Here is a 57,671-nt window from a genome sequence, read left to right as displayed (position 1 = left end):
GCAGACCGACACCGAAACACCTGTGCAGCCTCAGAAAGGCTTCACTGCTCCGGTTTTAACCAAGACCTGGTTTCATACCGGTCGTCACCCTGTGCGGCCTTGCGACGACTACGACCGTAGCGACACCGAAGCACGTTTGCCTGGTGAGTCACTGCTCACCACCTACGACGCCACGGAACAGGCCGATCGCCCCGTCACCGAACCCGACGAAGACACCTTACGGGAGATGGCTCGCAGCCTGGCCGGTTCGATATTGCGCAGCGAAGTGTTCGGCCTGAATGCAGATCAACAGCCGGGGGTGCTGTATTCCACTCAGTCTTACCGTTATCTGGTTCGACAGTTACGAGCCCTGAATCAGTACCAGCGCCATGCATCAATGCTGCCGCTCGGCCTTGAAGTCATCACTTACCGTTACGAGCGCGATGAGCTTGAAGACCCCATGTGCGAGCACGATGTGAGTCTGGCCTGGGATCGCTATGGTTCGACCGTGCATGCAGTCAAGGTCAATTGCGCACGGCGCAAGCAACCGCACGACACCCCGCCGTTCGAAGACGCTCATCAGCAGCGATGGTGGCTGGAATCCCACGATGAAGCGCAGCAGCAGGTTTATCTGACTGAAATACGCGCCGAAGCCATCCATTTGGAAGGGGCGCAGAGCTGGCGCCTGGGCTTGCCTTATCGCTCACGCAGCAACGCGATGGCCGTCGAGAAAAGCGCACTCCCGACCACGCAAATCAGCTACGAACACTTTGTTGATCCGCAGGGACCACTGGCCGGCATACCGCGCACGCTGACCGGGTTGTCGGTGCAGCGCTACATCCATTGCGGTGACGGCGAGGCGACTTTTCAAGCGCTGCCCGATGCAACGGAAATCGCTGAACTGGATGACCAGGCACTTGGCGCTTACCAACGCGTCATGGACACGGCAACGCTGGTGAAGAAACTCATCGATATCGGCTATCAGCAGATGCCAGGCTTTCTGCCAGCAGACAGCCTGAATCTATGGTCGGTCAAACGCGGCTTTGCAACCTATGCTGGGCCTGAAAACTTCTTTCGGCCTGTCACTTTCAGGCCTTCCCGCAGTCATGGCTGGAGTCATGTCGAGTACGACGCGTACAGCCTTTTCACGACACGTGTCACCGACCCGGCAGGCTGCGTCACTTTCGCCGAATACGACTATCGAGTGCTGCAAGCGAAGCGAATCATCGATGCAAACCAGAACAGCCAAGAGGCGGATTACGACGCGTTCGGCAGATTATGGGCAACCAGCTTTTATGGGACGGAACGGGGTGAGGAAGTCGGTTTCCCTCCGCTCAACCGCACCGGCCATTACTGGGCGTCGGCCAGCGAGGCGGCGCTACAACCCGAGTACGCATTGGGCAGACAAGCCAGTGCGCTGTATTACGACGGCAACACGGCACTGGGCCTGGTGACTGTTCCGCTGGCAAGCGCCGCCCTCGTGGCAGACCGCTACCCGGAAGATCCGGACCAACAGATCCGCATCAGCATGGCGTCGATAGACGGATTCGGCCGCACCTTGCAAACCCGCCAGAAAGTCGAAGACGGTGACGCTTATGCGGTCGATCAATGGGGCAATTTTGAGATGGAGGGCGGCAAGCCGAAAATCGTTCACGCCTCACCCCGCTGGCGTGTCAGCGAGCGGGTGGAATACAACAATAAAGGCCTGGCGGTACGCGTCTATCGCCCCTATTTCACCAACAGTCACCGGTATGTGAACGACGCCTCGATACGCTCACACAACATCGTCGACAAGCAGTTCTACGACCCGCTGGGGCGCCCGACCATTACCCTCATCGCCAAAGGCTGGATGCGGCGGCAGACCTACCGGACCTGGTACGTCATCAGCGAGGACGAGAACGACACAGCGGAGGAAGTTCTGGCAAACCGCAAAGGCGCTGCAAATGTTCAGTAGCGCGCTGCATTCCCATACGCCGGAACTGTTCGCTCTGGACGCGAGGGGACTGAGCGTAGGTCATGTCCAGTTGTACCGGAGCCAGGCGGAGGAAGTCGCCGTGGCGCGAGTGACAGGTCAGCGCTTCGATCCGGCAGGTCGGCTGATCGCGGCCATCGATCCCCGTCTTGAGCGCGCAAACCGAATCAACCTTCACAGCCTGAGTGGCAGCGCACTGTTCACGGAAAGTGTCGATGCAGGGTGGCGACTTGCACTGTTCGGCGAAGGCGGTCAGGTCCTGGCTGACTGGGACGGCCGAGGCAGCGAGCGCCAGGTTGAGTACGACGCCCTGTTACGTCCGGAAAAAATTGTCGAGCAAACGCGTGTTGTGGACGTGTTTACTTACGGCGGAATGAATTCAGGCGGACACAATCAGCGCAATCAACTGATTCGCCATGATGGCCACGCGGGCACTCTTCTTTTCGATGATTACGGGCTTCACGGCTCGGCACTGAGCGAAACCCGACACTTCACACTCATGACCGAAAAAACGGATTGGCCATCAGATGAGCCTGGCCCTACAGCACGGCTGGAGCCGATCGGTCTGCAAACCCGCCGGGCTTTTAATGCAGTGGGCGACGTCGTCGAACAGACCGATGCAAAAGGCAATCGGCAGGTGTTTAGCCATACCGTTGCCGGACAGTTAAAAGAAGCGAGGTTAACGTTGGCGGGCGGTGCGCAACAGCACGCACTGCTCAGCGAGACCCACTACAACGCCTTCGACCAAATAGAGCAGGAAACCGCTGGCAACGGTGTGGTGAGCCGTTACTCATACGACCGGCAGGACGGCCGGCTTGCTACTCTCAGCTCAACGTCGGCGCAGGGTTCTGCGTTGCAGATGCTCTTCTATAGCTATGACCCGGTTGGCAACATCCTGCGCCTTGAAGATGCTTCGCAGATGGACAATTTCACCAACAACCAATGCATCGAGCCGATCAGTCGCTATACCTACGACACCCTGTATCAACTGATTGAAGCCACCGGCCGTGAGGTGAGGAACGGTGCCAGTCATGGCCCGGCCTTGCCTGGTTTGCAACCTCTGCCAATGATCGATTCCTGTCAGGTCAGCAATTACAAACAGCGTTACCACTACGACGCTGCGGGCAACCTGCTGCAGATGCGTCATGAGGGCGCACATGATTTCACCCGCAACATGCACGTCGCCCCGGACAGCAATCGCAGCCTGCCCGACGATGACAGTGAAGTGGATTTCAACGCGAACTTCGATGCCAATGGCAACCTGCTGCAATTAGTGCGCGGCCAGACCATGAGCTGGAATGTGCGCAATCAACTTGAACGGCTCACCACCGTACAACGTAAACAAGAGCCGAATGACGAAGAGCGTTACTTCTACGATGGCCAAGGCCAGCGCTGCCGCAAGATCACAACTTCTCGGGCCTCGGATCGTACGCTGACCCACGAGGTGCGCTACCTGCCGGGGCTGGAAATCCGCACGTCGGCCGACGGGGAAATCCTGCACGTCATCACCGCCCAGGCGGGTCGCAACAGCGTGCGGGTATTGCACTGGGAAACTGGAAAACCGGCTGGCATCGCCAATGATCAGGTGCGCTACAGCGTGGGCGACCACCTGGGATCGAGCACGCTGGAACTGGATCATCGCGGCAGCATTATCAGCCACGAAAGCTATTACCCGTTCGGAGGGACGGCCTGGTGGGCAGCCCGCAGCGCGGTGGAAGCGAAGTACAAGACCGTGCGCTATTCGGGCAAAGAGCGCGATGCGAGCGGGCTGTATTACTACGGGTTCAGGTATTACGCGCCGTGGTTGCAGCGGTGGATAAATCCGGACCCGGCGGGGGATGTGGATGGGCTGAACGTGTACGGGTACGTCAGAAACCGCCCAATCACCTATTGCGACAGGCTGGGAAACATGGGGAAGTACGCGCTTGAGTCGCCAGCATCCTCCACTCGCCGAAAACCAACAGCTTCAAATAGCCATCCCCTTGCAAACCAAGATGCCAGACCCGGTGTTTTGTGGGGGGATCATGAGCAATTCCTTGATGCCCCCTACAAAATGCCAGACAGATATCTTGTTTCCGGGCTGGAAGAAAGATTGGCTGCGGCTGATAAAAAATCCGGCAAGGCGACCGAACTCGTAGCGACGATGTTTGAGCATAACAGCAGCTTCGCACACGACCCTTACACCGTAGAATCAAAGCACCTTCAAAAAAACGACGACTTCCTTAACGACTACTCGCCCAACCAATGGACATTTCACTCGAATTTCAAAAGAAGCAAAAGCAACGACTATCATGCCAATGATGTCGTTCGATACCAGTATAAAACCATCGCCCATAAAACACAGACTTACGGCCTATTACCTTCGGTTATAAAGAATAGCTGGGTCGTAAACGATGAGACGTTGAAAGAAACCTCGACAATAGAAAACAAAACTCCGGAAATGCTAGAGGTTTTCCTTAAAAAAACGCCCAACGGCAAGCGGACTCAACGGGTACTCGACGACTTTGGCATGGAGGCTTTATGGGTTGATCGGCAAGAGGACGCAGAATTCCCCGTCGCTGATTTTATTATTGCTGTACGCCCGAAACAGCAGCCAAACATCCAGACTGGCTTTCACTAAGGGAACGTTGAAAAGGACTTCCTCATTTGGCAAGGACGTTTAGATATGAACGGAGCTGTGCATGCCCACACACCCACGCTGGCAGCGACTGACCCACGGTCGCTCACCGTGCGTGGCATCGCCTTTCTACGACAGCATTCAAGCCAACCCGCCGAAGGGCGCGTGACCCTTCAGACATACGATGTGGCGGGACGCCTCATCGCTCAGCGAGACTCGCGCCTGAGCAGCGATGCGTTGCCCAATATCAGCACACTGCATTCACTTTCCGGCCTCCCCTTGCTCACCAACACTGTTGATGCCGGCTGGCGACTTGTCTTGCCGGGCGAAGCAGGTCAAAAGCTGACGGGGTGGGACGGCCATGGCAGTGAGCAAAATATTGCTTACGACGTGATGTTGCGCCCCTTGACCATCACCGAGCAAAGTCGGGTCGTTGAGCGCTTCAGCTATGGCGACATGCACGCAACGGTCGGGCATAACCAATGCAATCAGCTCGTCCGTCATGACGACACCGCAGGCACACGCTTTTATCCGGACTATGCATTGTCGGGGCCTTCGCTAACCGAGGCGCGGCGATTTATTTTGTCGCGAACCACACCGGACTGGCCGCTCGCTGAAACCGAGCGCGATACCTTGCTTGAGCCGATTCCGTTGCAAAGTCGATGGCGATTCAATGCGCTGGGGGAAGTCATCGAACAGTCCGATACCATGTGTAACCGTCAGGTGTTCGGCCTGACCGTTGCCGGGCAATCGAAGACACTGAGCCTGACGCCAGCGGGCATTTCCCAGCCGCAGCCATTGCTTGCTGATACCCGATACAACGCGTTCAATCAGGTCGAGCAGGAGACTTCCGGCAATGGCGTCGTCACCCATTATTCCTATGATCAACAGGACGGTCGGCTGACTGAACTCAGCGCGTTATCTGCAGATGGCTCGGTGTTGCAAGCGCTGAATTACAGTTATGACCCGGTGGGTAATGTCGCGCTCATCAACGATACTTCCCAGCCAGACAGGTATTGCGACAACCAGCTTATCGAGCCGATAAACCGCTACCACTACGACACCCTGTATCAACTGATCGAAGCCACCGGCCGTGAGGTGAGAAACGGTGCCAGTCATGGCCCGGCCTTGCCTGGTTTGCAACCTCTGCCAATGATCGATTCCTGTCAGGTCAGCAATTACAAACAGCGTTACCACTACGACGCTGCGGGCAACCTGCTGCAGATGCGTCATGAGGGCGCACATGATTTCACCCGCAACATGCACGTCGCCCCGGACAGCAATCGCAGCCTGCCCGACGATGACAGTGAAGTGGATTTCAACGCGAACTTCGATGCCAATGGCAACCTGCTGCAATTAGTGCGCGGCCAGACCATGAGCTGGAATGTGCGCAATCAACTTGAACGGCTCACCACCGTACAACGTAAACAAGAGCCGAATGACGAAGAGCGTTACTTCTACGATGGCCAAGGCCAGCGCTGCCGCAAGATCACAACTTCTCGGGCCTCGGATCGTACGCTGACCCACGAGGTGCGCTACCTGCCGGGGCTGGAAATCCGCACGTCGGCCGACGGGGAAATCCTGCACGTCATCACCGCCCAGGCGGGTCGCAACAGCGTGCGGGTATTGCACTGGGAAACTGGAAAACCGGCTGGCATCGCCAATGATCAGGTGCGCTACAGCGTGGGCGACCACCTGGGATCGAGCACGCTGGAACTGGATCATCGCGGCAGCATTATCAGCCACGAAAGCTATTACCCGTTCGGAGGGACGGCCTGGTGGGCAGCCCGCAGCGCGGTGGAAGCGAAGTACAAGACCGTGCGCTATTCGGGCAAAGAGCGCGATGCGAGCGGGCTGTATTACTACGGGTTCAGGTATTACGCGCCGTGGTTGCAGCGGTGGATAAACCCGGACCCGGCGGGGGATGTGGGGGGTTTGAATCAGTTTATTTTTGTAGTGAATAATCCTCTGTCGAATGCTGACACATCGGGCCTGGTGCCCTATCAGGTAACGGGGCTGGAAGACCGCCTCGCACAGGCAAGAAGTAACTCGATCGAGCATTATCAATTTGTTGAAAAAAACCTTCGCCATCAGAGGGGAGTTCTTGGAGAGCACTCAATAGGCTCCAGACAGGCGCGACTGGGCCTCAAAGCCAATGAGTTTGTGAATACCTACGCGCCAGACGAATGGACTTTTCATATGAACTTCAACCATCCGAATACTCAACGCAGGTATTACGCAAACGAGGTGGCTGTTTTTCAATACACTGAGGTCGCCCGACACTACGGTTTTTTTGGCCAGCTTCCACACCGGATTATCAGGGAAAACATATCAAACGAGCAGACACGGCATACAGTAGGCCGCTATGAAAGCGGCTCACCAGAACTCAAAGACGCTTTTTTATCAAAAACCCCCACAGGCAAAACCACTCAGCGAATTCTAGAAGACTTTGGATTGTCAGCCATACGCGTAGACAAAGTCTTCAACCGAAGCCAACTGGATATGCATATTCACGTTGAGCTCGCAACAACCTCAACACGCCGTTCGCCATTACCAGACCAGGAAATGCCTCCGCCGTTGCCGACATCAAAGCCACCCGGTTTGGAGGCAGGACTGCAATACACCACGACTGATGCGGAAGATACGCCACCTGCTCTGCCATTGAGCGCGCCTCCGCAACAGCGTCGGCACACTAACATTTCAACAGTTGATGCGTTCCATACACCTCAATTCCGCTGATCAAGCATGTTCACCACCAACCGGTCAATACAGCCCCACAAGCGCTGTTTGATACGCTGCAAGAGTGGCCTGACTTTCCAGTCCACGGGGAAAGGCTGAGAGACTTCAATCTGTAATACCTTTCCGACAAAAAATGGAGATATTTCATTCAAAACCAAAGAACATCTGCAACCACGCCAAAAAAAATACCGTTTACGCTGCTGATACATACAGACACCTGTATGCAACGTGAACAGACCGTGAAGTTTTAACTAATGGCATTTGACGCCTATATCAAAATCGAAGGCATCCCAGGCGAAGCGCTTGCCCCCGATATCCGCTCTCCGATGGAGGAATGCTGACCAAAAAAAGGGATAGTAACATTCAAAATATCCAAATAGAGCAACACGAAGGACACGCAACTTTATCTTACGGAAACACTTTTTATGTTCATTGCTACCTTAACGAACCTGGCGATGATTACCGCACAGCTGCCGCAAATTTCTGGAGCCTTAAGTAATGAAGTCATTTTTTACGAGCGCGCTAACCTGCTTTGTACTTGCCGCCTCTACTGTCTCCGCCTCTACTCGACCCTCGTCACCAGAGGGCATGCACAGAACTCATGCGCAAAACTATAAGGACATGGTTCTTGCCACCTGCATTGCGAGCGCTTACAAATACAGCCCAACTGTCGGAACTGATGCTGGCAGCAGCGTTACTGCGTTGCGCGAGTGGGCCAATTATGATTGGGAGATAAGCCCCGAAAAGCCCAGGGAGTTTGTAGACGACTATCTGGCCAGGGACTATACGAACCCTCTTACCGAGTCCGAGATAAAAGGCGTAAAATTCGACCTGCTTAAGTGCCTTGATCTTTACCACAGTAAAGCGCTGGAGGCGCAGACAAAAAAAGCCGTTATCAACCCCACCCACACCGACATGCAAGATTACAAAAAACCCTGATCAGAGGCTTGCTGTCTCATACCTTATCTGTGGGGCGGGGACACATCACGTTGGTTCAATGTAATCCGATAGCTTTTCAACGTTTCGCCCTCGGTAATGTACTGTTTGCTGAAATAACTGTAGACAGCACCTGTGACCTCCACGCCCACACCGTTGGGCGTGTCGGTAATCTTTACGTCACTCAGTTCGCTGTCCGTCAGCAGAAAAAGGCTGTCTTCGTTCAGTCGCTTCAGCACCTGCGAGTCGCTGCCTTCCAGACGTTTGCTTATGTAAAACCGCAAGGTATTCAGGTCTGTCGCGGGTGCCAGATAACGTGTGATGTAAAGCCAGTCGCCCTGCGGCAGTTGACGCTTCATGACGACCTCATCTGCGCCCGAAGGACCGTCCAGGTAGTCGAACAGCGTCAGTTTAAAGACCACCACAGAGAACAGTAACCAGAAGAAGAATGTGTAGTTGAATGTCAGGTTAAGACTTTCCTGCTTTTGCCCATCGTTCCTTTCGCTGTCCACTTTCCGTCCTTTTCGCTGCACACGCGTGTAATCAGCAAGCGCGCTTGGGCGTCGTCTTGATAAAAAGAGTGTACGCACGTTGAGGGGCAGGAAACAAAAACCTTGGCAAATATCCTTTTTCGACAAGTATTGTAGGAATTAATAGCAGGACGCCTCTCTTTCAATTGAAGGAAATTTCCGAGAAAATCCCGGCCCATTGCGCTTGACCCTTCAGGTCTCTAGGCTTCGTCGGTCGCTGCTCAATCAGCGATCAGGTTTGGTAGACCTGAGTGACCTGTGCGCAATGCGCCTCCTTACAAGGCGCATTTTTGCGGCCTGCGTTTATGGTGGCCGTGCGCTTGGCGTCTTCGGACGCACCGGCTTGCCTGGTCACCGGTCTACCAACCTGCGTACGGTCGCCACCCTGCTCGTTTGGTAGCGAAAAGGGGCGGCTCCTCTCAACGACCAGGAGTTGCAAACATGCCCGATAAAATCGTCCCCGATCCCCCACCGGCCCTCTTTACGGTCAACCCGTCTGTCAGCCAGGAAGAGGCGCTCAATTACGCGTCGGACCTGCTGCGTTGCATCATCACTGCGGCGTATGAATCAGGTGACAGCACTCAGGGCACCAGCCGTGATTTGGCGTTTTCGGTGTCGCACATGGCAGAAATGGCCAAGGCGATGGTGGACCGTTCGCTGGAATGCATCGTGTAAAAATCCCGGACGCGGGACCTTGATCGGCCCCGCCGACACCTCAATTGCGCTGGTCCAGCAGGTTCACCACCAGCCGGTCGATCCAGCCCCACAAGCGCTGTTTGACGCGCTGCCAGAGTGGCCTGGCTTTCCAGTCTTCCAGCGTGATTTCGGTGCTCAGGACGAAGTCTTTTTCGAAGCTGGCGACCACGTCCCGGGTCAGGGACGGGTCGAGGGCTTCGAGGTTGGCTTCCAGGTTGAAGTGCAGGTTCCAGTGATCGAAGTTGCACGAGCCGATGCTCACCCAGTCATCGATCAGCACCATTTTCAGGTGCAGAAAACACGGCTGGTATTCGAAGACCTTGACCCCGGCGCGGAGCAGGCGCGGGTAGTAGCGGTGGCCGGCGTAGCGCACGGACGGGTGATCGGTGCGCGGCCCGGTCAGTAGCAGTCGCACGTCAACACCGCGTGCCGCCGCACTGCGCAGGGCGCGGCGGACCTTCCAGGAGGGCAGAAAGTACGGCGTGGCCAGCCAGATACGCTTCTGACCGCTGTGCAGGCTGCGCACCAGCGATTGCACGATATCGCGGTGCTGACGGGAATCGGCGTACGCGACGCGTCCCAGCCCTGCGCCGGATACCGGGACTTTCGGCAACTGCGTCAGGCCGAAATTCTGTCCGGGGCGCCAGGCAAAGCGCCGGGCGTTGGCGTGGAACTGCCGGTCGAACAATGCCTGCCAGTCGAGCACCAGCGGGCCGGTGATTTCCACCATGACTTCATGCCACTGGCTGACCTCTTTGTCCGGCTCCCAGAACTCGTCGGTCACGCCCGTGCCACCAACCACGGCCAGGGATTTATCCACCACCAGAATCTTGCGGTGATCGCGATAGAAATTGCGTACGCCGCGCCGCCAGTGAATCGGGTTGTAAAAACGCAGAATCACACCGGCATCGGTCAATTGCTGACGCAGCCCGGCATCGAACGCTTTTGAGCCGAAGTCATCAAACAGGCAGCGCACCATCACACCACGCCTGCCCGCCTCCACCAGCGCCCGCACAATGGCATCGGCGCACGCACCGGCTTCGACCAGATACAACTCCAGGTCAACCTGCTGCTCGGCGCGATCAATGGCCGCGATCATGCGCGGGAAGAACGCCGGGCCGTCGATCAGCAACTGAAAGTGGTTATCTTCACGCCACGGAAATATCGTGCCGGCCATATCAGCGGGCCGTGAAAATCAGAACAGCACCCACGGGAACCGACAGGCTGACCGCAGACAATCCCGCTGCGTTGCGCAAGGCGGTGAAGTCCGGCACCAGATCGAAATCCTGCGCGTGAAGCACCAATGGCTCCAGCGTCACCACCTGAAAGCGGCGCTCATCAAGACGCGTGACCAGCAGCTCGGCGTTGTAACTGTGAGTCTTGCCGCGCAGATTGACGGTCAGGGGCAACCGCAGCTCCAGTTGCGCGCCGGACGCTAGGTCATTGATCGGTCGCATGTCGAGCTGAGCGGTGATCTGCGCTGCAGGGAACTGGCGCACCTGGAACACCTGCTCGCGAAGGCGTTCGTCGCGCAGCGGAATACCCGAGCTGACCGAATCCGTCTCGATCTCCACTTCGGCCAGCCCGTTGTTGTCGACCTTGCCATGCAACACAAGAAAGCGATGCACCTCGGCAACGTCGGCATTTTTGGTGGAGGTGAACGAGAGTCGCGACGATTCGTTATCCAGATACCAGTTCGCCTGGGCAGGTAACGCCACTGCGGCCAGCGTGACCAGCAGCAGGCGATTTATGTTGAACATGCAGACTCCGGACGTGCATTTAGGGGCTACCTTACCGCCTGTCAGACCTCCGGCAAACCGCTATGTTCGTTGCAACCTTTACCGCGCGGGCGGTTGCAGGCGACAGCCTTGCCGATCGCCTTGCCACACTGCGCTGCTGGTCCGCCCCAGACCGCTGGCCACGACACGCTTCTGGCCCGCGTCGTCGGTCAGAGTGCTGGGCACGTACTGTTTGACGTACGCCCGGCAGTACGCTTCGGGATTGTTCATCACGTACCGACACGAGCAGTATTCCTTGGCGGTGTAGGCACTGATGATGGTCGGAAAGGCTTGCAGGTTCACACGGTACTGCCAGGCAAGGACTGCGAGCACGGCAATGATCAGCATCAGCAAGCTGCTGAATGGACGACGCAGGATAAACATTCGACGGCTGTTCATTGGCCGGTCTCCTTGCCGAATGTCGTTTGCAACAGCGTGAGCATTTGATCGTGATTGTAAGTGCCGTCGCGGTCATCGGCGTAGCGCACGATCACCAGTTTCTGGCTGGGGATCACATACATCGCCTGCCCCCAGTGCCCCAGCGCGGCGAACGTATCAGGGGGCGCGTCCGGCCACGGCCCCTTGCCGTCATCCGCCGTGCGATTGAGCCACCACTGACCACCGGGCACTTCCGCGCTCGCGTCCACTTGCTCGCCGGCAAACGGCTTCAGCACAAAATCGATCCATTCCTTATTGACTAATTGCCTCCCCTGCCATTCACCGCCGCGCTGCATCAGCAAACCGATGCGGGCCAGATCGCGAGCCGTCATGTAGGCATAGGACGACCCCACGAACGTGCCGCTGCTGTCGGTTTCCCAGACAGCGCTGTGGATGCCAAGCGGGTCAAACAGCGCTGCCCACGGGTAATTCGCATACGCCTGTTGCCCGACGATGGTTTTCAGTGCGGCGGCAAGCACGTTGCTGTCACCACTGGAATAAAGGTACGCCTTGCCCGGTGGCTTGGCCGCCGCGTGCTCGGCGGTGAAACGTGCCATGTCATCGCGCCCCCGGGTGTAGAGCATGGCGACCACGGACGAGTTGAGCGGCGCGTATTCGTAATCCTCCTGCCAGTCCAGGCCCGAGGCCCAATGCATCAGGTCTTTAATGGCGATATCGGGGTGCTTCTGGAACGGCGGGTAGAACTTCGCGACCGGGTCATTCAACTGAAAGCGTCCGTCTGTAAACGCCACACCCAGCACGGTCGCCAGAATGCTTTTGCTGATCGACCAGGTGAGATGCGGAGTCTGTTGCGTGGTGACACCGGCATAGTGTTCGTACACCACTTCGCCGTCACGGACGACCAGCAGCGCGTCGGTGCGTATGCCTTTGCGGGTCTCTTCATCGCGTGGCGGGAAGGCGTAGCTTTCAAGTGCTTCAATCGCGGGGGATCGCGGTACTGAGCGGGTTGACCACTGCTCGGCGGGCCATGTGTCGGCGACAGCGTTTTGAATGCTGACACCCAGCACGAAAAGCAGACACAGACGGACAAATCCATAAGGCATGACAAAGTCTCGAAGGGGCCATCCGCGCACAGTATCAGGGCTTTATGACAGCCAGCCAATGCAACGTTGGCACGAGAGTCAGCCCCGTTTGTATCAAGCACGAAAACCAGAAAGCCTCCGTCACACAACCATCACCAAAGCTTCACAGGCATGACACGGCATCTCCCTAGCCTGCAGTTACGGCAAAGCGCCTGGACAAATCAGTCAACCAGCCCTATCAGCCAAGGCTGGCTCATGGAGATTCGTATGACCCAGATCGCCCGCATTCGTGACAACACTTCTGAACGTCGCCTTCAGGCCGAGCGCCTGATTGGAACGCGCGCCTTGCAGGAAGCACAGGCCTTGCGTTTCAGTGTGTTCAGCGAAGAGTTCAACGCCCGACTCAATGGCGCTGAAGAAGGTCTGGATATCGATGACTATGATATTCACTGCTCGCACATCGGGGTTCGCGACCTGAACACCGGACGTCTGGTGGCCACCACGCGATTGCTCGACCATAAAGCGGCCAATACGCTGGGCAGCTTTTACAGTGAAGAAGAATTCAGCCTGCACGGCCTGGCTCATCTGCAAGGCCCGATTCTGGAACTGGGCCGCACCTGCGTCGACCCGGCCTACCGTAACGGCGGCACCATCGCGGTGTTGTGGAGCGAACTAGCCGAAGTGCTCAACGAGGGCGGCTACAGCTACCTGATGGGGTGCGCGAGCATCCCGATGCAGGACGGCGGCATTCAGGCCCACGCGATCATGCAGCGCCTGCGTGAACGCTACCTGTGCAACGAGCACCTGCGCGCCGAGCCAAAGAACCCGCTGCCGACCCTCGACATTCCGAGCAACGTGATCTGCGAAATGCCACCGCTGCTCAAGGCCTATATGCGCCTCGGGGCCAAAATTTGCGGCGAGCCGTGCTGGGACGAGGATTTCCAGGTCGCCGACGTGTTCATCCTGCTCAAGCGCGACGACCTGTGCCCACGCTACGCGCGTCACTTCAAGGCGGCCGTGTGATGAGCCGGATGCGCGGCTACGTCCGCGTGGCCCGAGTGCTGATGGTGGTAGCGCTCGGCCTGACGATTGCCGGAGCGTTCGCCATACTGGAACGCATCAAGTTCGGGAGTTCAATGGAGCGCAGGCAGCGCTGGAGCCGCTGGTTCATGGCGCGCCTGAGCAACGCCCTGCCCTTTCGCGTGACCGTGACCGGCGAATTGCCAAAGCAGCCGATGCTGTGGGTCAGCAATCATGTGTCATGGACCGACATCGCCCTGCTGGGCATGCTCGCGCCGCTGTCGTTCCTGTCCAAAGCCGAAGTGCGGACCTGGCCGGTGGCCGGCTGGCTGGCACTGAAAGCCGGTACGCTGTTCATTCGCCGTGGGTCGGGCGACAGCCGTCTGATCCAGAAGCAAATGTGCAATCACCTGCAACAGGGCAACGCGCTGCTGATCTTTCCGGAAGGCACCACCACTGATGGCAAGGGCCTGCGGACGTTCCACGGTCGCCTGCTGTCCAGTGCCATAGAAGCCGGCGTGCCCATCCAGCCGGTGGCCATCGGTTATTCGCGTGACGGCAAGCCTGACCCGATAGCCCCGTTCATTGGCGACGATGACCTGCTGTCACATTTGCGCCGCCTGTTCGCCAACGAACAAAGCGACGTGCATATCCACTTGCTGACACCGATCCCGACTGCGGATCAGGAGCGCGCCGCGCTGGCGTACAAAGCCCAGCAGGCCGTTCAAGTGGCGCTGTTTGGCGAACCTGTCGAGCCGAATGAAGTGGTTGCTCGCCCGGCCCGAGCCGCCTGAGCGAACGCCTCCAGTTGCGGATAGAACTCGGCGAAGTCCTCGCTCAAGGGCTGGTAAAGCGCATGCAGCTCCTGCATGCCGCCAGCCAGCCCTTCAGGGCGTGACAGCCGCCGGGATATCCCGCTCAGCACCTGTCCCAACACCTCGAAATCCCGATACGAACCCAGCCAGTCCTGCGCCGCCATGCGGGGTGCGATGAGCGCCAGTCGCTCAGGCAACTGCGGTTCGGCAGCCAGCGTGCCATAGACCTTGCGGGTAAACGCCTCCAGCGGCAGATCGGCATACACATGCCAGTCGCGAGCCAGACAGTGATCGAAGAAAACGTCCAGCATGATGCCCGCGTACCGCCGTCGCGGGGCCGGGAAGCGCGCAATGGACGCCTTGACCAACGGATGGCTGTCCGTAAAGGCATCAATGCTGCGGTGCAGACGAATGGCCGCTTCGAGTTCTGCAGGAAAACGTCCCGGCAGCGGACCTTTGACGAAGTCGCCATACAGGCTGCCGAGCAATTGGGCGGGTCGATGCCCGCCAAGATGAAGATGTGCCAGATAGTTCATGGGGCAAGCGTACGCCGCTTCCGGGCGTGCAGTCTATATATCGATATAACCCGATATACCGATTCGGTCGCCCTTAAGCACAAAATCATATTTGTATATCGCGAAATACAGATATAAGGTTCGCCCTATCGCGATATATCGCTACACCGCCTGTGAGAACGACATGCCCATCGACCTCGACGACATAATAAAAGCCTTGGCCCACCCGGTCCGCCGAGAAATCCTGACCTGGCTCAAGGACCCGCGCACAAGTTTTCCTGCCCAGCAGTACTCGATCGAACACGGCGTCTGCGCCGGACAGATCGATCAACGCGCCGGCTTGTCCCAGTCCACGGTGTCGGCCCATCTGGCAACGCTGCAACGCGCCGGGCTGATCAGCAGCAAGAAGGTGGGTCAATGGCACTTCTTCCGACGCAACGAAGAAGTGATCCAGGCGTTCGTTCAGGCGCTGGTTCATGAACTGAACAACCCGACCTGATTTTTACAAGTTTGCTTCAAGGAGATGCACCGTGCCCCTTTCGCTACTCATTCTGGCCCTGAGCGCCTTCGCTATCGGCACCACTGAATTCGTCATCATGGGCCTGTTGCCTGACGTTGCCGCCGACCTGGGTGTTTCCATTCCCGGCGCTGGCTGGCTGGTGACCGGCTATGCGCTGGGTGTCGCCGTCGGTGCGCCCTTCATGGCAATGGCCACGGCCAAACTGCCACGCAAGGCTGCGCTGGTGACGCTGATGGGAATTTTCATCATCGGCAATCTGCTCTGCGCGCTGGCCAGTGACTACAACGTCCTGATGTTCGCCCGAGTGGTCACGGCGCTGTGCCATGGCGCATTCTTCGGTATCGGCTCGGTCGTGGCGGCAGGCCTGGTTCCGGCCAACCGTCGTGCATCGGCGGTAGCGCTGATGTTCACCGGCCTGACCCTGGCCAACGTGCTGGGCGTCCCGCTGGGCACCGCGCTGGGTCAATACGCAGGCTGGCGCTCGACCTTCTGGGCCGTCACGGTCATCGGCGTGATTGCACTGATTGGTCTGATCCGTTTTCTGCCCACCAATCGCAACGAAGAAAAGCTCGACATGCGCGCCGAACTGGGCGCCCTCAAAGGTGCCGGTATCTGGCTGTCGCTGACCATGACCGCGCTGTTTTCGGCGTCCATGTTCACGCTGTTCACCTACATCGCACCGCTGCTCGGCGAAGTGACCGGCGTGTCGCCCAACGGCGTGACCTGGACCCTGCTGCTGATCGGCCTTGGCCTGACGGCAGGCAACGTGATCGGCGGCAAAATGGCTGATCGTCGTCTGTCGTCCACGCTGATTGCCGTGTTTGCGTCGATGGCCGTGATTTCCACAGCGCTGAGCTGGACCAGCACCGCGCTGATCCCGACTGAAATCACCCTGTTCCTCTGGGCGGTGGCAGCCTTTGCTGCGGTCCCGGCCTTGCAGATCAACGTGGTGACCTTCGGCAAAGCCGCACCCAATCTGGTTTCAACTCTGAACATCGGCGCATTCAACGTCGGTAACGCGCTTGGCGCCTGGGTCGGTGGCAGCGTTATCGCGCACGGCCTTGGCCTGACCAGCGTGCCTCTGGCGGCTGCCGTGCTGGCAGTGCTTGCCCTGATTATTACCCTGATTACGTTCCGCCAGACCGGCAATCCCGATCTGGCACACGCTACACATTGATCACTTACGAGGATTCGACACGTGACGACTATTTTTGACCCGATCACCATTGGCGATCTGCAACTGCCCAACCGCATCATCATGGCGCCCCTGACACGCTGCCGCGCCGATGAAGGCCGTGTGCCCAACGCGATGATGTCCGAGTATTACGTACAGCGCGCCTCGGCGGGCCTGATTCTGACCGAAGCTACGTCGGTCACGCCGATGGGCGTGGGCTATCCCGACACACCGGGCATCTGGTCCAGCGATCAGGTTCGTGGCTGGAGCAACATCACCAAGGCCGTACACAACGCAGGTGGCCGCATCGTGCTGCAACTGTGGCACGTGGGCCGCATTTCTCACCCTTCGTACCTGAATGGCGAAACGCCGGTTGCCCCTAGCGCCATCGCAGCCGAAGGCCATGTCAGCCTGATGCGCCCGATCACGCCGCTGCCAACGCCGCGTGCGCTGGAACTGGCTGAAATCGGTGACATCGTCGAGGCTTACCGGGTCGGCGCAGAAAACGCCAAGGCAGCGGGCTTCGACGGCGTAGAAGTTCACGGCGCCAACGGCTACCTGCTCGAGCAGTTCCTGCTGAGCGGATCCAACCAACGCACAGACCAGTACGGCGGCTCGGTGGAAAATCGTGCCCGTCTGCTGCTGGAAGTGACCGACGCGGTCATTGATGTCTGGGGTGCCGGCCGCGTCGGTGTGCATCTCTCGCCTCGTGCCGACATGCATGACATGAGCGATGAAAACCGTGCCGAAACCTTTGGCTACGTTGCCAAAGAGCTCGGCAAGCGCGGTATCGCGTTTATCTGCGCCCGTGAGCGTGATGCCGAAGACAGCCTTGGTCCGCAGTTGAAGAAGGATTTCGGCGGCGTCTACATCGCCAACGAGAAATTCACCAAGGACAGCGCCAATGCCTGGCTGGCAGACGGCAAGGCCGACGCCATCGCATTCGGTGTGCCTTACATTGCCAACCCGGACCTGCCAGAGCGTCTGGCCAGCGATGCACCGCTGAACGAACCTCATTCGGAGACGTTCTACGCTAAAGGCCCGGTCGGCTATATCGACTACCCACGCCTGTAAACCGGTAGCGCAATAAAAGAAACCCCGGCGCGCACGCGTCAGGGTTTCTTTGCATCTGCACCTGGATCAACAGTCCACGAGAGCGGGCAGCTGCGGCAGGGGATGCCCGACGTCAACGGCGCGCGTTGAGCTGCTGAGACAGGTTCTGGATCTGACTGGTCAGGGTGTTGATGTTGCGCGTCACCTGAGCGCGAAATGCATCAAACTCGGCCGTGTTGGTGCCTGCCGAAGGCGCCGGACGGTTCTCCTGCTCGCTTTTGAGGACCATCAGGTCCTGCTCGACCCGCGCAATGGCTGCCGACGGATCACCCTGCTTCTTCAGCGACGCGACATCGGCCGCCAGGCTTTTGATCTGCGCGTCCAGCTTGCCCTGCTCGGTCTGCGCCGTTTTCAATTCAGGCAACGAAGCCTTCAAGGCTGCCAGCTCAGTCACGACGTTTTTCAGTTGCTCCTGCAACTGCGTGCTTTCGGCCTGCTGCTGGGCGGTTTGCGCAGCCATCTGCTCCAGACGTTTGTCGAGGCTGCCCTGCTGGCCTTCGACGCCTTCGCGTTGTTTGTCCTGATCTTCCAGCTGTGCTTCCAGCAACTTGATACGCTGCTTGAGCGCCTCTCCATCACTGGACAACGCTTCGTTCGCGACCACTTTGCCGGAGATATCCTGCAGGCGTCCGGCCGCTTCTTCGCTGATCCGCGCGAAGCTCTCCTGCGTGGCAACCAGTTGCTGCTCCATCAGGGAAACCTGCTGAAAACTCCACCAGCCCAGGCCGCAAAAAGCGATGAACAACGCACCAACCAACGCCCACAACGGGCCAGTGCTCGGTCCCTTGACCTTGACCACCGGCGTGTTGCGCGAATAGACCGTGGTGCGCTCGCGGGCACCATTGCCCGGCGCGAAGTCATCATCGTCATCCTTGGCGGTCAGGCTCGGAACGTCATCGACGTCATCGTATGGATCGTTACGCATGAATAACCCTTCAGGAAGCTGTTAAACCAAAGTGGGGCAGTATAACAACAGCGCCTGCTCAATCTCACTGTGCCACTACCGTATTCAGATTGCGTGCTGTGCCTGCCACCAGCCACAGAATTCATCCAGCGCCGTCCACAGGCTGACGTGAGGCTGATAATCCAGATAATGCCTGGCGCGGCTGATATCAAGCGTAAAATCCTTGTTCATGACCTGCATACCCAGTCGCGACAGGGTAGGTTCAGGTCGGCCTGGCCAGAGCATGCAGGCGCCTTCGTTCATTGCCGCTGCGCTGTAAGCCAGCCCGTAAGAACGATAACGGGTGACCTGAGGCAGGTTCATCTGCCGCATCACATAGTTGATGGCATCCCATAACGGGACCGGCGTGCCGTTGCTGATGTTGTAGGCCTTGCCCAATGCGGAGCCGGTGGCCAGCAAGCTGCTCAACAGCGCTTCGTTGAGGTTTTGCATGCTGGTGAAATCCACCACATTCAAACCATTGCCAACGATGGACAGGCGCTTTTTACGCTGCATGTGCAGCAGCCGCGGGAAAATGCTGTTGTCACCGGCTCCCGTGACAAAGCGTGGCCGCAAGGCAATCACTTCCAGACCGAACTCTTCGGCGCCGAACACCTTTTGTTCAGCCAGGTATTTGGTCGCCGCGTAATGGTTGTGAAAACGCTTGGGGACCTGCTCTTCCTTGATGTCACGCCGGGAACGGCCATCAAAATAGATCGATGGCGACGAAAGATGGACCAGCCTTCGCACTCTTTGTTTCAGGCAGGCCTCGACAATGTTCTCGGTGAGTTGCACGTTGCCCTGCACGAAATCCTGACGACGGCCCCACACACCGACAGCGCCCGCGCAATGCACCACCGCCTCGACGTCGTCGCACAGCGCCCGGACCAGATAAGGGTCGGCAAGGTCGCCCTGAATGAACTCGGCGCCGCGCCTGACCAGATGCTCGACACCTTCGGCACGACGGCCATTGATCCGCACGCTCATGCCCTGCTCCAGGGCGAAACGCGCAAAGCGTCCACCGATGAAGCCGCTCGCGCCGGTGACCAGAATCTTCATTTACCGCTCCATTAACGGGTCTGCAGAAAGGCTACACCTGCCTGCATTGATTACACATGATCGTATTGACGATCATTCTTCGCTCAGCGGCACCAGCCAGCGTGCCGAGTGTTGCGCAAGGTGTTCGGTTAGACGCGTGAGCAACTGACCGCCGTTGCGCCAATGATGCCAGTACAGCGGCACATCGATGCAGCGCTCGGGAAGCAGTTCGCGCAACGAGCCGTTGCGCAATTGCTCGCGCACCTGCAGCTCGGGCGCCAGCCCCCAGCCCATGCCAGCTTCGATCATACGGATGAAACCCTCGGATGACGGGCATAGATGATGCTCGAAACCATCCTGCACCCCCAAAAGAGCCAGGTACCGATGCTGCAGGAAATCATCCGGTCCGTACACCAGCGCGGCCGACCTGGACAGCGCTTGAGCGCTGACACCGTCCGGAAAGTGCCGGGCGATAAATGACGGGCTGGCCAGCGCGCGATAGCGCATGGCGCCCAGCAACTGGCTGCGAGCACCGGCCACTGGCCGTTCGCTGCCACACAGGCAGGCCGCTACCTCACCGGCACGCATTCGTTTGAGCCCGACGTCCTGATCTTCCAGGACCAGGTCGAGCAGCAGGCGGTGTTGCGCGCAGAACTCCCCGACTGCCGGCGCCCACCAGGTCGCAAGGCTGTCGGCATTCAAGGCGATTCGCAGGCGCTCGGGCATTCCCTCTTCATCCAGAGACGGCACCTGGCTCTGTAAGTCCCGCTCCAGCAGGCGCACCTGTTGCACATGGTTGAGCAGGCGACGCCCGATGTCGGTCGGACTGGGCGGCGTTGCACGCACGAGGACCGGCTGACCGATCCGCGCTTCGAGCAATTTGATGCGCTGCGAAACCGCCGACTGTGACAGGCCTAACACGTGGGCGGCACGTTCGAAGCCAGCCTGTTCGATGACCGCCGCGAGCGCTGATAACAATTTGTAGTCGAACATCAGTTTTCCTAATGAGCGATCAGCATTATTGGTTTTCCTTATAACGCTTCAGGGACGAGAATCGCCACCTGAATCGGCTCAACGGGACACTCTTCATGTGGCAAAGCTACCTCAACGGCCTGCTGATCGCGGCAGGCCTGATCATGGCCATCGGTTCGCAAAATGCGTTCGTGCTGGCTCAGGGTCTACGTCGTGAACACCACGTACCCGTCGCGCTGCTGTGCATTCTCTGCGACGCCATACTGGTTGCGGTCGGCGTCTTCGGCCTGGCCAACGTATTGGCGCAAAACCCGACCTTGCTGGCGGTCGCGCGCTGGGGCGGTGTGATTTTCCTCAGTGTGTATGGCTTGCAGGCCCTGCGCCGTGCCTGCTCCAGACAAAGCCTTGAACAGAGCGCCGCGGCAGGTATCAGGTCGCGCCGCACCGTGCTGTTGAGCGCACTGGCTGTCACCCTGCTCAACCCGCATGTCTATCTGGACACCGTGTTGCTGATCGGCTCGCTCGGCGCACAGCAGAGCGTGCCTGGCGCCTACGTGGCCGGTGCAGCCAGTGCTTCACTGCTGTGGTTTTCAGCCCTTGCCATCGGCGCGGCGTGGCTTGCCCCCTGGCTGGCACGCCCCGCCACCTGGCGCCTGCTGGACGCGATGGTTGCGGTGATGATGTTCAGCGTGGCCTACCAGCTGATTCGCTCGGCCTGAAGGTTTCATGTCCGCAGGGGCAACACAGCAGGAACCTCTATCCCACACAGTTGTTGCGTGGTTATGCCGCAGACCCGGTGCTATGATCCGGGGTCTGCGCCGCAAAAGAGTAAAACTCCCGGTGCATGCTGTATCTGGCCGCCCGTGATCGGCCGTGCGATTACCGCAATTGACCTGTAAAGGAGATAAACCATGGCTTTTGAATTGCCGCCACTGCCCTACGCCAAAGACGCTCTGGTGCCGCACATTTCTGCGGAGACTCTGGAATATCACCACGACAAGCACCACAACACCTATGTCGTCAACCTGAACAACCTGGTGCCAGGCACCGAGTTCGAAGGCAAGACTCTGGAAGAAATCATCAAGACTTCTTCGGGCGGTATCTTCAACAACGCCGCTCAAGTCTGGAACCACACGTTCTACTGGGAATGCCTGGCGCCAAACGCCGGCGGCGAACCTACCGGCGCGCTGGCCGATGCAATCAATGCTGCGTTCGGTTCCTTCGAGAAGTTCAAGGAAGAGTTCAGCAAGACATCCATCGGCACCTTCGGCTCCGGCTGGGGCTGGCTGGTGAAGAAAGCCGATGGCTCCCTGGCGCTGGCCAGCACCATTGGTGCGGGCAACCCGTTGACCAGTGGTGACAAGCCATTGCTGACCTGCGACGTCTGGGAACACGCCTACTACATCGACTACCGCAATCTGCGTCCGAAGTACGTAGAAGCGTTCTGGAACCTCGTGAACTGGGACTTCGTGGCCAAGCAATACGCTGCCTGATCCTGGCGTCATCGAAGAACCCGGCCCCGGCCGGGTTTTTTTATGGTTCGCGCCTGGGAACGCCGTGATCACGACAAAGAATTAACACCCGGCGTCAAACATCGACTTGCCGGTCACACCACTGACGAATGTTTTTTTCGCCTGCCGCCCGGACTTTGTGTATTGTCGGAAAATCCGGGCTGACTCTTACCACGACGTAATTCTTTACAGTGTTCTGCTCAAGTGACGCTTATCGCCTTCCGACACACAGGGTTGGCGTTGGCCGGTGGATGCAGGGAACGCGAAGATCGACCATGTGCGCTTCTAAGATGTCACGACAGGCGCACCTGGTTTTTCGAGGGCCGTGAAGTTATACGCCCTCCGACATGAACTAAGGAACGGCCATTGAAGCTGGAACTCAAGAACAGCCTGTCGGTGAAGTTGCTGCGCGTCGTGCTGCTTTCGGCGCTTCTGGTAGGCGTCGTGCTGAGCTGTGCGCAGATCGTTTTCGACGCGTACAAGACCCGTCAGGCCGTTGCGAACGATGCCGAACGCATTCTCGGTATGTTCCGTGACCCGTCGACTCAGGCCGTCTACAGCCTTGATCGCGAAATGGGCATGCAGGTCATCGAGGGCCTGTTTCAGGATGACTCGGTGCGCATGGCGTCGATCGGCCATCCCAACGAAACCCTGCTTGCGGAAAAAGACCGTCCACTCAAAGCGTCTCCGACCCGGTGGCTGACCGATCTCATCCTCGGTCAGGAGCGCAGCTTCACCACTCAACTGGTGGGCCGTAGCCCTTACAGCGAGTACTACGGCGACCTGCGCATCACCCTCGACACTGCCAATTATGGCGAAGGCTTTCTGTTCAATGCCGGGGTCATCTTCATTGCCGGCGTATTGCGCGCTCTGGCAATGGGCCTGGTGTTGTACCTGGTCTATCACTGGTTGCTGACCAAGCCGCTGTCCAAAATCATCGAACACCTGATCGCCATCAACCCGGACCGGCCCAGCGAACATCAACTGCCCCTGCTCAAAGGCCACGAGAAAAACGAACTGGGGATCTGGGTCAATACGGCCAATCAGTTGCTGGCCTCCATCGAGCGTCATACTTACCTGCGGCACGAGGCGGAGAACAATCTGCAACGCATGGCGCAGTACGATTTTCTCACCGGCCTGCCCAATCGGCTCCAGTTGCAGACCGGGCTGGACAGGATTCTGGAGGACGCCGGACGTCAACAGCACCGGGTGGCGATTCTCTGTGTAGGCCTGGACGATTTCAAAGGCATCAACGAACAGTTCAGCTATCAATCGGGGGACCAATTGTTGCTGGCACTGGCAGACCGGTTACGCGCTCACAGCGGACGCCTCGGGGCACTGGCGCGGTTGGGCGGCGATCAGTTTGCGCTGGTGCAGGCCGACATCGAACAGCCCTACGAAGCGGCCGAGCTGGCGCAAAACATTCTAGATGAACTGGAAGCCCCCTTCGTGGTGGGCGAGCAACAGATCCGGCTGCGAGCGACCATCGGCATTACCCTGTTCCCCGAAGACGGCGACAGCACCGAGAAGCTGCTGCAGAAAGCCGAACAGACCATGACCCTCGCCAAGGCCCGTTCACGCAACCGGTATCAGTTCTATATCGCCAGTGTGGACAGCGAAATGCGCCGTCGCCGCGAACTCGAAAAAGACCTGCGCGAAGCCCTGCCGCGTAATCAGCTCTATCTGGTCTATCAGCCACAGATCAGCTACCGCGATCACCGTGTGGTCGGCGTAGAGGCGCTGATCCGCTGGCAACATCCGGAACACGGCCTGGTGCCACCGGACGTATTCATTCCACTGGCCGAACAGAACGGCACCATCATCGCCCTCGGCGAATGGGTGCTCGATCAGGCGTGCCGCCAGTTGCGCGAATGGCTCGATCAGGGCTTCACCGATTTGCGCATGGCGGTCAACCTGTCGACCGTGCAGCTGCATCACGCCGAACTGCCGCGCGTGGTCAACAACCTGTTGCAGATCTACCGCCTGCCGCCTCGCAGCCTGGAGCTGGAAGTCACTGAAACCGGCCTGATGGAAGACATTAATACCGCCGCCCAACACCTCCTGAGCCTGCGACGCTCCGGTGCGTTGATCGCCATTGATGACTTCGGCACGGGCTACTCATCGCTGAGCTACCTGAAAAGTCTGCCGCTGGACAAGATCAAGATCGACAAGAGTTTCGTTCAGGACCTGATTGACGACGACGATGACGCCACCATCGTGCGCGCAATCATTCAGCTGGGTAAAAGCCTGGGCATGCAGGTCATTGCCGAAGGAGTGGAAACCGTCGAGCAAGAGGCTTACGTGATGACCGAAGGCTGCCACGAAGGTCAGGGCTACCTGTACAGCAAGCCACTGCCCGCCCGGGAGTTGCTGACTTACCTGAAACAGAGTCGGCCGGGCAACGCTGCGTTGCACTGAATGACCTGACCGGGCAGGAGGCGATTATCAGTCATTTGAAACCGACGGTTACAACCTCCCGAATGCCTGAACACGACCACAAAGGCGTTTTGCCTTTACATCGAATGCAAATCTTTCGCATCATGTCGCAGATTTTATGGGCGCACCCTCGCCATCACTTTTTTCGACGCAGGATTCCGTCATGATTCGTATGCCTCTGGCAACCGCTAGTCTGTTGGCCATCGCTATCTCACTCGCCGGTTGCGGCGAAGGCAAGGACAAGGCTGCCGCTCCAGCCCCGGCGGCACCTGCTGCCCCGGCCGCTGCGCCTGCTGCACCCGCCCCTGCCGCCGCGCCCGCAGCAGCCCAGACCGACGACGCGGCAGCCAAAGCCGTGGTCGCAAACTACGCCAACATGGTGTCGGCAGTATTCGACGACGCCGAGGCCGGTGCGAAAAAACTGAGCACTGCAGTCGACGCGTTTCTGGCCAAGCCTAATGACGAAACCCTGAAAGCCGCGCGTGATGCGTGGGTCGCTGCCCGTGTGCCTTACATGCAAAGCGAAGTCTTCCGCTTCGGCAACACCATCATCGACGACTGGGAAGGACAGGTTAACGCCTGGCCCCTGGACGAAGGCCTGATCGACTACGTGGCCAAGGACTACCAGCACGCGCTGGGCAATCCGGGCGCCACCGCCAATATCATCGCCAACACCGAGATTCAGGTGGGCGAAGACAAGGTCGACGTGAAGGAAATCACCCCCGAAAAACTGGCCAGCCTGAACGAGCTGGGCGGCTCCGAGGCGAACGTTGCAACCGGCTACCACGCCATCGAATTCCTGCTGTGGGGCCAAGACCTGAACGGCACCGGCCCGGGCGCCGGCAACCGCCCGGCCAGCGATTACCTTGAAGGCGCAGGCGCCACGGGCGGCCACAACGAACGTCGTCGCGCTTACCTCAAGGCAGTCACCGATCTGCTGGTCAGCGACCTGGAAGAAATGTCCGGCAACTGGAGAGCGGGCGTCGCCGACAACTACCGTGCCTCGCTGGAAGCCGAATCCGGTGAGAGCGGCCTGCGCAAGATGCTGTTCGGCATGGGCAGCCTGTCACTGGGTGAACTGGCGGGCGAGCGCATGAAAGTCGCGCTGGAAGCCAACTCCAGTGAAGACGAACACGACTGCTTCAGCGACAACACGCATAACTCGCATTTCTACAACGGCAAAGGTATCCGCAACGTTTACCTGGGCGAATACACCCGTACCGACGGCAGCAAAGTCAGCGGCCCAAGCCTCTCTTCGCTGGTCGCCAAGGTAGACCCGGCCACTGACGCCACACTGCGCGCCGACCTGGACGACACCCAGGCCAAGCTGCAGGTCATCGTCGATCACGCCAACAAGGGCGAGCACTTCGACCAGCTGATTGCAGCAGGCAATACCGCTGGCAATCAGGTCGTTCGTGACGCCATCGCCGCGCTGGTCAAACAGACCGGTGCCATCGAGCAAGCGGCGGGCAAGCTGGGCATCACCGACCTGAGCCCGGACAACGCTGACCACGAGTTCTGATAGCGTCCGTTTCCTGCTGCCACAAAAAATGCCGGTCAGCTCGCTGAACGGCATTTTTTATGGGAACAGGTATTCAGTGTTTACGGCGCGCTGCCATGTCAATACAACGCATCGGCACTACGTCCTGATGACGGCCCGGCTGCACTGATCGGGGCCATTGCCCTTCACTTCAATGCGCGACGGCCATTCGCAATGAACCGACATGTGCGCGTGCCGTTAACGCGCAGGGTCTCCCCCACGCCCGGGATGAGAAACAAGAGCGCTACACGGAGGGCACAAACGATAATCCCTCTTATTCAAACCGCACGAGGCTGATAAGCTTGCACGCCCCGATTTGCACCTCGTTGCAGGATACGTATGAGTACGCGGTTTAGTCTTTGCCTTGCCTTGCTCGCGACTCTGGTCCTGAGCGCGTGCGATGACGCCCCGCGCTTTACCCACGCAGAGCCGGGCGAAGCGTTGTCCGGAGGCAGCGCCACGGTCAGGAAGAGCGATCAGAACGCATTCTCCATGCCCGCAGCCAATCTGTCGCCAGTGCGTCGGCTGGACTTCAGCGTCGGCAACAGCTTTTTCCGCAGCCCCTGGGTGATCGCGCCATCGACCACGACGGCCCGCGACGGGCTGGGCCCGCTGTTCAACACCAATGCCTGTCAGAATTGCCATATCAAAGACGGCCGCGGGCATCCCCCGGAAGAAGGCGACAGCAACGCGGTCTCGATGCTGGTCAGGTTGTCGATTCCCGACGACCCGGCTTATGCGGACCTGATCCGCCGCAATGGCGTGCTGCCCGAACCGACTTATGGCGGGCAATTGCAGGACATGTCCAACCCCGGCGTTACGCCGGAAGGCAAAGTCCGTGTCGAATACGACGCGCTCACGGTCATGTTTCGCGACGGCACGTCGGTCGAGTTACGCCGGCCGACTCTGCAGATCACTCAGTTGGGCTATGGCCCGATGCACCCTGATACTCACATCTCTGCACGTATCGCACCGCCCATGATTGGCCTGGGGTTGCTGGAGGCCATCGCGGATGACGCCATCCTCGCCAACGCCGATCCCGATGACAAAAACGCCGACGGGATTTCCGGCCGGCCCAACTGGGTCTGGGATGATGCGCAGCAAAAAGTCGTCATGGGGAAGTTCGGCTGGAAAGCAGGACAACCCACTCTGAACCAGCAGAACGTGCATGCCTTTTCCGGTGACATGGGCCTGACCACAAGCCTGCGCCGTTTCGACGATTGCACGCCGGCTCAGACCGATTGCCTGGCTGCGCCCAGTGGCAATGGTCCGCAGGGCGAGCCGGAGGTCAGCGACAATATCCTGCGTCTCGTGGAGTTCTACACCCGCAATCTGGGCGTTCCGGCACGCCGCAAGGTTGATGACCCACAGGTGCTGGCCGGCAAGAATCTGTTTTTTGAAGCGGGCTGCCAGCAGTGCCATACGCCTTCATTCAAGACCCGTAGCGATGCAGCCGAGCCTGAACTGGCCAACCAGGAGATTCGTCCCTACAGCGACCTGCTGCTGCACGACATGGGCGAAGGGCTGGCGGATAACCGCACCGAATTCCAGGCCACCGGAAGCGAGTGGCGCACGCCGCCGCTGTGGGGCCTGGGCCTGACCGAGACGGTAAGCGGGCACACTCAACTGTTGCATGACGGTCGCGCACGCAATGCACTTGAGGCGATACTGTGGCATGGCGGCGAAGCTCAGGCGGCGCAAAGACAGGTATTGGCTTATGACGCCGAACAGCGTGCAGCACTGCTGGCGTTCCTGAATTCGTTATGATTGGCGCCGCTGAAAATCGCTTGTTCGAAACATGCTTTTCAAAAATAGTCTTTTCAAAATCAAGGAGCCGGACATGTTCCGACCCAAGTTGTTGCTGACCAGCCTTGCGGCGCTTGCGTTGGGCGCCTGCTCGCCCTCCGATCCTCAGGCTGTCACGTCTGCGGCGATTGCCAAACAGGTGATCCTGCCGACCTACAGCCGTTGGGTCGAGGCTGATCGTCAACTGGCAGCCAGCGCGCTGGCGTTTTGTCAGGGCAACACTGACCTGGCCACCGCGCGTGCAGACTTTCTGAAAGCGCAAAAAACCTGGGCCGAGCTGCAACCACTGCTGATTGGCCCACTGGCCGAAGGCAATCGCGCCTGGCAGATCCAGTTCTGGCCGGACAAGAAGAACCTGGTCGGCCGTCAGGTCGAGCAACTGGTCACGGCACAACCGCAGGTCACCGTCGAAGCGCTGTCCAAGGCCAGCGTTGTGGTTCAAGGGCTGTCCGCCTATGAATACATTCTGTTCGATGCCGAAATCGACATGGCCAACGCTGAACAGAAAGCGCGCTATTGCCCGTTGTTGATGGCCATCGGTGAGCGCCAGAAGCAACTGGCCGAAGAAATCCTCAACAGCTGGAACAGCACCGACGGCATGCTCGCGCAGTTGAGCAAATTCCCCAACCAGCGCTACGCCGATTCCCATGAAGCGATTGCCGAGTTGCTGCGGGTGCAGGTCACGGCGCTGGACAGCCTGAAGAAAAAACTGGGCACGCCACTGGGCCGCCAGAGCAAAGGGCAGCCGCAGCCGTTCCAGGCGGATTCATGGCGCAGCAAATCGTCACTCAGCAGTCTGGAAGCCAGCCTGATCAGCGCCGAAACCGTCTGGACCGGCGTCGACAACAAAGGGCTGCGCGGCTTGCTGCCTGCCGACCAGAAACCGCTGGCCGACAAAATCGACGCAGCCTACGCCAACAGCCGCACACTGCTGTCGGCACTTAAGCCGCCGCTGGCCGATCTGCTGGCCACTGACACGGGACGCCAGCAACTCAATGCGTTCTATGACAGCCTGAACGCGGTGCATCGCCTGCATGAAGGCGAGCTGGCCAAGGCATTGGGCATTCAGTTGGGCTTCAACGCCAACGACGGCGACTGATCAAGAGGTACGAATGATGTTGCGACGTCAGGCCAAGGCCCTGAGCAGCCTGTTGCTCAGCGCCTGCACCTTGAGAGGCTGGACACTGTTCAGACAGAAAGCCGCAGGCCCCCTGCTGCTTTCTGCACGCGACGACGGCGACGGCAAACACTACGCCGTCGGCTTTCGACTCGACGGGACGCAGGTGTTTGCCACCCAGGTGAACCAGCGCTGTCACGACATCATTGACCATCCCGACCTGCCCCTCGCCGTTTTCATCGCGCGCAGACCCGGCACCGAAAGCTATCTGATCGATGTGCGTGACGGCAGCCTGCTGCAAACCATCGTTTCGCAACCGGACCGGCACTTTTACGGCCATGCGGTGATTCATCGTGACGGCGAATGGCTGTATGCGACTGAAAACGACACCCGTGATCCGGGTCGCGGGCTGTTGGGCGTGTATCGATTCGTCGGCGAGCGGCTGGTGCATTCGGCAGAAATCTCTACCCACGGCATTGGCCCGCATCAGGTGTCCTGGATGCCGGACGGCGAAACGCTGGCAGTTGCCAACGGCGGTATTCGTACCGAGGCAGAAAGCCGGGTCGAGATGAACCTGAACGCCATGCAGCCGAGTCTGGTACTGATGCAGCGCGACGGCACTTTATTGAGCAAGGAGACGCTCTCTCAGCAAATGAACAGCATTCGCCACATGGGCATCGCCAGCGATGGCACCCTACTGGCCAGCCAACAGTTCATGGGCGAGAGTCACGAATTGGCAGAGCTGCTGGCGATCAAGCGTCCAGGCCAACCGTTTCAGGCGTTTCCGGTGGCAGAAGAACAATTGCGGGCAATGGCTCACTACACCGCCAGCGTCGCCGTACACAGCGAGCTACGGCTCGTCGCGCTCACGGCGCCGCGAGGCAACCGGTTCTTTATCTGGGATCTGGACAGCGGCGTGTTGAAACTGGATGCGCCGTTACCGGACTGCGCAGGGGTGGGTGCGGTAGACGACGGGTTTGTCGTGACCTCAGGTCAGGGACGCTGCCGCTTCTACGATTGCCGCAAACCGGAACTGCTGGCGAGCCCGCTGGACTTGCCTGCAGGCTTCTGGGACAACCACCTTCACCTGGCCTGATTTTTCCGGCGCTGACGGACGGGCTGGCCCGTAGAGATCAGTTTTTGCCGACGGATCCCTGCGCCAGGCTGTACATGAACAGCAACAGGTCTTTGTCAGGCTGGACGTTCACCAGGTTCTTCGCCACTCGTGGCAGAGGGCAGAACCCCTCGCCATGCTGCGCAGTGAGAATCCGGGTTGACGGTTGCTCAAGCGCCGCCACTGCGAGGGTCGCTATCGCCAACGCGCCGAGGACAAACAGACCTCTTGCCACTTCTAGTTTCATGACTCTAAACCTTTGATGGAGCTGCCAAATGCTGCCTGGTAAAAGTAGACCAACTTCTGCCAGTCTGCAGTGCTGAATGACGAATGGCGTCTCAGTTGCTTCATGTCGTGCTGGGCAGCGCCATGAGCCGTCAGACGACGACGTCCTTTTTCCAGATCAAGCAGGGCAACCTCTACCTCGGCATCAGGGCCATCGCCTGTGGCACGTACAAAGATGTGCTTGATGTACAGACAACTGTGTTGCCAGCGACCCAGGTGCATGCGCGCCAGGGCATTGGCCACTTCCTTGAGCATACGCTCGTAAAACAGCTCGCCGTGACGCTCCCGGCCTCCGGCTTCCAGCCACTTTTCAATTTCGCCGAAACCCTCCAGCGCAACAGTGACCAGCAATGCCCGCCAGGCATTGTTGTCGTCCCTCTTTGCGCCGCAAAACACCACTTCCGGCACAACGACACCCAGCTTGCGCAAGCCTTCGAGGGCTTCACGCTCACGCAATACTGTCGGGCGCCCCAGCGGATGCAGCAAACTGCGGTAGATGTGCCCGGTCTGACGTTTGGCATAAAAGGTCTGACCGTCGTCCATGAGAAGCCGCTGTACACCACTCTCTCCGCCACGGCGCACGTTAGGTTCTTCAACCCATTCGCCGCGCTGATTCCAGAAATGGCTGAACTCATCCTGCATCGAGTCTACAACTGGCTTATTCAAGGACTGCACACCCATCTTTTTACCTTTTACGTAAGACATAGACACGCCACATGGCGTACATCGGCAGGAAATCCATTCGCTTCTGAATGCGAAAACCTGCCTGTTCAAATTCGGTTTCTGCGGTATCAACGGGTAACACGAAACGGTTCTGGTAACTTTCCTGCCCATTTTTCTGCTGACGCTGTTTCTCCAGACGCCCGCGTTTCCACGCTTTGAAGTTGCCATCCACCCACAGTGAAATGATCACACTGTCACGGGTAACACGCTGAAACTCTCGCAATAGAGCCATTCGATCACTTGACTGCCCAACATGGTGCAGTAGCCGCATGCAGAAGATGCTGTCGACCGCGTTATCAGGCAATTTGATATCAAATGCAGACGTCTGCAAGGGTTGTACCCTTTTCACTACCCCGGACGGTTGAGAGGCACAGGCAACGGCCAGCATGTCTGCCGAGTTGTCAGCGCCAATGATCGAACGGTTGGGTTTTTCCGCCAGCAGAGGCCAAAAACGCCCTGCGCCGCACGGCAGGTCCAGCACAAGCCCGGGGTCACCGGCCAGACGCAGCGCCTTTCTCGCCAACTGCTCATCGCGATGATGTGACAGCTTGCGCCAAAGACCGTCCTGGTGCTTTTCGAGGTACTGACGAGCGTGCGATTTGTCGTACTTGCGGGAAAACTCGAGTTCTATGCGTTCGCTCACGTGAGCATCTCCTGACATGGGTGCGAGCCAAACTAAAGAACCAGCCGTCACTGTCAGGTCACGTGAATGTGAAAAAATTGTTACCTTGGGAAGTCAGTTGTTTCGAGATTTTACAGAGAGTTAGGCGCCGCGTGTGACCAATCGACGAAATGCAGTCGATTTACGGTCACACGCAGGAGCTGTCTACTCTAAATGACAGTCAAGGCTTGATGACGTTCAGCGTCACCTTGAAACGGCAGCCGTGAGGCTCCATCGGCGTGAGGTCGACGCTCCAGCCCTGATTGGTGCAGATGCGCTGAACCAGCGACAGGCCCAGCCCCAGACCTTCCCCGCGTTGTTCATTACCGCGGACGAAAGGCTCGAACATGGCCTCGCGCTTTTCTTCGGGAATGCCAACGCCGCTGTCCTCTACGGTAAAGCTTTCGGCCTGCAACGTCAGTGCGATGAAGCCGTGATCCGTGTAGTGCAACGCGTTGCGCAGCAGGTTGCCCATTACCGCATGCAGGAATGTCGCGTTGTAACGAATGTCGGACAACTGGTCGTCCGTCGGCGGCGTGTAGGTCAACTGCAAGCCTTTGCTCTCAATCGGCTCACGCCATTGCGAGATCAACTGCTCAGCCACGCCCACCAGCGTTGCCTTAGGCGTCATGGCGGGATCTTCACGCTGGGTGCGCGCGAGCATGAGGAAGGTCTGCACCAGGTCGCGCATCTCTTCACAGGCCCGCCCGATTCGCTCTACCTGACGACGACCGCGCAGATCGAGCGCCGGGTTTTCCAGCAGCAGTTCGCAGGAGCTGGCCAACACCATCAACGGGGTGCGCAGCTCATGGCTCACGTCGCTGGTGAACATTCGCTCGCGGATCAGCGCCTGCCTGAGACGCCCCAGGGTTGCATCGAACGCTACCGCCAGCTCGCCCACTTCATCAGCTGCATAATCAGGCGCCAATGGCGGCGCAAGCCCCAACAACTGGTCACGATGGCGCACCTGTCTGGCCAGACGAACCACCGGGGCCATCACGCGACGGGCCAACACCCACCCCAGAAAGACTGCCAGCGCCAGCGCAAGCACAAAGCCGACCAGCACGACGGCAAACAGAACCCGTTCACGCTCTTCGAAATCGCTCTGATCCTGAAGCAGGGCGTAATGCCGACCGTCCACCACCTCGATCATCGCGTGATAGGACAGCGGCCCGCGAAACACCTCGTGGAAGCCTGGTTCAAGGTGCCGCAAATCCTTGGGCAGATCAAAGTCGCCCGGGCCGTTGCTGAAGTAGAACAACTGGTCTGGCTTGGGCCGGTGGCTCCAGTCACTGACGCTGTCCATCAACATCAGACGATTGAGATCCCCTCCCAGGCCGGCGGAGATCAGCTTTTCTTCGACCAGGTGGACGGTGGAAATGATCCCGATGGCAAACGACCCGGCGACCAGCGCGCTCATCAATGCAAAGGCAATGATGATCCGTTGCGCAAGACTCTGTTTAAACTCCATCCCGGCCCTCGGCCAAGCGATAGCCCACACCGTGTACGGTTTGCAGCAGCGGTTTGGCGAACGGTTTATCGATCACCTGACGCAACTGATGCACATGACTGCGCAGGCTGTCGCTGTCCGGGCAGTCGTCGCCCCACAGCGCCTCTTCCAGGATTTCCCGGCGCAGCACGTGCGGGCTTTTCTGCATCAGCACGGCCAGCAGCTTGAGGCCGACCGGGTTGAGCTTGAGCATGCGACCTTCGCGCGTCACCTCAAGGGTATCGAGGTCATACACCAGATCGGCAACCTGCAAAGTACGACGCCCGCCCCCCTGTGCCCTGCGCAATACGGCTTCGATCCGCGCCGCCAGCTCGGACAAGGCAAAAGGCTTGAGCAGATAGTCGTCGGCGCCGGAGCGGAAGCCCTGCAGCCGGTCATCCAGTTGGTCCCGGGCGGTCAGCATGATCACCGGGGTATCGCGACGGGCGTCTTCGCGCAGACGCTTGCACAGCGTGTAACCGTCGATGCCCGGCAGCATGATGTCGAGGACAATCAGGTCGTAATGCTCGGTGGCTGCCAGATGCAGTCCTGAGAGGCCATCCTGAGCGCAATCGACGGTGTAGCCTTTCATGCCCAGGTAATCGGCCATGTTCGCCAGGATATCGCGGTTGTCTTCAACCAGAAGAATTCGCATAAAGCACTCTCATATGCAGTTTGGGCTGGCGCAGCTTAAGACGAAGTGGGCGTCAGGGCCAGCGCCGAAATGGCATGACGATTTTTTCACCTATTATCAACAGGGCTCGTGACACACTTTGAGACAAACCGTCGCACATAATGACAGCGGCATGACCTTCATGATCTGGATTCGATATGTCGAAAACCGTCGCCCCACCCTACTCCCGCCCCATCAATAAATGGCTCTACCTCGGCCTGCCTGCCGCCGTCGCCTTGATACTTGTGTTGCTTGAACTGACGTCGCTGGACATGGACATCGCCAAGCTGGCCTTCGACCCCGTCAGCGGAGAATTCATTGGCCGGCACAGCTACTTTCTGGAAGACGTGCTCCACGATCGCGCCAAGCAGATGGTCATGGTGTTCGGCGTCCTGGCCATGATCGGCTTTGCGGCGTCATTCAAGGTAGAGCGCCTGATGCCGTGGCGCAGAGAGCTGGGCTGCCTGGTGCTGTCGATGGCACTGTCGACCGCTTTCGTCACCCCGGTCAAAGTGGTGACCTCGGTGCAATGCCCGTGGAGCCTGAAAGAGTTCGGAGGTCAGGAAACCTACAGCGAACTGTTGAGCACCCGTCCTGAGACGGACAAACCAGGACGCTGCTGGCCCGGCGGCCATGCAGCCACCGGCTTCACGCTGTTCGCGCTGTTCTTCATGCTCCGCGACCGCCGCCCGAAGCTGGCAAAAATGGGGCTGGCACTGGCCTTCGGTCTGGGGTCGATCTTTTCTGTCGGCCGGATGCTGCAAGGGGCGCACTTCTTTTCCCATAACATCTGGACGGCGGTGTTCTGCTGGTTGATCTGTCTGGGGGTTTATTATTTTGTGCTGTATAAGCCCTCACCAAAGGGCTTGATGGCAGGTGCGGAGCGAACCCATGCCTGACCACGCACGAGTTTAATGCCAACTAGGGATTGAGTTCGCCGAATGAAGGGCGGATGAGAATTATCGATAGACAAGACAACCCCACACGATGAGGGGTTGTCTTTTGACGGCAAGATTAACGGCGTTGAAGCGTCGCCCAGAATGATGCGTGGGTGAGTGTCAGCCGTGATTAAAGTTTCTAGTTACAGCTAGTTACAGCTAGTGCCAAGGCCAACGTTAATTAATCCATTCTGATTCCGAGTCAAACAAATTGGCGTATTAAGCGGAAGACAAAGCGTCGTCAGCAAAATTATTGCTCCAACCGCGTTAGAGGGACAGTTCACCGCTGATGCCATTGACGAAACCACGGCACCACTGGCTAACACCACCGCAAAACTTATTATTCGAATAGGATTTTTCATTTCATTCATTCCCTGAATAAGATACCTCCCTTAAAAAACCGCAAGATAAAAATCAATTCCTGTGGTCGTTATAGCGCCATTGATTTCTCTTAATACCGAGAGCTCGCACATTCGCCATAGTCACCAGTCTAACGTGACATCCATTAACCGCCACCGACGCTCAAGAACATTTGGCAGCAAACTTCAGCCGCAGGTAACCCAATAGCTATACCGATAAACAAACAAAAAAACCCCGCACAAGGCGGGGTTCTTTATGGGTGTAGCTTAAGAGGTAAAGCCGGCTTACATCATGCCGCCCATACCACCCATGCCGCCCATGTCCGGCATGCCGCCGCCTGCTGCCTTGTCTTCATGCACATCAGCGATCATCGCTTCAGTGGTGATCATCAGGCTGGCGATGGAGGACGCCGCCTGCAGAGCAGAGCGAGTCACTTTGGCCGGGTCGAGGATACCCATTTCGATCATGTCGCCGTATTCGCCGGAAGCAGCGTTGTAACCGAAGTTACCCGAACCCTGCTTGACCTTGTCGACAACCACGCTTGGCTCGTCGCCGGAGTTGGCAACGATCTGACGCAGAGGCGCTTCGACTGCACGACGCAGCAGAGCGATACCGACGTCCTGATCGGCGTTGTCACCTTTCAGACCTTCGATAGCCTGCAGCGAGCGAACCAGTGCTACGCCACCGCCAGGTACCACGCCTTCTTCAACGGCTGCACGGGTTGCGTGCAGGGCGTCTTCAACGCGGGCTTTCTTCTCTTTCATTTCAACTTCGGAACCGGCACCGACCTTGATCACTGCAACGCCGCCCGACAGCTTGGCCAGACGCTCTTGCAGTTTTTCCTTGTCGTAGTCGGAGCTGGTGTCGCCGATTTGCTGACGGATCTGGGAGATACGCGAGTCGATATCGGTTTTGACGCCAGCACCATCGATGATGGTGGTGTTTTCTTTGTTCAGGATGACGCGCTTGGCATTACCCAGGTGTTCCAGGGTAGTGGTTTCCAGGCTCAGGCCGATCTCTTCGGAGATCACGGTACCGCCAGTCAGAACAGCGATGTCCTGCAGCATGGCCTTGCGACGGTCGCCGAAACCTGGCGCCTTGACGGCTGCAACTTTCACGATACCGCGCATGTTGTTGACAACCAGAGTTGCCAGCGCTTCGCCTTCAACGTCTTCAGCAACGATCAGCAGAGGACGGCCAGCCTTGGCGACTGCTTCCAGAACCGGCAGCATTTCGCGAATGTTGGAGATCTTCTTGTCAACCAGCAACAGCAACGGGCTGTCCAGCTCGGCCACCATGGTGTCCGGCTTGTTGATGAAGTACGGGGACAGGTAGCCACGGTCAAACTGCATGCCTTCTACAACAGACAGCTCGTTTTCCAGACCCGAACCTTCTTCAACGGTGATAACGCCGTCTTTGGTCACTTTTTCCATGGCTTCGGCAATGATGTCGCCGATGGAGTGATCGGAGTTGGCCGAGATGGTACCGACCTGGGCAATTGCCTTGGTGTCGGTGCATGGCTTGGACAGTTTTCTCAGCTCTGCAACGATAGCGATGGTCGCCTTGTCGATGCCGCGCTTGAGGTCCATCGGGTTCATGCCGGCAGCGACAGCCTTCAGGCCTTCGTTGACGATAGCCTGAGCCAGAACGGTAGCGGTGGTAGTACCGTCACCGGCGTCATCGTTGGCACGGGAGGCAACGTCTTTGACCAGCTGCGCGCCCATGTTTTCGAAACGGTCTTTCAGCTCGATTTCCTTGGCAACCGACACACCGTCTTTGGTGATCAGCGGAGCGCCAAAGCTTTTCTCGATAATGACGTTGCGGCCTTTAGGGCCGAGGGTTGCTTTAACTGCGTCAGCCAGGACGTTTACACCGGCGAGCATTTTTTTGCGGCCAGAATCGCCGAATTTAACTTCTTTAGCAGCCATGATCATTATTCCTTGAATACTTGGTATTAACGGAAATCAGCGGAAGCACTCAGCCTTCGACAACAGCGAGAATCTCGTTCTCGCTCATCACCAGCAGGTCTTCGCCGTCGACTTTCACTGTGTTGCTGCCGGAATAAGGGCCGAACACAACCTTGTCACCCACCTTTACAGCCAGCGCACGCACTTCACCGTTGTCCAGCACGCGGCCGGTACCTACAGCAACGATCTCGCCACGGTTAGGCTTTTCAGCAGCCGAACCTGGCAGAACGATACCGCCGGCAGTTTTCGTTTCTTCTTCACTGCGACGGATTACGACGCGGTCATGCAGAGGACGAAGCTTCATTGTCGATCTCCTGATTATGTTTTTTTGAGCGTCCGGCGATTGCGCCAGCCGCTGCGGATCCGGACTTGCCGGTTACGGTTCGACGCGCGAACCGCAGAATACGGTCTGGCGTTCAGGCCAGAAACCTTGCGGTGACCCATACATAAGGGCGGGCAAGATGATTACAAGTCTTGAGCAATAATTTTTTTACGAAAAACCGCTGCTTGAAAACGAGCGCGGCACCCGAAGGTGCCACGCGGCGGGGCTATGAAGGTTACTTGTCGCGATGCTCGAACTCGCCCTCGATCACATCGGGGTCGCGGGTCGGCTGGTGGATGGCACCGGGACGATGACTGGCCGGCCCGTGATTGGCAGGCGTCTGCAGATCGTCGGCGAACGCACGCTGACGCATGGCCTGATCCTCGGCACGCTGACGAACCTTGTTGATCAGCAGACGACGGGTGATCGGCAACAGACAGATCACACCCAGAATGTCGCTGAGGAAGCCGGGCAACAGCAGCAGACCGCCGCCGACAGCAACCATCAGACCTTCGAGCATTTCCTGGGCGGGCAACTCGCCGCGCGCCAGGCTTTCGCGCGCGCGCAACGCCGTCGCAAACCCGGCCACGCGCATCACGAACAATCCCAGCATCGAGGTCGCGACGACCAGCAGGAAGGTCCAGAGAAAGCCGATGGACATCCCGACACGAACCAGCAGAAACAGCTCAAGTACCGGGAACAATAAAAACAGCAGCAAAAAAACACGCATCAAATGAGTTCCTCAAGGGAAGAATGCCTTCCGAGTAGACCGTATGTGATGTCAGAAGGTCGTTAATTCAAGCTCCATGCGCTTCAGTCACCGGACAATTATGCGCACAGGTCAGCTGAACCTGGGCTTCACGAACGTGTATCGGTGTATTTCAAAACCGACCGGAGGCCTTGATAGCAACGGTCGATGAAGCATCAAACGGGCGCTGAATGTCTCGCCCGAACGGGGAGACGAGCGCGCGGAAACAGCCTATAACATGCTCTGGCTATGGCGTGAGCACTCGCATTGAGCCGGTGACGCCATGAACATGATCAACTGATTGGGCACGCACATGGAATTGAATGACAAGCTGATAATCATCACCGGCGGCGGCCAGGGGCTGGGCAGAGCCATGGCCGAGTATCTGGCCGGCAAAGGCGCGAACCTGGCCCTGCTGGATTTGAATCAGGAAAAACTGGACGAGGCTGTCGCAGCCTGCGAAGCGCTGGGCGTCAACGCGCGGGCTTACCTGTGCAATGTGGCCAACGAGGATCAGGTCGTCGACACGATCAACCAGGTGGCCGAGGATGGCGGAACGATTCATGGCCTGGTCAACAACGCCGGCATCCTGCGCGACGGCCTGCTGGTCAAAGTCAAAGATGGCGAGATGACCAAACTGAGCCTTGCGCAGTGGCAAGCGGTCATCGACGTCAACCTGACCGGCGTGTTTCTTTGCACGCGCGAAGTGGCGGCGAAAATGATCGAGCAAAAGAGCCAGGGCGCGATCATCAATATTTCGTCGATCTCCCGGGCCGGGAACATCGGGCAAACCAATTATTCAGCGGCCAAGGCCGGGGTCGCGGCGGCCACGGTCACGTGGGCGCGGGAATTGGCACGTTACGGCATTCGTGTGGCGGGTGTGGCACCAGGGTTCATCGAAACCGAGATGACTGGCGGCATGAAGCCTGAGGCGCTGGAAAAAATGACCTCGGCCATCCCGCTGAAACGCATGGGCAAGCCGGACGAGATCGCACATTCGGTGGCTTATATTCTGGAGAACGACTACTTCAGCGGGCGCATTCTTGAGCTGGACGGCGCGATGCGCATCTAGCCCATGTAATTCGTGGCGGGCGACGCACGGAACGCGCGTCGCTCGCCAATGGCTTACCAGCTTACGCCGAAGCCTGCGGTGTAACGGGTCTTGTCGACATCGCCGTTATCCGAGCCGCTGATAACGTTCTTCTCTGCCTTCAGGTTGAGCGAGGCCCAGTCGGTGACCTTGTAACGCAGGCCTGCTTCGACATCCAGCGAGTAATCGGCCACCGAACTCAACGGTTTGCCCAACTCGCCGTTGGAGAAGAATTCGACTTTTTTGCCGATCAGGTAGCGGTTGTAATCCCAGGTACCGGCGACAGAGTAGAAGTTTTCTTTCTGCCCATTTGAAAACTCGAAGTCCGTGCGGTTGAGCAATGCACCGACCTTGAACGCGCCCAGCTCGTCATCCCACAACTGATAGCCGGGACCCGTACCCACAACGCGCTGACGGGACAGGTCTTCGACCTTGTCGCGTTTGTAGCTGATGCGGCCGTCCCAGAAGAATTTCTCGGTCAGGAATCGGTCCAGCGAGTACTCGGCGCTCCAGTTGTCGGTGCCGACAACTTCGTCCGTGGTCTCGCGGTTGTAATCGCCCTTGGCGTTGTGACGCCAGTCCCCGTGACGAGCCGACGTCTTGAAGGCGACGTTATAGTCATCGGTATCGTTTTCGGCCTGCTGGAAATCCAGCGCGGCATCGATATTGCCCTTCCACACCAGGTCGGTGATGACCGGCTTGGGCTTGATGATCTGGTGAATGCTCGCCAGCTCGACAGTCTTGGGCGCATCGCCGTTAGCGAGTACAACCTTGCCGTCATCCGCGGCCTGCAACGACTTGGCGACTTCCTCGGTGTGTTCATCCTGCTTGACCAGCAGCGGCTGATCGCTTTTCAGGGTCTTGACCTGTTTCCAGTCCAGCGCAATGGCGCCACCGTACTCAGTCTGCAGTAACAGCTTGCCGCCATCGAACACTTTGATTGTGCCGGTCAACCGGTCGCCGTTCTTCAACCAGACGGTGTCAGCAAGCAATGGGGTAGAAGCGGTAGTAATTGCGAGGCACAGCAGGGTTCTGGACAACATAAGCGGTAACTAGGCTCTGTTTGGCGGGAATCGGGCATTATCCTGCGGGACAACGTCAAAGGCGGTCGCGGAGGACCAAGGCACAGGTTTCACAGACAGCTGAATTTCATGAAAGTTCCAGAGAGCGGCTATCGATACAGTAGCGTTTTATACAGGATAATCACGTGACAGACCCGGACTTGACATTTATTGACCCTGGCGAGCAGTCACCTGCCGAAGCACGACGCGCGGCCCTTTATCTGACGCTGGCTCAGGTGCCGGAGGGTAAAGTCGTCGCCTACGGCCAATTGGCCGAACTGGCAGGGCTGGGCAGAGCCGCGCGCTGGGTGGGCCGGACCTTGAGTCAACTGCCGGAGGGTTCTTCCCTGCCGTGGCACAGGGTATTGGGGGCCAACGGCCGGTTGAGCCTGCCCGCAGGCAGCGCTTCCGGTGACGAACAGCGAGCACGTTTGCGCGCCGAAGGCATCAGCATTCTAAACAATCGGGTTGATATGCAGCGCCATGGCTGGCGTCCCGTATAGCACAGCGGTTAGAGTGCGCCCTTTGTTTTCGTAACCTGAGGCAGATTCCAGCCCATGCCCCGTAAAACCTGGCGCGCCGCGCTCGCCGCATATGCCAGCCCGTCGACATTAGTGTTACTGCTGCTCGGATTCGCTGCGGGCATGCCTTACATGCTGGTCTTTTCGACCTTATCCGTGTGGTTGCGCGAAGCCGGTGTCGCGCGCGAGACCATCGGTTACGCGAGCCTGATCGGTCTTGCTTACGCCTTCAAATGGGTCTGGTCGCCGTTGCTCGACCAATGGCGATTGCCCCTGCTCGGTAAATTGGGGCGTCGCCGCTCATGGCTGGTGCTGTCACAAAGCCTGGTGATTCTCGGCCTGATCGGCATGGGGTTCTGCGATCCGCAGAAACACCTGTCCTGGCTGATCGCAATTGCCGTGGTGGTGGCCTTCGCGTCCGCCACGCAAGACATCGCCATTGACGCCTATCGCCTCGAAATCGCCCAGGACACTCAGCAGGCTGCCCTCGCCGCCAGTTACATGTCCGGTTATCGGGTGGCGGCACTGCTCGCAACCGCTGGCGCGCTGTACTTTGCAGAAGGCTTTGGCTCCACAGGCTTCGCCTACAAGCACTCGGCATGGACCGGCACCTATGTGCTGTTCGGCCTGTTGATGCTGCCAGCGCTGGTCACCACGCTGATCATGCGCGAGCCGCCCGTGCCGCTGCGCACGCAACTCTCGGCAGCGCGTTACGGCTTCACCCACCAACTGGCCTCAGTGTTTGTTCTGATTGTGCTGCTGGTGTCCGTGCCGGCCATGTTTACCCAGCTTTACAACACCGACTTCGCCAGCGTGCTGTTCAACGGCACCAGCTGGATGGACTTGCTGCTCGAAGACCGGGCCTTCCTGCGGGCAATCCTGTACACGCTGCTGACGTTCGCCTGCCTGTCATCGATGGGCCGTCGCGGGCTGGCACCGGTGCTTACGCCGATCAACGACTTCATCATGCGCTACCGCTGGCAGGCCCTGCTGTTACTGGGTCTGATCGCGACCTATCGGATGTCCGATACCGTAATGGGCGTGATGGCCAACGTGTTCTACATCGACCAAGGCTTCACCAAGGACCAGATCGCCAGCGTCAGCAAGATATTCGGCCTGATCATGACCCTGTTGGGTGCAGGTGCCGGCGGCTTGCTGATCGTGCGCTTCGGCATCATGCCGATCCTGTTCATCGGCGGCTTCGCTTCGGCCTCGACCAATATCCTGTTTCTGCTGCTGGCGGACATGGGACCGAACGTGAAGATGCTGATCCTCACTATCTCGCTGGACAACCTCAGCTCGGGGCTGGCGACATCGGCGTTCGTCGCTTACCTGTCGAGCCTCACCAACCTGAAGTTTTCCGCCACCCAATATGCGCTGCTCAGTTCCATCATGCTGCTGCTGCCGCGCTTGCTGGGCGGCTATTCCGGCGTGGTGGTGGAGAAGTTCGGCTACCACAACTTCTTTCTGATCACCGCCCTGCTGGGTATTCCGACGCTGGTGATGATCATTCTGCAGTGGAACCGAGAACTGCGCACCGCGAAAACCGAGGCGCAGACAGAGGCCCCCGGTATCGAAAAGCCCTGATCGCTGGCTAAACCATCAAGGATCCCCATTGAACACTGAAAACAAACGCAGCCCTGTTCCACTGATCCTGATAAGCCTGGGCATCTGGCTGCCGATCATTTACGCCGCACTGACGTTTTATGCCTCGCAAGGCGCATCGGATCAAACCGGTACTGCATTCGGCGGCATGACCGTCATTCTTGCCCAGGTTGAAATCTTCGCCATTATCTTCCTGCTGGTGTATGCGTTCGCCATAAAACCGTGGAGGCTTTCCAAAAACGTGCGTGCGGTGTTCTGCATCAACGTGCTGGGCGCAGCCTTCGCGGCGATCACGATTATCACGACGCTGGCGAGGATGTAGTGAGCTGCCGTTAGTGGTTAAAAAGCCCCGACGCCGGGGCTTTTTTACGCCTGTCATCATCCCTTTCTTTAAAGTTGCACGTCGCGATCCAAGGCCTGAAATCCGGCGATTTTCTGTCAGTACATTGTTTGTCAGAAATAAACTACAGCGCCCTATGAAATGGCCGACAACCCGCTTGGGCATTGCCCACTACTTTAACTGAGTCCACCCCGTATCTTTGGCTGGCAACGCACGTGCGTGATTTAAAAGTGTGAGCACGGAAAGAAGCGTATAGACTCCCGCCCTCTCTATATCAGCGCCCTGAATCGAAAAGACGCTGGCTTTATATCGGAGCAACACATGTTAAAGGATCTAACAGCGCTTTTTGCGCCACAGAATCGTCGTTTGATCACATTAACGACCGTTGCCCGTGACGAACAGGAACTCCTGCTCGAAGCGTTGAAGGGCACTGAAGGCCTGTCCGAACTGTTCAGCTTCGAGCTGTCGATGATCAGCCGCGATGCCGGCCTGGAACTCAAATCGCAGATCGGCCAGCCGGTACAACTGGCGATAGAGCTGACCACCGGCGAAGCGCGCTACATCAATGGCTATATCAGTGAATTCAGCCTGCAGGGCAGCGACGGCGGGCTGGCCCGCTACAGCGCCACATTAAGCCCTTGGCTGTGGATGCTCTCGCGACGCATTGACTCGCGGATTTTCCAGGAACAGACAATTGAAGACGTCATCCGCACGGTATTTACCGCCTACGGCGCATTGCCCGACTTCGAGTTCCAGCTCAGCCAGCCGCTCAAGTCGCACAGTTACATCACGCAGTACCGTGAAAGCGATCTGACGTTTGTATTAAGGCTACTGGAACACGAAGGCTTGTTTTTCTATTTCGAGCACAGCGAAGACAAACACACCCTGATCATTCTTGATCACTCTCGGGACCTCTCGCCGCTTTCACAACAGCCCTCGATTCGTTACCACAGTGCATCCATTACCGAGACCGCAGACTCGATTACGGAGTGGCGCAGCCATCGCAGCCTGCAATCAGGGCGCCTGTCCATTCAGACATTCGATTACAAGCAACCGCGTAACCAGCTACCGGTCGGCATGCCGAGCCTCAACGAACAGGGCAACGTGGATTCATATGAAGTCTATGACTTCCTCGATCATTACAGCCACGGCACGTTCAACGATGGCGAGCGCCTGGTACGTCAGCGCCTGGAAGCCATCGAAGTACAGGGCAAAACCTTCACCGGCACCAGTAACTGCCGCGCCATGTACCCTGGCCACACCTTTGAACTGACCCAGCATTTCGATCACGACCAAGGCTCTGCGGAAGATCGCCGCTTTCTGCTGTTATCGGTCAAGCACGAGGGGCGTAACAATTACCTGTCCGATGAGAAGGCAGGTTACGAAAACGAGTTCGTGTGCATTCGCCAAAAGATTCCTTATCGTCATCCGATCACCGTGCCCCGCCCAACCGTTCCCGGCCCGCTCAGCGCCATTGTGGTCGGGCCGGAAGGCGAGGAAGTGTTCACCGATGAACTGGCGCGCATACAGGTCAGGTTCCATTGGCAGCGCGGCGACAGTCTTCCCCAAGGCACCACCTGGCTGAGGGTTGCCATGCCCAGCGCCGGCAGCGGGTTTGGTCATCAGTTCATGCCGCGTATCGGCCAGGAAGTGCTGGTGACCTTTCTGGCAGGCGACATCGACCGGCCTCTGGTTACATCGGTGCTCTACAACAACAATAACCTGCCGCCGCGCTTCAGCAAGGCTTCTGGTTTACCCGGGAATCGCACCCTGTCGGGGATCCGCACCCAGGAACACAAAGGCAGCGGTTTCAACGAATTGCTGTTCGACGACACGCCCGGATCGCTGCGCGCGCGCATGGGCACGACCCATCAGGCCACGGCGCTCAACCTGGGCAAACTGACCGACCCGCGCACGGATGGCACCGCACAGCCACGTGGCAACGGCGCAGAGCTGCGCACCGATGCAGCCATTGCGCTGCGTGCAGCGCAAGGCATGTTGCTGACCACCTATGCGCGCACCGACGCAAAAGGCTCGCAACTGGACCGCGAAGAGCTGCTCAAACTGCTGGCCGAGTGCGGTGAGCTGTTCAAATCCCTTGGCGAAACCGCTGCCGCTCGCGGCGGTCAGGCGGTCGATGTCAAAGGCATCGAAGCCTTGCGCCAGTCGCTGGATCAGTGGCCCGCGCCGGACGGCAACGGCCTGGGTGACCCGGTACTGGCCATGACCGCCGCAGCCGGTATCGCCAGCGCCACGCCGCGCTCGCAGGCTCACTACGCCGGGGAAAATCACGACACCACTGCGCAAGACAACCTGCAATTGACCAGCGGCGCCGCCATGCACCTGCAAGCGGGCAAAGGGCTGTCGGCCTTCGCCCAGGACGCAGGCATCAGCGCTATCGCCAACCGGGGCAAAGTGCTGGTGCAGGCTCAGGAAGACGACATCGCGCTTAACGCCCAGAAAAACCTGCACGTCTCGGCCGTCGAAGGCGAAGTGGTCATCACAGCGCCGACCATTCGCCTGGTCGCCGATGACGGCAGTTACATCAAGATTGGCGGCGGCGTCGAGATCGGCTCGCAAGGCAAGGTCACCGTGCATGCCAGCGAACACGACTGGATCGGCCCCAAGACCGACAGTGCGTCGATCCCCTCTTTCGGCCGCGACCCCGCCGCCCAACAGGTCACCTTCCACTACCCCGGACACAGCGAAGAAAGCCCGCGGGCAGCGGCGGCCCATTCTTATGAAATCAAACTGGAAGATGGCAGCACAGTGAAAGGGCTAACGGACTCAAGCGGACTGACAGAGCGAGTGGAACGCGAAATGATGCATCAGGCACAGGTATCGGCATTGCGCAGCGGCACACCCAAAGGCGGTGCCCAATGAACGGTGCCGATGAGTACGCCGTTGCCCAAGGCAACACACGCCTGATCCCCAACCTCAACACCACCAGCAAAATGGAAGTGCCCGCCGACCTGCCCGGCGTGGTGATCTTTCTGCATGGTGTGAATGACCCGGGGGCGTCGTACAGCATGGTGGAGACAGGGTTGTGTCAGGGAGTGAATGAGCGGCTGGATCGGCCGGATTTGGTGCCGGGGCGGTATGGGGCTAAGTACGACGTCGCGAAGAAAAAACTAAGAGCCAAACAAGACTTGGGAGATCAAGATAAACAGCTGCTCGACGACCCAGACACCTACCTTTATAAGCGCGATACGGCCGACCCGAAAACTCACAGCCTGCTCATTCCTTTTTATTGGGGGTATCGGGCCGACCCCGGCGAAATCAGTCGAGACAAGAACAACAACCCCACAAAACTGCGCGACCAGTATCAAGACATACAGGGCAATCGCCTGGACCGACACTTTGGCAAGGCCGGTGGTTATTTTGTCAATGCCACCAATAACCTGCTGGAAATGTATGACAAGGGCCTGCCGCTAACCATGCGCCTTAAGATTGCCCGACTCGCGCTGCCCAACACCCATTTTATGGGGGATAACCCACATCGACGTTATTACGTGCTGGCTGCTCATCGGCTCGCGATGATGGTAAAAGAGATACGCCGGGTCTCTCCCGACGAAACCATCACGATCATGGCGCATAGTCAGGGCACGTTGATTACCCTGCTGGCCCAAGCACTGCTGGTGGACGGGGGGCATCGTTGCGCGGACACGATCATCATGGTGGACACGCCCTACTGCCTGTTCCCGGAAGTTACTCCCAAAGATCAAGACACACTAACCACGCTGACCCGCATTGTGGCACAGGTGACTCAGGCACCCCATACTCAGCCGCCGCTATCAGACCTGCGCAACACTGCAACCTATTGCGGACGAAGCGGCCCTCAGTGGTCGCCTACACAAGGTACGCGCCTGGACAGTGACCGTAACATGACGGTATTCCCCGAACGCGATAACCGCGGCAAGGTGTACCTGTATTTCTGCCCGGACGACACCACCGTCGCACTGGATGACGTCAGAGGCATCGGTACGTTTGGGGTGTGGGATACGCACGGTAAGGATAGCGATCGCAACCCTATGGCTGAATTGAAAGCCGTGCGCTTTTATCAACGCATGTGGACCAAGCGCTACCGTAACGATTCTCCGGTCATGGTTGGAAAGCCTCCAGGTTATGACCTGTTGCGCGCTAAAAACGAATCTCGTTATGCCGGAGACAGTTGGTTCGCAGGGCTTCTTTCGAAAGGCCCGACAGAAGAAGGGCATAGGATACTGATCAACGCTGAACAGCTGTACCCGCCCCACGCCCCCAAGATGTTTGGTGGGGAGGAGGAAAAGGGCACTCCGACCACGTCGGGTCTTGACAGGCCGGACGATGCCAACAAAGCCTCTGCCGTGGGTAACCCAAGGGCCAAGCTCAGATGGCACTTTGTGCGCAACCACACTGGATCGATAGATCTGGAGCGAGAGCTCGCAGAATGGAATATGGGCAAAGCGCCAGGTCAACAGACCCGCATAATACGCAAACGAAGATTGACAGGCGACGGCGCACCGAAACCTTCGGATACTTACGAAATACTACGAGAGGACACGCCGGACGAAATACGTGAGTTCATGGATGAAAGCAATTCGACCGAGGTGCTGGACTTCAATAGCTATCACTCGGGTCTGTTGCGAAGCCCGGAAAACCATCAATGGGTAACGGCGATGGATATCGCGATTGGTCAGGCGAAATGCCTGGACGACCCGGCGATGCGTGATGTGCTGGTGGCGATTGCGGACTGGAAAATGGATAAAGAAATATTCGAAAAAATTGAAAAATCAACTGGCTGGGCTCGATTGAGCGGCGAAGCACAGTTACTGGTAAGTGCCTGTCATGAATATTACGAATACGGAAAATTCCCCCCCTCAAGTCTAGTGTCGCTGACTCCGCCCTCGCTGATCACAAGCACTTCTAAAACAGAGGTGAATCAGTGAAGAAGCAACAACCTAAAGCATCACTACGACCGAAGCTGAAGCCTTATCTCTGGATAACCGGAATACTGTTGACGCTGTGGCTAGGGTTCGTCCTCCTTGTCCATTTCAAAGCACAGGAAAACAATATGGAAATTCGTGATATAAACTCGGCTACCCGCTGGGGTATTGCCGCAATTTGGGGTATTACACTTTTGACCTACAGCGGTCATTGGTGGGGCAAGGCAGTCGCACATGAAAAAGCCGAGCTAGTGGCCTACAAAACGAAAGTAATGACTCAAGCGTCTGAACAACAGGAAGCGCAAAAAAGAAATTATTCACTAGAAATACGTGGAACTGGTATAGCTGTTCATCACTGGCATCAATCTTCGATTTGGCGAGAATTAGAAAAAAAGAACAACAACTTTAAATCAATATATTCGTCAACACCTAAGGATTACGATTCAGACCTAAGTTCTCGAGAAATCACTAGAACAATTAACACACGAGTCGCGTTCCAGCACTCAGCTGGAGAATCTGTCGCGTATTGGCCTGTCCCAACATTTGCGATCGCGCCTCCTAAACAACCCACAGACACGGGGGCAGCAGACAATATAGTCAGTGGCCGAAATGCTGCGACTTTAGGTGTCTCGCTTTTTTTGTGGCAAGACTCCGAGAATACACTCCATGCTCAAAGCATGATTGAACGCTTTTTTCAGTTTTTTGATAAAAATCCGCAGGTGCCCCAAGCTTTGATAATAAGCAGGGACGGTGACGTGACGCGTAACGGCTTACGCGTTGCCGGTACTCCCGGACTGCAAAATGCTCAAGTCGTACCTACGGTGTTTGAGAGCATGACCGGGCTACTGGTCAGTCGCTCGGATCGGGTGGATCGCTATATCCGCCCTTATGCCCTTAATGAAGCTGAGGATAATCAGAACAAGAATACCGATCTAGGCAAGCTTTGGGCTTTTTATTGGAATCGTGACGACGCATTCATGGAGCAATATAAAAATGAACAAAGAGCCAAGGGCGTTTTAATTCCAAAATCTCCAGGCACCATGTCCACCGCCTACTGGCAATCCCAACTCCCCACCCTCTGGAAAACCATCAGCAACCGTGGCCCTGGCAATTTCGAGCCCTCCCCTTGGCTGCCCATCCGTTGGGGTCAGCATCAGGTCAAGGAGTTCGACGCTGCGCCGGTGCTCGGCTATCTGCATCGCCCAATCAAGGCGTCCATGCAGGATGAGAACGGCAAACGCCTGAAACCGGCCTTGCAGGCCAAAGCGTTGCAAGCAGCGTGGGTACAAGCACTGGACACTCTGCCCGAAGGCCAGAAACCTGCGCGGGTGTTCTACGACAGCACCAACAACCCGGAAGCGGAAATTGCTCTGAACAACGCGCTGCACGACCTGAACAAGGACGGCCACGGTCTTGAGCTGGGCAATGTCGAAGAGGGTTACGACATCGGTCGCCGGCTGGGTAATACCGGGGTCAGCGGTGCGCTGGTCGAGATCAACCTGGCGACCATCGCCAGTTACAAGGACGGCGGCGTCAGTGCGGTGGTCTACGCAGGCACCGATGGCAGCCTGACCGTACAAATGGTCCGCCCGCCTGATGAAGCCCGCAAAGCGAAGAACAGCCAGAACCGAGGCGCAGACCCGTTCACTTTCGGCTCGCCAACCGGCGGGGCACCCGCAGAGTGAGTTATCCCGTCTGCCTGGGCGACGCCACCAGCAGCGGTGGCCAAGTGGTGTCCTGCCAATTGGCAGGCACCCACACCATCAACGGCAAGCCACCGGCCGTGCTGGGCGACAAAGCCACCTGCCCGCTTCACTCTGGAGAATTCGCCTTCATCGAAGGCCACCCCACCCGAAAGCTAAACGGTATCCCGGTGGTGCTGCACGGCCATCGACTGGCGTGCGGTTGTCAGGGTGTGGCCAGCCACGCCATGAATGTGCGCGTGGATTAGGGGATTTCGTGATCAGGTCATGCAGCGGAAGCACAGGAAAACAATATGGAATTGCGTGACATACATTCAGTGACACGATGGGGCATTGCGGCTATTTTTGGCGCTGTTCTGCTGAGCTACAGCGGCCATTGGTGGGGGAAAGCTCTTGCCAATGAAAAACATGAGCTGGCAGCTTACAAATCCCAAGTGATTGCTAAAAATGCTGAGCAAAAGACTACTCAGGCACGAACATACTCACTAGAAATAAGAGGCGTAGGCATAGCAGTCAACGACTGGTATCAATCGTCTGTCTGGCGAGAAGTAGTCGCGAAGAATAACAACTTTGTATCCATATACCCGTCATCTCCCAAGGAATACGATTCCGACCTGAGTTCGCGTGAGCTCACTAGAAGCATAAACACTCGCGTGGCGTTCCAGCACTCCGCTGGAGAATCTGTTGCGTACTGGCCAATACCCGTATTTGCATTAGGACCTCCGAACCTTTACGAGAAAGCATACAAAGCAGCAGGTTTAATCAGTTCTGGTCGTAACAAAGCCACCTTAGGTGTTACCCAGTTTCTTTGGCAAGACGATGAAAGCACTACTCATGCACAGGCCATGATTGAGCGACTATTTCAGTTTTTCGACAATAATCCGAAGGTCCCTCAGGCTCTAATAGCAAGCCGCGATGGCGATGTTACCCGTGATGTTTATCGCAAGCCTGGCGCCCCTGGACTGCAGAACCTCCAGGCAGTACCCACAATATTCGAAAGTATGACCGGACTATTGGTTACCCGCTCCGATAGAGTGGATCGCTACATTCGCCCTTACGCCACCAACGAAGCTGAGGATAACCAAAATAAAAACACAGACCTAGGCAAGCTTTGGGCTTTTTACTGGGAACAGCCGCGAAAGTTTAGAAAAATATATGAGGATGCAGAAAAGGCCAAAGGAGTTAAAGCTCCGCTCGCCCCTGGCACTATATCGACCGCCTACTGGCAATCCCAACTCCCCACCCTCTGGAAAACCATCAGCAACCGTGGCCCTGGCAACTTCGAACCCTCCCCTTGGCTGCCCATCCGCTGGGGTCAGCATCAGGTCAAGGAATTCGATGCTGCGCCGGTGCTCGGCTATCTGCATCGCCCGATCAAGGCGCCCATGCAGGATGAACAGGGCAAGCGCCTGAAACCTGCTTTGCAAGCCAAAGCGCTACAAGCCGCCTGGGTGCAGGCGCTGGATACGTTGCCAGAAGGGCAGAAACCTGTGCGGGTGTTCTATGACAGCACCCACAACCCGGAAGCGGAAATTGCTCTGAACAACGCGCTGCACGACCTGAACAAGGACGGCCACGGTCTTGAGCTGGGCAATGTCGAAGAGGGTTACGACATCGGTCGCCGGCTGGGTAATACCGGGGTCAGCGGTGCGCTGGTCGAGATCAACCTGGCGACCATCGCCAGTTACAAGGACGGCGGCGTCAGTGCGGTGGTCTACGCAGGCACCGATGGCAGCCTGACCGTACAAATGGTCCGCCCGCCCGATGAAGCCCGCAAAGCGAAGAACAGCCAGAACCGTGGCGCAGACCCGTTCACCTATGGTTCGCCTTAACGGTCACTGCACCCTCAATTGGAACAAGGAAGAAATATGTACACGCGTTTTTGTCAGGCCGTCGTACGGATGCATTTAGTCGCCGGGATGGTTCTATTGGCGGGCTGTACGCAAGAGTCCGTGTCCCCGTGTGACGAGTTGATGGGGGACTACGCTACAAAGCCCAAGAATCAGCCAAGGATTCGTATCGAGAAAAGCGGCGAGAATTTCTTGTTCACGCATCGCGAATCAGGCGCACAGGTCAGCGAACCACTCACGCCGTTACCTACCGCCGAAATAGTGGAAATGTTTGAAGGCAAGATAGTCCCGCCTCGCTGCATTCTCACCGCGGATGGCATGAAGATAATGAAGCTCCCCGCTGGCAGCGGCGTTAATCCCACCGAGGATCCCGATCGAAAACTTTCGCAATATCCCGAGCCTACCCCCTTCCTCATGGGCATATCTGCGGGAGTAGCGGCCGTACTGGGTCTTTACCCGGTACCTCATCAAGAAACACTCAAGGATATCGACGAGGAAGATGAGGACGACGACGGTTACATTTACAGCAAATAGCATACTGTTCGTGCAGGAGAGACAGTCATCGACCATGGAAATAGTCTTTTCCTGAACCTGCAAATAAAGAAAAGCCCCGACTCTCACAAGCCAGGGCTTCCTCTTACCGCACCAACCTCTACTCCTGAACCACCCGCAGCATGCGCTGCGGCGCAGGTATCTCGATGCCTGCGTCCTTCAAGCGGTCACGCGCTTCGATGTTGAACATCGAGGTCACGTCGCCCATGTCGCCAGTGCTGGTCCAGACGCGCAGCGACAGGGTGATGGCGTTTTCGCCCAGCGCAGCGACCACGGCCTGCGGGGCGGGATCTTTGAGCACGCGTGGGTCGTCCGCCATGTCCAGCAGGACCTGCAGTGCCTTCCTCAGATCCGCATCGTGGCTAACGCCGATGTCGAAGGTGATCTTGCGGGTCGGCTGGCGGTTGGTATTGGTGATGATGCCGTTGGACAGGTTGCCGTTGGGAATGATCACGGTGCGGTTGTCACCGGTGCGCAGGACGGTGTGGAAGATCTGGATGTTGTCGACGGTTCCCGATACACCCTGAGCCTCGATCCAGTCGCCTATGCGGAACGGACGAAACAGCAGAATCAGCACGCCGCCCGCGAAGTTCGCCAGGCTGCCCTGCAAGGCCAGACCGATGGCCAGGCCGGCAGCACCGATGGCGGCCACGAACGAGGTGGTTTCGACGCCGATCATCGACGCGACGCTGACCACCAGCAGAATTTTCAGAATGATATTCGCCAGGTTGCTGACGAAGCCCTGCAAGGCCAGATCGGCGTTGCGCAGGGCCAGCAGGGCGCCGAGCTTGCCGGTCAGCCGGTTGATCAGCCACCACCCCAGACACAGCGTTACCAAGGCCAGCAGCAAACGGCTGCCGTACTCCATGATCATCGGAATCCACGCCTGCGACGCTTGCCACAGATGACCGACTTCAGCATTTAAATCCATCGTTATCCCCATTACCCCTTACGAACCGATATCAAATCGCACTCAAGGCGATTCGGACTGACCGGGAAACACAGGGGTTCCCCGCAGCCCGGTGCAAATGTTCAGTCACGGAAGTTGTTGAATTGCAACGGCATGTCCGCATCATAAGCGCGCAGTGCAGCGATGGCTTCTTGCAAGTCGTCACGCTTCTTGCCGGTCACCCGAACCTGCTCGCCCTGAATGGCGGCCTGGACCTTGAGCTTGGCTTCTTTGATGTGAGCCACGATTTTCTTCGCCAGCTCCTTGTCGATGCCTTCGCGCAGCGTGGCTTCCTGCTTCATCAGCTTGCCGGACGCATACGCGTCTTTGACTTCAAGGCACTTGGCGTCGATTTTGCGTTTGACCAGCGCCAGTTTGAGGATCTCGATCATGGCTTCCAGCTGAAAGTCCGCTTCAGCAGTCAACGTGATGGTCAGTTCCTTGAACTCGAACGTGCCTTTGCCTTTGAGGTCGTAGCGACGATCCAGCTCTTTGATGGCGTTGTCGACGGCATTCGTGACTTCGTGTTTATCCAATTCGGACACTACGTCGAACGAGGGCATGTATGTTCTCCAGATAAACGGCGTGCGCACATGGATCGGGCACGCATGACTTGACGGTATGAAAGAACGCTCATTATAACGAGACTTTTCCTGCGTTCACTGTGAGCCTTGCATGCACATCCTTGTTTTCATCTTCAGCAGACCCCTTCAGCCCGTGATCGTGCCGCTCTGATGGCCGTGATCTGGCATGTACTCGGCGCGGGCAGCCTGGGCTGCCTGTGGGCAACGCGTCTGACTCGGGCGGGTCTGCCGGTACGCCTGATACTGCGCGACGCTGACCGGCTGGCGGCGTATCACGCCAATGGCGGCTGCGTGACGCTGATCGAGAGCGACGTGGCCGTGCCCTACCCGGTCGAAGCACAGACGGCCGCGCATGACGAACCCGTCGAGCGTCTACTCGTTGCCTGCAAGGCTTATGACGCTGAACGCGCAGTTGCGCAGCTGGCTTCACGCCTGACAAAAAATGCCGACGTGATCCTGCTGCAAAACGGGCTGGGCAGTCAGGACGCGGTCGCGGCGCAGATCCCTCACTCACGCTGCATTTTTGCCTCCAGCACCGAAGGCGCGTTTCTGGAGTCGGACTGGCGCGTCAGGTTCGCCGGTCACGGTTTTACATGGCTGGGCGATGCGGCGAACCCGGCCGCGCCCTCACTCTTGCAGGATTTGCGCAACAGCCGTATTCCCCATGAATGGACGCCGGACATCCTGACCCGCCTGTGGCGCAAGCTGGCGCTCAATTGCGCCATCAACCCGCTGACAGTCTTGCACGCATGCCGTAATGGCGGCTTGCTGGAGCATGGTTGCGAGGTCATGACACTCTGCGCCGAGCTGGCCGGGCTGTTGGAATGCTGTGGCCAGCCAGCCGCCGCACTGGGGCTGCACGATGAGGTGCTGCGCGTCATCCACGCGACCGCAGCCAATTACTCATCCATGTATCAGGACGTCGCTCATGGGCGGCGAACCGAAATCAGCTACCTGTCGGGCTACGCCTGCGCAGCGGCAGCACGCCATCGCTGTCCGGCACCGCACCTGCAGCAATTGCAGACGCGTCTGACAACTCATCTGGCAAGCAAAGGTTTGCGTACTGACTAGCCCGCGCTACCCTGCTCGCACCACTCGTCAATGCGATTTGCCCCATGCCCTTGCGCCAACGCCTGGAAAACCTGCCAGTAGGCCAGAAACTGCTGGCGGCTCTGCTGATTCTGATGACCACCGTGCTGCTGGTCGCCAACCTGACCTTCATCAGCGCCGCCTACTACATCTCGCAGGAAGCGATGGCGCCGCAGGCCTTGCAGACCATCGGCCGGCTGATCAGCAGCGCCAACCTCAATGAACGGGCCTTGTACTCACCGAACGAGGCGCGTGCGCTGCTCAAAGAGCTGAGAAGCTACGGACCCTTGCGTGCGGCGGCCCTGTATGACAACGACGGCGAGCGGCTTGAACAGATGCACCAGGGTGAAGGCCTTGATCTGCCCAGGCATTTCAAAGACCTGGACAACTGGCGCCTGACCGAATTTCGCAGCACGCAGGTCATCACGGTGCCTAAAGGTGACGAGCCGCCGGGGCATCTGCTGCTGGTCGCCAGCAGCGAGCTGCCGCCCGCGTTCTACACCGGCACATTGACCGCCAGCCTGGGCATTCTGGTGTTCAGCGTGCTGCTGTGGTTGGTGGTTGCGCGGCAGATACGGCGTTTGATCACCGAGCCCATCTATCAATTGGAAGAACTGTCGCGGCGCGTCACCCGAGAAGAAAACTACGCGTTGCGCGCAGCGCCCGGCAACGAGGATGAAATCGGCAGTCTGGCTGAAGCGTTCAATACCATGCTGTCGCGTATCGAGGCGCGTGAGCAGCAACTCAAACGCGCCCGTGACGACTCCCAGGAAGCTTACGATCAGGCGCAAGGTCTGGCCGAAGAAACCCGTCACACCAACCGCAAGCTGGAGCTGGAAGTTCAGGTGCGCAGCAAGATCGAGAAGAAGCTCACCGGTTTTCAGAACTACCTCAACAGCATCATCGACTCGATGCCTTCGGCCATGATTGCGCTGGATGAGCAGCTCTATGTCACACAGTGGAATCAGGAAGCCACGGCGCTGTCCGGCACCACGCTGGACGAAGCGTTGAACCAGCCGATTTTTCTCGCGTTCGAACCGATGCGTTCGTTTCTGCCGCAGATCAAACACACCGTCGAACGGCACAGTGTGACCAAGATCGAGCGAGTGACCTGGATCAAGAATGAAGAAGCCCGCCACTACGCGTTGACGTTCTACCCGCTGACCGGTGATGCCGGGCGCGGCGTGGTGATCCGGATCGATGACATCACCCAGCGTATTTCGCTGGAAGAAATGATGGTGCAGTCGGAAAAGATGCTGTCTGTCGGCGGTCTGGCGGCGGGCATGGCCCACGAAATCAACAACCCGCTGGGCGCCATTCTGCATAACGTGCAGAACATCCGACGCCGCCTGTCCCCTGAACTGCCGAAGAACATCGAACAGGCCGAAGCGGACGGTATTGATCTGGCAGTGGTCAATCATTACCTCGAAAACCGTGAGGTGCCGAAGCTGCTCGACGGCATCCAGCAAGCGGGGGCCAGAGCCGCGAAAATCGTCAGTCACATGCTCAATTTTAGCCGTCTGAGCAGCCGCCAACTGTCGGCCTGCGACCTGCCGGGGCTGATCGACCAAGCGGTGGAGATCGCCAGCAACGACTTCGACCTGACCATCGGTTTCGACTTCAAGGGCCAGCACATCATCCGCCAGTTCGACCCGGAGCTGGGCCCTGTGCCGTGCATCGCCAATGAGCTGGAACAGGTGCTGCTGAACCTGCTGAAAAACGCCGCTCAGGCCATTCACCAACGGCCCGAAAGCGATGAGCCGGGACGCATCATCCTGCGTACCCGCCTCAACCCGCCCTGGGCCGAAATTCAGGTTGAAGACAATGGCATCGGCATGTCGGAGAACGTTCGCAAGCGCACGTTCGAGCCGTTCTTCACCACCAAGGAAATCGGCCAGGGCACCGGACTGGGTCTGTCGGTGTCGTACTTCATCATCACCAACAATCACAAAGGCCAGATGGAGGTGCAGTCCTCCCTCGGCATGGGCACCTGCTTTACGCTGCGTTTGCCGCTGATAGCCAATCAGGCCAATGTGCAGCAGCAGGTTATTTCGAAGTCTTGATCAGGAGCCATATCAATGGGCTTTCGTTTGTCGAAGATTTACACACGTACCGGCGACACCGGAGAAACCGGGCTGGGCGACGGTCGCCGGGTACCCAAAGACCACCCGCGTGTCGAGGCCATCGGTGAAGTCGATACGCTCAACAGCCAGATCGGGCTGTTGCTGGCCGGGCTGATTGATGAGGCTCAGCGGGTTCCGGGTCTCAATGAAGTGATCGACGTACTTGCCCCCTGCCAGCATCGGTTGTTCGACCTTGGCGGAGAGCTGGCGATGCCGACTTACAAGGCGCTGAACAGCGCAGAAGTCGAGCGACTGGAAGCCGCCATAGATGTGTGGAACGAAGAGCTGGGGCCACTGGAAAACTTCATTCTGCCCGGAGGTTCGACGTTGATAGCCCAGGCACATATCTGCCGCAGCCTGGCGCGTGGTGCCGAACGGCGTTGTCAGCATCTGAATGCGGTGGAGCCGCTGGAAGGCGCAGGCCTGGCGTACATCAACCGACTGTCGGACCTGCTGTTTGTTGCTGCGCGACTGATTGCCAGACGGCAAGGCATCGCAGAAATACTCTGGCAGCCAGCGCCCAAACCGGTGTGACACCAAGCCAAAATAGCTGCGCGACGCAGTAGCTGTGTGGGAGCGAGCTTGCTCGCGAAGGGGCCGGTGCAGCCATCAAAATAAGGCATCTGGATCGACGTCTTCGTGAGCAAGCTCACTCCCACAGGAATCCGTAACCGCCGTGCCGACGCATAAAGCGTGGGGAGCGAGCTTGCTCGCGAAGGGGCCGGTGCAGCCATCAAAATAAGGCACCTGG

51 protein-coding genes (1 of these 51 running past the window's edge) are annotated in these 57,671 nt (G+C 58.1%); 31 read left to right on the top strand and 20 right to left on the bottom strand.

The genetic code is table 11. The features are described 5' to 3' along the window. From BW686_RS00260 to BW686_RS00245, 4 genes are all read left to right on the top strand, one after another. Positions 1-1,933 carry the final stretch of a SpvB/TcaC N-terminal domain-containing protein gene (locus BW686_RS00260; protein WP_084913676.1) on the top strand. 2,411 nt of this gene lie to the left of the window's left edge, so only the last 1,933 of its 4,344 coding nucleotides appear in the window; the start codon falls outside the window, past its left edge; it ends in the stop codon at positions 1,931-1,933. Then, a complete protein-coding gene (locus BW686_RS00255) occupies positions 1,923-4,571 on the top strand; it encodes an RHS repeat domain-containing protein (protein WP_084913674.1) in 2,649 nt (882 codons plus the stop codon). The genes BW686_RS00260 and BW686_RS00255 overlap by 11 nt, the downstream gene beginning before the upstream one ends. A gap of 45 nt (positions 4,572-4,616) precedes the next feature. After that, positions 4,617-7,307 carry an RHS repeat domain-containing protein gene (locus BW686_RS00250; RefSeq protein ID WP_084913672.1) on the top strand — a complete coding sequence of 897 codons (2,691 nt, stop codon included), beginning with the start codon at positions 4,617-4,619 and terminating at the stop codon, positions 7,305-7,307. Positions 7,308-7,805: 498 nt separating this feature from the next. Beyond that, positions 7,806-8,246 carry a type VI secretion system amidase immunity protein Tai4 gene (locus tag BW686_RS00245; RefSeq protein ID WP_084913670.1) on the top strand — a complete coding sequence of 147 codons (441 nt, stop codon included), beginning with the start codon at positions 7,806-7,808 and terminating at the stop codon, positions 8,244-8,246. Positions 8,247-8,269: 23 nt separating this feature from the next. Here BW686_RS00245 and BW686_RS00240 read toward each other — a convergent pair whose 3' ends face one another. After that, positions 8,270-8,755 carry a hypothetical protein gene (locus tag BW686_RS00240; protein WP_084913668.1) on the bottom strand — a complete coding sequence of 162 codons (486 nt, stop codon included), beginning with the start codon at positions 8,753-8,755 and terminating at the stop codon, positions 8,270-8,272. Positions 8,756-9,214: 459 nt separating this feature from the next. On the opposite strand from BW686_RS00240, the gene BW686_RS00235 reads away from it, so the two are divergent. Continuing rightward, the gene (locus tag BW686_RS00235) at positions 9,215-9,448 is read left to right on the top strand and encodes a DUF6124 family protein (protein ID WP_084913666.1); all 234 of its coding nucleotides are present in this window, start codon (positions 9,215-9,217) and stop codon (positions 9,446-9,448) included. Between the two features lie 40 nt (positions 9,449-9,488). Here the strand turns inward: BW686_RS00235 and BW686_RS00230 are convergent, their stop codons facing one another. The 4 genes from BW686_RS00230 to BW686_RS00215 all read right to left on the bottom strand — a co-directional run bounded on the left by BW686_RS00230 (position 9,489) and on the right by BW686_RS00215 (position 12,749). Continuing rightward, positions 9,489-10,646, bottom strand: coding sequence for a phospholipase D-like domain-containing protein (locus tag BW686_RS00230; protein ID WP_084913664.1), 1,158 nt, complete (start codon positions 10,644-10,646; stop codon positions 9,489-9,491). Between the two features lies 1 nt (position 10,647). Next, positions 10,648-11,229, bottom strand: coding sequence for a YceI family protein (locus BW686_RS00225; RefSeq protein ID WP_084913662.1), 582 nt, complete (start codon positions 11,227-11,229; stop codon positions 10,648-10,650). Positions 11,230-11,307: 78 nt separating this feature from the next. Continuing rightward, the gene (locus BW686_RS00220) at positions 11,308-11,646 is read right to left on the bottom strand and encodes an amidase (protein ID WP_084913660.1); all 339 of its coding nucleotides are present in this window, start codon (positions 11,644-11,646) and stop codon (positions 11,308-11,310) included. Beyond that, the gene (locus tag BW686_RS00215) at positions 11,643-12,749 is read right to left on the bottom strand and encodes a serine hydrolase domain-containing protein (RefSeq protein ID WP_084913658.1); all 1,107 of its coding nucleotides are present in this window, start codon (positions 12,747-12,749) and stop codon (positions 11,643-11,645) included. The genes BW686_RS00220 and BW686_RS00215 overlap by 4 nt, the downstream gene beginning before the upstream one ends. Positions 12,750-12,995: 246 nt before the next feature. Between BW686_RS00215 and olsB the strand changes: the two genes are divergently transcribed. Beyond that, positions 12,996-13,751 (top strand): L-ornithine N(alpha)-acyltransferase, encoded by a 756-nt coding sequence (gene olsB / locus BW686_RS00210; protein WP_084913656.1) that lies wholly within the window; start codon positions 12,996-12,998, stop codon positions 13,749-13,751. Then, positions 13,751-14,542 carry a lysophospholipid acyltransferase family protein gene (locus BW686_RS00205; RefSeq protein WP_084913654.1) on the top strand — a complete coding sequence of 264 codons (792 nt, stop codon included), beginning with the start codon at positions 13,751-13,753 and terminating at the stop codon, positions 14,540-14,542. Before olsB ends, BW686_RS00205 begins: the two co-directional genes overlap by 1 nt. Here BW686_RS00205 and BW686_RS00200 read toward each other — a convergent pair. After that, positions 14,473-15,099 (bottom strand): acyl carrier protein phosphodiesterase, encoded by a 627-nt coding sequence (locus BW686_RS00200; RefSeq protein ID WP_084913652.1) that lies wholly within the window; start codon positions 15,097-15,099, stop codon positions 14,473-14,475. The two genes, BW686_RS00205 and BW686_RS00200, sit on opposite strands and share 70 nt — an antisense overlap. Positions 15,100-15,262: 163 nt before the next feature. Between BW686_RS00200 and BW686_RS00195 the strand changes: the two genes are divergently transcribed. From BW686_RS00195 to BW686_RS00185, 3 genes are read left to right on the top strand one after another with little or no spacing between them, the layout of a single operon-like run. Beyond that, positions 15,263-15,577 (top strand): ArsR/SmtB family transcription factor, encoded by a 315-nt coding sequence (locus BW686_RS00195; protein WP_084913650.1) that lies wholly within the window; start codon positions 15,263-15,265, stop codon positions 15,575-15,577. Between the two features lie 31 nt (positions 15,578-15,608). After that, the gene (locus BW686_RS00190) at positions 15,609-16,775 is read left to right on the top strand and encodes an MFS transporter (RefSeq protein WP_084913648.1); all 1,167 of its coding nucleotides are present in this window, start codon (positions 15,609-15,611) and stop codon (positions 16,773-16,775) included. A gap of 21 nt (positions 16,776-16,796) precedes the next feature. Then, a complete protein-coding gene (locus tag BW686_RS00185; protein WP_084913647.1) occupies positions 16,797-17,846 on the top strand; it encodes an alkene reductase in 1,050 nt (349 codons plus the stop codon). A gap of 112 nt (positions 17,847-17,958) precedes the next feature. Here BW686_RS00185 and BW686_RS00180 read toward each other — a convergent pair whose 3' ends face one another. The 3 genes from BW686_RS00180 to BW686_RS00170 form a co-directional block, all read right to left on the bottom strand. After that, positions 17,959-18,810: an ATPase gene (locus tag BW686_RS00180; RefSeq protein WP_084913645.1), complete on the bottom strand. Its 852-nt coding sequence runs from the start codon at positions 18,808-18,810 to the stop codon at positions 17,959-17,961. A gap of 84 nt (positions 18,811-18,894) precedes the next feature. After that, positions 18,895-19,887 (bottom strand): NAD-dependent epimerase/dehydratase family protein, encoded by a 993-nt coding sequence (locus tag BW686_RS00175; RefSeq protein WP_084913643.1) that lies wholly within the window; start codon positions 19,885-19,887, stop codon positions 18,895-18,897. Between the two features lie 72 nt (positions 19,888-19,959). Continuing rightward, positions 19,960-20,859, bottom strand: coding sequence for a LysR family transcriptional regulator ArgP (locus BW686_RS00170; protein ID WP_084913640.1), 900 nt, complete (start codon positions 20,857-20,859; stop codon positions 19,960-19,962). A gap of 95 nt (positions 20,860-20,954) precedes the next feature. On the opposite strand from BW686_RS00170, the gene BW686_RS00165 reads away from it, so the two are divergent. The 7 genes from BW686_RS00165 to BW686_RS00130 all read left to right on the top strand — a co-directional run bounded on the left by BW686_RS00165 (position 20,955) and on the right by BW686_RS00130 (position 30,344). Then, positions 20,955-21,557 carry a LysE/ArgO family amino acid transporter gene (locus BW686_RS00165; RefSeq protein ID WP_084913638.1) on the top strand — a complete coding sequence of 201 codons (603 nt, stop codon included), beginning with the start codon at positions 20,955-20,957 and terminating at the stop codon, positions 21,555-21,557. 192 nt (positions 21,558-21,749) lie between these two features. Further along, positions 21,750-22,331, top strand: a complete 582-nt coding sequence (gene sodB, locus BW686_RS00160; RefSeq protein WP_084913636.1) for a superoxide dismutase [Fe] — start codon at positions 21,750-21,752, stop codon at positions 22,329-22,331. Positions 22,332-22,715: 384 nt separating this feature from the next. After that, positions 22,716-24,767: a putative bifunctional diguanylate cyclase/phosphodiesterase gene (locus BW686_RS00155; protein WP_084913634.1), complete on the top strand. Its 2,052-nt coding sequence runs from the start codon at positions 22,716-22,718 to the stop codon at positions 24,765-24,767. A gap of 181 nt (positions 24,768-24,948) precedes the next feature. Then, positions 24,949-26,307 carry an imelysin family protein gene (locus tag BW686_RS00150; protein ID WP_084913633.1) on the top strand — a complete coding sequence of 453 codons (1,359 nt, stop codon included), beginning with the start codon at positions 24,949-24,951 and terminating at the stop codon, positions 26,305-26,307. Positions 26,308-26,664: 357 nt separating this feature from the next. Continuing rightward, positions 26,665-28,092 (top strand): di-heme oxidoreductase family protein, encoded by a 1,428-nt coding sequence (locus BW686_RS00140; protein ID WP_084913632.1) that lies wholly within the window; start codon positions 26,665-26,667, stop codon positions 28,090-28,092. Positions 28,093-28,165: 73 nt separating this feature from the next. Then, positions 28,166-29,230: an imelysin family protein gene (locus tag BW686_RS00135; RefSeq protein WP_084913630.1), complete on the top strand. Its 1,065-nt coding sequence runs from the start codon at positions 28,166-28,168 to the stop codon at positions 29,228-29,230. A 16-nt stretch (positions 29,231-29,246) separates the two neighbouring features. Next, positions 29,247-30,344 (top strand): DUF1513 domain-containing protein, encoded by a 1,098-nt coding sequence (locus tag BW686_RS00130; protein WP_084913959.1) that lies wholly within the window; start codon positions 29,247-29,249, stop codon positions 30,342-30,344. 37 nt (positions 30,345-30,381) lie between these two features. On the opposite strand, the gene BW686_RS00125 is transcribed toward BW686_RS00130, so the two are convergent. From BW686_RS00125 to colR, 5 genes are all read right to left on the bottom strand, one after another. Beyond that, a complete protein-coding gene (locus BW686_RS00125; RefSeq protein WP_084913628.1) occupies positions 30,382-30,609 on the bottom strand; it encodes a hypothetical protein in 228 nt (75 codons plus the stop codon). Then, positions 30,606-31,328, bottom strand: coding sequence for a lipopolysaccharide kinase InaA family protein (locus BW686_RS00120; RefSeq protein WP_084913627.1), 723 nt, complete (start codon positions 31,326-31,328; stop codon positions 30,606-30,608). Before BW686_RS00120 ends, BW686_RS00125 begins: the two co-directional genes overlap by 4 nt. A 4-nt stretch (positions 31,329-31,332) precedes the next feature. Next, positions 31,333-32,013: a class I SAM-dependent methyltransferase gene (locus BW686_RS00115; RefSeq protein ID WP_084913625.1), complete on the bottom strand. Its 681-nt coding sequence runs from the start codon at positions 32,011-32,013 to the stop codon at positions 31,333-31,335. A gap of 199 nt (positions 32,014-32,212) precedes the next feature. Next, positions 32,213-33,502, bottom strand: coding sequence for a sensor histidine kinase (locus tag BW686_RS00110; RefSeq protein WP_084913623.1), 1,290 nt, complete (start codon positions 33,500-33,502; stop codon positions 32,213-32,215). Beyond that, positions 33,492-34,175, bottom strand: coding sequence for a two-component system response regulator ColR (gene colR, locus BW686_RS00105; protein ID WP_005890808.1), 684 nt, complete (start codon positions 34,173-34,175; stop codon positions 33,492-33,494). Before colR ends, BW686_RS00110 begins: the two co-directional genes overlap by 11 nt. Before the next feature lie 176 nt (positions 34,176-34,351). Here colR and BW686_RS00100 point away from each other — a divergent pair, with 176 nt between their 5' ends. Then, complete coding sequence (locus tag BW686_RS00100) at positions 34,352-35,092, top strand: phosphatase PAP2 family protein (protein ID WP_084913622.1); 741 nt, start codon at positions 34,352-34,354, stop codon at positions 35,090-35,092. 683 nt (positions 35,093-35,775) lie between these two features. Here BW686_RS00100 and groL read toward each other — a convergent pair. The 3 genes from groL to BW686_RS00085 all read right to left on the bottom strand — a co-directional run bounded on the left by groL (position 35,776) and on the right by BW686_RS00085 (position 38,510). After that, on the bottom strand, positions 35,776-37,419 hold the full coding sequence (gene groL / locus BW686_RS00095; RefSeq protein ID WP_084913958.1) for a chaperonin GroEL: 1,644 nt from the start codon (positions 37,417-37,419) through the stop codon (positions 35,776-35,778). A gap of 49 nt (positions 37,420-37,468) precedes the next feature. Then, positions 37,469-37,762 carry a co-chaperone GroES gene (locus tag BW686_RS00090; protein ID WP_003304675.1) on the bottom strand — a complete coding sequence of 98 codons (294 nt, stop codon included), beginning with the start codon at positions 37,760-37,762 and terminating at the stop codon, positions 37,469-37,471. Between the two features lie 253 nt (positions 37,763-38,015). After that, the gene (locus BW686_RS00085; protein WP_084913619.1) at positions 38,016-38,510 is read right to left on the bottom strand and encodes an FxsA family protein; all 495 of its coding nucleotides are present in this window, start codon (positions 38,508-38,510) and stop codon (positions 38,016-38,018) included. A 331-nt stretch (positions 38,511-38,841) separates the two neighbouring features. Between BW686_RS00085 and BW686_RS00080 the strand changes: the two genes are divergently transcribed. After that, entirely contained in the window at positions 38,842-39,600 is a 759-nt protein-coding gene (locus tag BW686_RS00080) for an SDR family oxidoreductase (RefSeq protein ID WP_084913616.1), read from the top strand. 53 nt (positions 39,601-39,653) lie between these two features. Here the strand turns inward: BW686_RS00080 and BW686_RS00075 are convergent, their stop codons facing one another. Continuing rightward, positions 39,654-40,661 carry a DUF481 domain-containing protein gene (locus BW686_RS00075; protein ID WP_084913614.1) on the bottom strand — a complete coding sequence of 336 codons (1,008 nt, stop codon included), beginning with the start codon at positions 40,659-40,661 and terminating at the stop codon, positions 39,654-39,656. Between the two features lie 164 nt (positions 40,662-40,825). On the opposite strand from BW686_RS00075, the gene BW686_RS00070 reads away from it, so the two are divergent. The 9 genes from BW686_RS00070 (at position 40,826) to BW686_RS00030 (ending at position 52,157) form a co-directional block, all read left to right on the top strand. Continuing rightward, positions 40,826-41,182, top strand: a complete 357-nt coding sequence (locus BW686_RS00070; protein WP_084913612.1) for an MGMT family protein — start codon at positions 40,826-40,828, stop codon at positions 41,180-41,182. Positions 41,183-41,236: 54 nt separating this feature from the next. Continuing rightward, a complete protein-coding gene (locus BW686_RS00065; protein WP_084913609.1) occupies positions 41,237-42,787 on the top strand; it encodes an AmpG family muropeptide MFS transporter in 1,551 nt (516 codons plus the stop codon). 28 nt (positions 42,788-42,815) lie between these two features. Continuing rightward, positions 42,816-43,127, top strand: coding sequence for a hypothetical protein (locus tag BW686_RS00060; protein ID WP_084913607.1), 312 nt, complete (start codon positions 42,816-42,818; stop codon positions 43,125-43,127). Between the two features lie 339 nt (positions 43,128-43,466). Continuing rightward, positions 43,467-46,028 (top strand): type VI secretion system Vgr family protein, encoded by a 2,562-nt coding sequence (locus BW686_RS00055; protein WP_084913605.1) that lies wholly within the window; start codon positions 43,467-43,469, stop codon positions 46,026-46,028. Continuing rightward, on the top strand, positions 46,025-48,073 hold the full coding sequence (locus BW686_RS00050) for a T6SS effector phospholipase Tle3 domain-containing protein (RefSeq protein ID WP_084913603.1): 2,049 nt from the start codon (positions 46,025-46,027) through the stop codon (positions 48,071-48,073). The genes BW686_RS00055 and BW686_RS00050 overlap by 4 nt, the downstream gene beginning before the upstream one ends. Beyond that, positions 48,070-49,755 (top strand): type VI lipase adapter Tla3 domain-containing protein, encoded by a 1,686-nt coding sequence (locus tag BW686_RS00045; RefSeq protein WP_179149123.1) that lies wholly within the window; start codon positions 48,070-48,072, stop codon positions 49,753-49,755. The genes BW686_RS00050 and BW686_RS00045 overlap by 4 nt, the downstream gene beginning before the upstream one ends. Beyond that, positions 49,752-50,021, top strand: a complete 270-nt coding sequence (locus BW686_RS00040; RefSeq protein WP_084913601.1) for a PAAR domain-containing protein — start codon at positions 49,752-49,754, stop codon at positions 50,019-50,021. The genes BW686_RS00045 and BW686_RS00040 overlap by 4 nt, the downstream gene beginning before the upstream one ends. A gap of 45 nt (positions 50,022-50,066) precedes the next feature. Then, positions 50,067-51,605, top strand: coding sequence for a type VI lipase adapter Tla3 domain-containing protein (locus tag BW686_RS00035; RefSeq protein WP_084913598.1), 1,539 nt, complete (start codon positions 50,067-50,069; stop codon positions 51,603-51,605). 36 nt (positions 51,606-51,641) lie between these two features. Next, positions 51,642-52,157: a hypothetical protein gene (locus tag BW686_RS00030; RefSeq protein ID WP_084913595.1), complete on the top strand. Its 516-nt coding sequence runs from the start codon at positions 51,642-51,644 to the stop codon at positions 52,155-52,157. A 118-nt stretch (positions 52,158-52,275) separates the two neighbouring features. Here the strand turns inward: BW686_RS00030 and BW686_RS00025 are convergent, their stop codons facing one another. Both BW686_RS00025 and BW686_RS00020 read right to left on the bottom strand, forming a co-directional pair. Continuing rightward, the gene (locus tag BW686_RS00025; protein ID WP_084913592.1) at positions 52,276-53,106 is read right to left on the bottom strand and encodes a mechanosensitive ion channel family protein; all 831 of its coding nucleotides are present in this window, start codon (positions 53,104-53,106) and stop codon (positions 52,276-52,278) included. A 101-nt stretch (positions 53,107-53,207) separates the two neighbouring features. Then, positions 53,208-53,687: a YajQ family cyclic di-GMP-binding protein gene (locus tag BW686_RS00020; protein ID WP_007248931.1), complete on the bottom strand. Its 480-nt coding sequence runs from the start codon at positions 53,685-53,687 to the stop codon at positions 53,208-53,210. A 171-nt stretch (positions 53,688-53,858) separates the two neighbouring features. Here BW686_RS00020 and BW686_RS00015 point away from each other — a divergent pair, with 171 nt between their 5' ends. The 3 genes from BW686_RS00015 to BW686_RS00005 are packed head-to-tail and all read left to right on the top strand — an operon-like array spanning position 53,859 to position 57,454. Then, positions 53,859-54,779 carry a putative 2-dehydropantoate 2-reductase gene (locus tag BW686_RS00015; RefSeq protein WP_084913590.1) on the top strand — a complete coding sequence of 307 codons (921 nt, stop codon included), beginning with the start codon at positions 53,859-53,861 and terminating at the stop codon, positions 54,777-54,779. A 44-nt stretch (positions 54,780-54,823) separates the two neighbouring features. Next, positions 54,824-56,860: a sensor histidine kinase gene (locus tag BW686_RS00010; protein WP_084913588.1), complete on the top strand. Its 2,037-nt coding sequence runs from the start codon at positions 54,824-54,826 to the stop codon at positions 56,858-56,860. 15 nt (positions 56,861-56,875) lie between these two features. Beyond that, positions 56,876-57,454, top strand: a complete 579-nt coding sequence (locus tag BW686_RS00005) for a cob(I)yrinic acid a,c-diamide adenosyltransferase (RefSeq protein WP_084913586.1) — start codon at positions 56,876-56,878, stop codon at positions 57,452-57,454. The last annotated feature ends 217 nt before the right edge of the window (positions 57,455-57,671 follow it).

Source organism: Pseudomonas syringae, from assembly GCF_002157375.1.
Taxonomy (GTDB): Bacteria; Pseudomonadota; Gammaproteobacteria; order Pseudomonadales; family Pseudomonadaceae; genus Aquipseudomonas; species Aquipseudomonas syringae_T.
Note: the sequence above shows the minus strand (reverse complement) of the source record. Positions and strands in the feature narration are given on the sequence as shown.

Coding starts and splice junctions, on each gene's coding strand:
- BW686_RS00255 (WP_084913674.1), top strand. CDS start 1,923: ATGTTCAGTAGCGCGCTGCATTCCCATACGCCGGAACTGTTCGCTCTG.
- BW686_RS00250 (WP_084913672.1), top strand. CDS start 4,617: ATGAACGGAGCTGTGCATGCCCACACACCCACGCTGGCAGCGACTGAC.
- BW686_RS00245 (WP_084913670.1), top strand. CDS start 7,806: ATGAAGTCATTTTTTACGAGCGCGCTAACCTGCTTTGTACTTGCCGCC.
- BW686_RS00235 (WP_084913666.1), top strand. CDS start 9,215: ATGCCCGATAAAATCGTCCCCGATCCCCCACCGGCCCTCTTTACGGTC.
- BW686_RS00230 (WP_084913664.1), bottom strand. CDS start 10,646: ATGGCCGGCACGATATTTCCGTGGCGTGAAGATAACCACTTTCAGTTG.
- BW686_RS00225 (WP_084913662.1), bottom strand. CDS start 11,229: ATGTTCAACATAAATCGCCTGCTGCTGGTCACGCTGGCCGCAGTGGCG.
- BW686_RS00220 (WP_084913660.1), bottom strand. CDS start 11,646: ATGAACAGCCGTCGAATGTTTATCCTGCGTCGTCCATTCAGCAGCTTG.
- BW686_RS00215 (WP_084913658.1), bottom strand. CDS start 12,749: ATGCCTTATGGATTTGTCCGTCTGTGTCTGCTTTTCGTGCTGGGTGTC.
- olsB (WP_084913656.1), top strand. CDS start 12,996: ATGACCCAGATCGCCCGCATTCGTGACAACACTTCTGAACGTCGCCTT.
- BW686_RS00205 (WP_084913654.1), top strand. CDS start 13,751: ATGAGCCGGATGCGCGGCTACGTCCGCGTGGCCCGAGTGCTGATGGTG.
- BW686_RS00200 (WP_084913652.1), bottom strand. CDS start 15,099: ATGAACTATCTGGCACATCTTCATCTTGGCGGGCATCGACCCGCCCAA.
- BW686_RS00195 (WP_084913650.1), top strand. CDS start 15,263: ATGCCCATCGACCTCGACGACATAATAAAAGCCTTGGCCCACCCGGTC.
- BW686_RS00180 (WP_084913645.1), bottom strand. CDS start 18,810: ATGCGTAACGATCCATACGATGACGTCGATGACGTTCCGAGCCTGACC.
- BW686_RS00175 (WP_084913643.1), bottom strand. CDS start 19,887: ATGAAGATTCTGGTCACCGGCGCGAGCGGCTTCATCGGTGGACGCTTT.
- BW686_RS00170 (WP_084913640.1), bottom strand. CDS start 20,859: ATGTTCGACTACAAATTGTTATCAGCGCTCGCGGCGGTCATCGAACAG.
- BW686_RS00165 (WP_084913638.1), top strand. CDS start 20,955: ATGTGGCAAAGCTACCTCAACGGCCTGCTGATCGCGGCAGGCCTGATC.
- sodB (WP_084913636.1), top strand. CDS start 21,750: ATGGCTTTTGAATTGCCGCCACTGCCCTACGCCAAAGACGCTCTGGTG.
- BW686_RS00150 (WP_084913633.1), top strand. CDS start 24,949: ATGATTCGTATGCCTCTGGCAACCGCTAGTCTGTTGGCCATCGCTATC.
- BW686_RS00140 (WP_084913632.1), top strand. CDS start 26,665: ATGAGTACGCGGTTTAGTCTTTGCCTTGCCTTGCTCGCGACTCTGGTC.
- BW686_RS00135 (WP_084913630.1), top strand. CDS start 28,166: ATGTTCCGACCCAAGTTGTTGCTGACCAGCCTTGCGGCGCTTGCGTTG.
- BW686_RS00130 (WP_084913959.1), top strand. CDS start 29,247: ATGTTGCGACGTCAGGCCAAGGCCCTGAGCAGCCTGTTGCTCAGCGCC.
- BW686_RS00125 (WP_084913628.1), bottom strand. CDS start 30,609: ATGAAACTAGAAGTGGCAAGAGGTCTGTTTGTCCTCGGCGCGTTGGCG.
- BW686_RS00120 (WP_084913627.1), bottom strand. CDS start 31,328: ATGGGTGTGCAGTCCTTGAATAAGCCAGTTGTAGACTCGATGCAGGAT.
- BW686_RS00110 (WP_084913623.1), bottom strand. CDS start 33,502: ATGGAGTTTAAACAGAGTCTTGCGCAACGGATCATCATTGCCTTTGCA.
- colR (WP_005890808.1), bottom strand. CDS start 34,175: ATGCGAATTCTTCTGGTTGAAGACAACCGCGATATCCTGGCGAACATG.
- BW686_RS00100 (WP_084913622.1), top strand. CDS start 34,352: ATGTCGAAAACCGTCGCCCCACCCTACTCCCGCCCCATCAATAAATGG.
- groL (WP_084913958.1), bottom strand. CDS start 37,419: ATGGCTGCTAAAGAAGTTAAATTCGGCGATTCTGGCCGCAAAAAAATG.
- BW686_RS00090 (WP_003304675.1), bottom strand. CDS start 37,762: ATGAAGCTTCGTCCTCTGCATGACCGCGTCGTAATCCGTCGCAGTGAA.
- BW686_RS00085 (WP_084913619.1), bottom strand. CDS start 38,510: ATGCGTGTTTTTTTGCTGCTGTTTTTATTGTTCCCGGTACTTGAGCTG.
- BW686_RS00080 (WP_084913616.1), top strand. CDS start 38,842: ATGGAATTGAATGACAAGCTGATAATCATCACCGGCGGCGGCCAGGGG.
- BW686_RS00075 (WP_084913614.1), bottom strand. CDS start 40,661: ATGTTGTCCAGAACCCTGCTGTGCCTCGCAATTACTACCGCTTCTACC.
- BW686_RS00065 (WP_084913609.1), top strand. CDS start 41,237: ATGCCCCGTAAAACCTGGCGCGCCGCGCTCGCCGCATATGCCAGCCCG.
- BW686_RS00055 (WP_084913605.1), top strand. CDS start 43,467: ATGTTAAAGGATCTAACAGCGCTTTTTGCGCCACAGAATCGTCGTTTG.
- BW686_RS00050 (WP_084913603.1), top strand. CDS start 46,025: ATGAACGGTGCCGATGAGTACGCCGTTGCCCAAGGCAACACACGCCTG.
- BW686_RS00035 (WP_084913598.1), top strand. CDS start 50,067: ATGGAATTGCGTGACATACATTCAGTGACACGATGGGGCATTGCGGCT.
- BW686_RS00030 (WP_084913595.1), top strand. CDS start 51,642: ATGTACACGCGTTTTTGTCAGGCCGTCGTACGGATGCATTTAGTCGCC.
- BW686_RS00025 (WP_084913592.1), bottom strand. CDS start 53,106: ATGGATTTAAATGCTGAAGTCGGTCATCTGTGGCAAGCGTCGCAGGCG.
- BW686_RS00020 (WP_007248931.1), bottom strand. CDS start 53,687: ATGCCCTCGTTCGACGTAGTGTCCGAATTGGATAAACACGAAGTCACG.
- BW686_RS00015 (WP_084913590.1), top strand. CDS start 53,859: ATGGCCGTGATCTGGCATGTACTCGGCGCGGGCAGCCTGGGCTGCCTG.
- BW686_RS00010 (WP_084913588.1), top strand. CDS start 54,824: ATGCCCTTGCGCCAACGCCTGGAAAACCTGCCAGTAGGCCAGAAACTG.
- BW686_RS00005 (WP_084913586.1), top strand. CDS start 56,876: ATGGGCTTTCGTTTGTCGAAGATTTACACACGTACCGGCGACACCGGA.